45 protein-coding genes and 1 tRNA gene (2 of these 46 running past the window's edge) are annotated in these 57,671 nt (G+C 69.6%); 25 read left to right on the forward strand and 21 right to left on the reverse strand.

Translation table 11 applies throughout. The annotated features are described in order from the left end of the window. The 4 genes from IF64_RS0112025 to IF64_RS0112040 form a co-directional block, all read right to left on the reverse strand. Positions 1–286, reverse strand: the 5' end (the start) of a protein-coding gene (locus tag IF64_RS0112025; RefSeq protein WP_084705811.1) for an ABC transporter ATP-binding protein. Its footprint begins 749 nt before the window's first position; 286 of the gene's 1,035 nt are visible here — the first part of the coding sequence; the start codon lies at positions 284–286; its stop codon lies off the left edge, out of view. Positions 287–365: 79 nt separating this feature from the next. Further along, complete coding sequence (locus IF64_RS0112030; RefSeq protein ID WP_030532158.1) at positions 366–1,043, reverse strand: TetR/AcrR family transcriptional regulator; 678 nt, start codon at positions 1,041–1,043, stop codon at positions 366–368. Positions 1,044–1,203: 160 nt separating this feature from the next. Then, positions 1,204–2,139, reverse strand: a complete 936-nt coding sequence (locus tag IF64_RS0112035) for an alpha/beta fold hydrolase (RefSeq protein WP_030532159.1) — start codon at positions 2,137–2,139, stop codon at positions 1,204–1,206. A gap of 34 nt (positions 2,140–2,173) precedes the next feature. Next, complete coding sequence (locus IF64_RS0112040) at positions 2,174–2,722, reverse strand: phage holin family protein (protein WP_048807633.1); 549 nt, start codon at positions 2,720–2,722, stop codon at positions 2,174–2,176. Positions 2,723–2,952: 230 nt separating this feature from the next. Here IF64_RS0112040 and IF64_RS0112045 point away from each other — a divergent pair, with 230 nt between their 5' ends. Further along, positions 2,953–4,437, forward strand: coding sequence for a peptide MFS transporter (locus IF64_RS0112045; protein ID WP_030532161.1), 1,485 nt, complete (start codon positions 2,953–2,955; stop codon positions 4,435–4,437). A gap of 69 nt (positions 4,438–4,506) precedes the next feature. On the opposite strand, the gene IF64_RS0112050 is transcribed toward IF64_RS0112045, so the two are convergent. Beyond that, positions 4,507–5,235 carry a VIT1/CCC1 transporter family protein gene (locus tag IF64_RS0112050; protein ID WP_030532162.1) on the reverse strand — a complete coding sequence of 243 codons (729 nt, stop codon included), beginning with the start codon at positions 5,233–5,235 and terminating at the stop codon, positions 4,507–4,509. A 41-nt stretch (positions 5,236–5,276) separates the two neighbouring features. On the opposite strand from IF64_RS0112050, the gene IF64_RS0112055 reads away from it, so the two are divergent. Beyond that, a complete protein-coding gene (locus tag IF64_RS0112055; RefSeq protein WP_030532163.1) occupies positions 5,277–5,750 on the forward strand; it encodes an OsmC family protein in 474 nt (157 codons plus the stop codon). A gap of 15 nt (positions 5,751–5,765) precedes the next feature. Here the strand turns inward: IF64_RS0112055 and IF64_RS0112060 are convergent, their stop codons facing one another. Then, positions 5,766–6,284: a DUF6319 family protein gene (locus IF64_RS0112060; protein WP_030532164.1), complete on the reverse strand. Its 519-nt coding sequence runs from the start codon at positions 6,282–6,284 to the stop codon at positions 5,766–5,768. Positions 6,285–6,812: 528 nt separating this feature from the next. Between IF64_RS0112060 and IF64_RS0112065 the strand changes: the two genes are divergently transcribed. Continuing rightward, positions 6,813–7,649, forward strand: coding sequence for a L,D-transpeptidase family protein (locus tag IF64_RS0112065; RefSeq protein WP_246134794.1), 837 nt, complete (start codon positions 6,813–6,815; stop codon positions 7,647–7,649). A 91-nt stretch (positions 7,650–7,740) separates the two neighbouring features. Next, on the forward strand, positions 7,741–8,514 hold the full coding sequence (locus IF64_RS0112070; RefSeq protein WP_030532166.1) for a choice-of-anchor P family protein: 774 nt from the start codon (positions 7,741–7,743) through the stop codon (positions 8,512–8,514). A gap of 89 nt (positions 8,515–8,603) precedes the next feature. Here the strand turns inward: IF64_RS0112070 and acs are convergent, their stop codons facing one another. Continuing rightward, on the reverse strand, positions 8,604–10,586 hold the full coding sequence (acs, locus tag IF64_RS0112075) for an acetate--CoA ligase (RefSeq protein ID WP_030532167.1): 1,983 nt from the start codon (positions 10,584–10,586) through the stop codon (positions 8,604–8,606). 215 nt (positions 10,587–10,801) lie between these two features. Here acs and IF64_RS0112080 point away from each other — a divergent pair, with 215 nt between their 5' ends. Both IF64_RS0112080 and IF64_RS0112085 read left to right on the forward strand, forming a co-directional pair. Next, positions 10,802–11,308 carry a phosphoribosyltransferase gene (locus IF64_RS0112080; RefSeq protein ID WP_030532168.1) on the forward strand — a complete coding sequence of 169 codons (507 nt, stop codon included), beginning with the start codon at positions 10,802–10,804 and terminating at the stop codon, positions 11,306–11,308. Further along, positions 11,305–12,036 (forward strand): Fic family protein, encoded by a 732-nt coding sequence (locus tag IF64_RS0112085; RefSeq protein ID WP_030532169.1) that lies wholly within the window; start codon positions 11,305–11,307, stop codon positions 12,034–12,036. Before IF64_RS0112080 ends, IF64_RS0112085 begins: the two co-directional genes overlap by 4 nt. Before the next feature lie 145 nt (positions 12,037–12,181). Here the strand turns inward: IF64_RS0112085 and IF64_RS0112090 are convergent, their stop codons facing one another. The 6 genes from IF64_RS0112090 to IF64_RS0112115 all read right to left on the reverse strand — a co-directional run bounded on the left by IF64_RS0112090 (position 12,182) and on the right by IF64_RS0112115 (position 20,724). Continuing rightward, positions 12,182–13,135, reverse strand: a complete 954-nt coding sequence (locus tag IF64_RS0112090) for an N-acetylmuramic acid 6-phosphate etherase (RefSeq protein WP_051757763.1) — start codon at positions 13,133–13,135, stop codon at positions 12,182–12,184. A 47-nt stretch (positions 13,136–13,182) separates the two neighbouring features. Beyond that, on the reverse strand, positions 13,183–14,136 hold the full coding sequence (locus IF64_RS0112095) for a MurR/RpiR family transcriptional regulator (protein WP_051757765.1): 954 nt from the start codon (positions 14,134–14,136) through the stop codon (positions 13,183–13,185). A gap of 503 nt (positions 14,137–14,639) precedes the next feature. Next, complete coding sequence (locus tag IF64_RS0112100) at positions 14,640–16,103, reverse strand: serine hydrolase domain-containing protein (RefSeq protein ID WP_051757767.1); 1,464 nt, start codon at positions 16,101–16,103, stop codon at positions 14,640–14,642. Between the two features lie 33 nt (positions 16,104–16,136). Beyond that, positions 16,137–17,426 carry an exo-beta-N-acetylmuramidase NamZ family protein gene (locus IF64_RS0112105; protein ID WP_030532173.1) on the reverse strand — a complete coding sequence of 430 codons (1,290 nt, stop codon included), beginning with the start codon at positions 17,424–17,426 and terminating at the stop codon, positions 16,137–16,139. A 4-nt stretch (positions 17,427–17,430) separates the two neighbouring features. Next, positions 17,431–19,281: a glycoside hydrolase family 3 protein gene (locus tag IF64_RS0112110; protein WP_246134793.1), complete on the reverse strand. Its 1,851-nt coding sequence runs from the start codon at positions 19,279–19,281 to the stop codon at positions 17,431–17,433. A gap of 612 nt (positions 19,282–19,893) precedes the next feature. Further along, positions 19,894–20,724, reverse strand: a complete 831-nt coding sequence (locus IF64_RS0112115; protein ID WP_030532175.1) for an HAD family hydrolase — start codon at positions 20,722–20,724, stop codon at positions 19,894–19,896. 455 nt (positions 20,725–21,179) lie between these two features. Here IF64_RS0112115 and ssd point away from each other — a divergent pair, with 455 nt between their 5' ends. From ssd to IF64_RS0112155, 8 genes are all read left to right on the forward strand, one after another. Continuing rightward, positions 21,180–22,316: a septum site-determining protein Ssd gene (gene ssd, locus IF64_RS0112120; RefSeq protein WP_211252569.1), complete on the forward strand. Its 1,137-nt coding sequence runs from the start codon at positions 21,180–21,182 to the stop codon at positions 22,314–22,316. After that, positions 22,313–23,539, forward strand: a complete 1,227-nt coding sequence (locus tag IF64_RS0112125; protein ID WP_084705814.1) for a TadA family conjugal transfer-associated ATPase — start codon at positions 22,313–22,315, stop codon at positions 23,537–23,539. Before ssd ends, IF64_RS0112125 begins: the two co-directional genes overlap by 4 nt. Beyond that, entirely contained in the window at positions 23,533–24,351 is an 819-nt protein-coding gene (locus tag IF64_RS0112130) for a type II secretion system F family protein (protein WP_030532178.1), read from the forward strand. Before IF64_RS0112125 ends, IF64_RS0112130 begins: the two co-directional genes overlap by 7 nt. Further along, positions 24,348–25,067 carry a type II secretion system F family protein gene (locus IF64_RS0112135; protein WP_030532179.1) on the forward strand — a complete coding sequence of 240 codons (720 nt, stop codon included), beginning with the start codon at positions 24,348–24,350 and terminating at the stop codon, positions 25,065–25,067. The genes IF64_RS0112130 and IF64_RS0112135 overlap by 4 nt, the downstream gene beginning before the upstream one ends. A gap of 38 nt (positions 25,068–25,105) precedes the next feature. After that, positions 25,106–25,333, forward strand: coding sequence for a DUF4244 domain-containing protein (locus tag IF64_RS26560; RefSeq protein WP_030532180.1), 228 nt, complete (start codon positions 25,106–25,108; stop codon positions 25,331–25,333). A 137-nt stretch (positions 25,334–25,470) separates the two neighbouring features. Next, complete coding sequence (locus IF64_RS0112145; RefSeq protein WP_030532181.1) at positions 25,471–25,836, forward strand: TadE family type IV pilus minor pilin; 366 nt, start codon at positions 25,471–25,473, stop codon at positions 25,834–25,836. Next, positions 25,826–26,290, forward strand: a complete 465-nt coding sequence (locus IF64_RS0112150) for an Rv3654c family TadE-like protein (RefSeq protein ID WP_084705816.1) — start codon at positions 25,826–25,828, stop codon at positions 26,288–26,290. Before IF64_RS0112145 ends, IF64_RS0112150 begins: the two co-directional genes overlap by 11 nt. 412 nt (positions 26,291–26,702) lie before the next feature. Then, positions 26,703–27,338 (forward strand): bifunctional DNA primase/polymerase, encoded by a 636-nt coding sequence (locus IF64_RS0112155; protein WP_030532183.1) that lies wholly within the window; start codon positions 26,703–26,705, stop codon positions 27,336–27,338. Here the strand turns inward: IF64_RS0112155 and IF64_RS0112160 are convergent. Then, complete coding sequence (locus IF64_RS0112160) at positions 27,308–29,725, reverse strand: DEAD/DEAH box helicase (protein WP_030532184.1); 2,418 nt, start codon at positions 29,723–29,725, stop codon at positions 27,308–27,310. The genes IF64_RS0112155 and IF64_RS0112160 overlap by 31 nt on opposite strands. A 241-nt stretch (positions 29,726–29,966) precedes the next feature. Here IF64_RS0112160 and IF64_RS0112165 point away from each other — a divergent pair, with 241 nt between their 5' ends. Together IF64_RS0112165 and IF64_RS0112170 are read left to right on the forward strand one after the other, a co-directional pair. Further along, the gene (locus IF64_RS0112165) at positions 29,967–32,249 is read left to right on the forward strand and encodes a sodium-translocating pyrophosphatase (protein ID WP_030532185.1); all 2,283 of its coding nucleotides are present in this window, start codon (positions 29,967–29,969) and stop codon (positions 32,247–32,249) included. Between the two features lie 203 nt (positions 32,250–32,452). Then, positions 32,453–33,088 carry a hypothetical protein gene (locus IF64_RS0112170; RefSeq protein ID WP_051757768.1) on the forward strand — a complete coding sequence of 212 codons (636 nt, stop codon included), beginning with the start codon at positions 32,453–32,455 and terminating at the stop codon, positions 33,086–33,088. 143 nt (positions 33,089–33,231) lie between these two features. On the opposite strand, the gene IF64_RS0112175 is transcribed toward IF64_RS0112170, so the two are convergent. Beyond that, a complete protein-coding gene (locus IF64_RS0112175; RefSeq protein ID WP_030532187.1) occupies positions 33,232–33,984 on the reverse strand; it encodes a MerR family transcriptional regulator in 753 nt (250 codons plus the stop codon). A gap of 357 nt (positions 33,985–34,341) precedes the next feature. Between IF64_RS0112175 and topA the strand changes: the two genes are divergently transcribed. The 4 genes from topA (at position 34,342) to IF64_RS0112195 (ending at position 41,465) form a co-directional block, all read left to right on the forward strand. Then, positions 34,342–37,179 carry a type I DNA topoisomerase gene (gene topA, locus IF64_RS0112180; protein WP_051757770.1) on the forward strand — a complete coding sequence of 946 codons (2,838 nt, stop codon included), beginning with the start codon at positions 34,342–34,344 and terminating at the stop codon, positions 37,177–37,179. A gap of 128 nt (positions 37,180–37,307) precedes the next feature. Next, on the forward strand, positions 37,308–37,859 hold the full coding sequence (locus IF64_RS0112185) for a hypothetical protein (RefSeq protein WP_051757771.1): 552 nt from the start codon (positions 37,308–37,310) through the stop codon (positions 37,857–37,859). 118 nt (positions 37,860–37,977) lie between these two features. Then, the gene (locus IF64_RS0112190) at positions 37,978–40,278 is read left to right on the forward strand and encodes a bifunctional MFS transporter/dTMP kinase (protein ID WP_145600491.1); all 2,301 of its coding nucleotides are present in this window, start codon (positions 37,978–37,980) and stop codon (positions 40,276–40,278) included. Next, positions 40,275–41,465 (forward strand): DNA polymerase III subunit delta', encoded by a 1,191-nt coding sequence (locus tag IF64_RS0112195; protein WP_030532191.1) that lies wholly within the window; start codon positions 40,275–40,277, stop codon positions 41,463–41,465. The genes IF64_RS0112190 and IF64_RS0112195 overlap by 4 nt, the downstream gene beginning before the upstream one ends. An 82-nt stretch (positions 41,466–41,547) precedes the next feature. On the opposite strand, the gene IF64_RS0112200 is transcribed toward IF64_RS0112195, so the two are convergent. Beyond that, positions 41,548–43,206 (reverse strand): hypothetical protein, encoded by a 1,659-nt coding sequence (locus IF64_RS0112200; RefSeq protein ID WP_030532192.1) that lies wholly within the window; start codon positions 43,204–43,206, stop codon positions 41,548–41,550. 131 nt (positions 43,207–43,337) lie between these two features. On the opposite strand from IF64_RS0112200, the gene IF64_RS0112205 reads away from it, so the two are divergent. Next, positions 43,338–43,411 (forward strand) — tRNA-Thr (locus tag IF64_RS0112205). A 603-nt stretch (positions 43,412–44,014) separates the two neighbouring features. Here IF64_RS0112205 and IF64_RS0112210 read toward each other — a convergent pair. Further along, entirely contained in the window at positions 44,015–44,881 is an 867-nt protein-coding gene (locus IF64_RS0112210) for an alpha/beta hydrolase family protein (RefSeq protein WP_030532193.1), read from the reverse strand. A 182-nt stretch (positions 44,882–45,063) separates the two neighbouring features. On the opposite strand from IF64_RS0112210, the gene IF64_RS0112215 reads away from it, so the two are divergent. Next, positions 45,064–47,691 carry a helix-turn-helix transcriptional regulator gene (locus tag IF64_RS0112215; RefSeq protein ID WP_051757776.1) on the forward strand — a complete coding sequence of 876 codons (2,628 nt, stop codon included), beginning with the start codon at positions 45,064–45,066 and terminating at the stop codon, positions 47,689–47,691. A 242-nt stretch (positions 47,692–47,933) separates the two neighbouring features. Next, positions 47,934–51,140, forward strand: a complete 3,207-nt coding sequence (locus tag IF64_RS26040) for an Ig-like domain-containing protein (protein ID WP_169741946.1) — start codon at positions 47,934–47,936, stop codon at positions 51,138–51,140. Between the two features lie 133 nt (positions 51,141–51,273). Here the strand turns inward: IF64_RS26040 and IF64_RS0112225 are convergent, their stop codons facing one another. Genes IF64_RS0112225 through IF64_RS0112240 form a run of 4 tightly spaced genes read right to left on the reverse strand, consistent with a single transcriptional unit; the run spans position 51,274 to position 55,278 of the window. Further along, the gene (locus IF64_RS0112225) at positions 51,274–52,590 is read right to left on the reverse strand and encodes an MFS transporter (RefSeq protein ID WP_030532196.1); all 1,317 of its coding nucleotides are present in this window, start codon (positions 52,588–52,590) and stop codon (positions 51,274–51,276) included. A gap of 20 nt (positions 52,591–52,610) precedes the next feature. Then, the gene (locus tag IF64_RS0112230; RefSeq protein ID WP_030532197.1) at positions 52,611–53,132 is read right to left on the reverse strand and encodes a LeuD/DmdB family oxidoreductase small subunit; all 522 of its coding nucleotides are present in this window, start codon (positions 53,130–53,132) and stop codon (positions 52,611–52,613) included. Beyond that, positions 53,129–54,397 carry a 3-isopropylmalate dehydratase large subunit gene (locus IF64_RS0112235; protein ID WP_246134792.1) on the reverse strand — a complete coding sequence of 423 codons (1,269 nt, stop codon included), beginning with the start codon at positions 54,395–54,397 and terminating at the stop codon, positions 53,129–53,131. The genes IF64_RS0112230 and IF64_RS0112235 overlap by 4 nt, the downstream gene beginning before the upstream one ends. A gap of 5 nt (positions 54,398–54,402) precedes the next feature. Next, a complete protein-coding gene (locus tag IF64_RS0112240; RefSeq protein WP_030532199.1) occupies positions 54,403–55,278 on the reverse strand; it encodes an isocitrate lyase/PEP mutase family protein in 876 nt (291 codons plus the stop codon). 123 nt (positions 55,279–55,401) lie between these two features. Between IF64_RS0112240 and IF64_RS0112245 the strand changes: the two genes are divergently transcribed. After that, positions 55,402–57,039, forward strand: coding sequence for a long-chain-fatty-acid--CoA ligase (locus IF64_RS0112245; protein ID WP_030532200.1), 1,638 nt, complete (start codon positions 55,402–55,404; stop codon positions 57,037–57,039). A 91-nt stretch (positions 57,040–57,130) separates the two neighbouring features. Then, a protein-coding gene (locus IF64_RS0112250) for an IclR family transcriptional regulator (RefSeq protein ID WP_084705817.1) crosses the window boundary here: on the forward strand, positions 57,131–57,671 show its 5' portion. It continues 305 nt past the right edge of the window; 541 of the gene's 846 nt are visible here — the first part of the coding sequence; it begins with the start codon at positions 57,131–57,133; its stop codon lies beyond the right edge, outside the window.

Raw genomic sequence — 57,671 nt, forward strand, 5'->3', positions numbered from 1 at the left:
CCACGTCGCCGGGCACGTAGGCCAGCCTGCGATGCAGGGCGACGGCGTCGCTCCACGGGTCGCCGCCGAGCATGCGCACCGTCCCGGAGTCGTGGCGCAGGATCCCCAGCAGGATCCGCATCGTGGTGGACTTGCCTGCGCCGTTGGGACCCAGGAAGCCGTGCACCTCCCCGCGCGCGACCTCGAGGTCGAGGCCGTCGAGGGCGGTGACCTCCCCGTACTTCTTGGTGACGCCGGAGATGTCGATGGCAGGGGACTCGCCCCTGGCCGGTCCGGTGGACGACATTGTCGACCTTCTTTCTGACGTGGATCCGGTGGTGTTCGTGATGTCTGCGGGTGTTGGCGTGTTCGCCGCCGGCCCGCGGTCAGGCGGTCTCGGGTGTGGCCGGCGGATCGCCGTCGGTGGGCTGGTCGGTGCGCTCGGGCGCGTAGGCGTCGAGCAGCGTGCTGTCGGTCAGCAGTCCGTGGGTGTAGAGCTCGAGGGCGGGCAGCATGAGCTCGTGGGTGGTCTGCCGCCAGAAGTCCGCGTCGAGATCGCCGAGGTCCTTGTCGGTCATCAGCACGGACTGGAGCAGCCAGCCGAGCGAGATCGAGAAGGTGAGCTTGACGCGCGCCCGTTCGTCGCGGCTGGGCCGCATGACCCCGGAGCGCACCCCTTCGGCCATCCATCGTTCGGCCTCGTCGTACATGTCGGTCAGGAGGTTCCGTGCCGCAGCACCGCCGGTCATGAGGCTGCGCACCACGTAGCGGATGAGCGGCTGGAACTCGTCGACCATCGCCATCTGCGTCAGGAAGGTGGTGCGCAGATCGTCCGAGCGCATGGCCTCGGTCTTGTACTTCTGGACCACCTCCACGACGTGCTCGTCGCAGGCGCGGCGCAGTTCCTCCTTGGAGTCGAAGTGCTTGAGGATCGCGGGAGCGCTCACTCCGACGTCGGCCGCGATCGCGCGCAGGGAGGCGTCGAAGCCGTCCTGGCCGAAGCGGTTGACGGCGGCCTCGAGGATGCGGGTCCGGGTGTCCGGAATGTCGGCGGGTGAACGCATGTAAACCACGGTAAACGCGTGTAAACCGCGAACGCAAGTGGGGACATGGAGAGAGCGGGTTTCACCAGCTCACGAGGGTTGTGACCGCGAGACAGTTCCGGCTGGACAGTGCCCGCGGGACAGTGCCTGCGGGAGTGGGCTCGACCCGGCGACCGACGGGTCAGTGGGTGCGTAGGAAGTCGACGAGCTCGGCCGACGTTCGCTCGGGCGCCTCGAGGTGCGGGAAGTGGCCGACATCGGGCAGGGAGACGAAGCGGGACCGCGGGCCACGCCACGGCGTCGAATCGCGCGCCGTCTCGGGCAGGAAGCACGAATCGGCCTCGCCGTGCAGTTGCAGCACCGGCATGGTGACGCGCGCGTCGAGGTCCCTGGCGAATCGCCTGCCCTCCCCGCGGAACTGGGCGCGGAACGCCCACCGGTAGTACTCGAGCGCGCTGTGCGCGACGCCGGGGACGGCCATGGCGTGGCGCAGGGTCGCCGACGTCTCGACGAAGTCGTCGGTGTCCCGCCACCCCGGGCCCGCCCAGCGATGCAGCAGTCCGCCCACGTTCGCCGCGTCGTCGGCGGTGAGCCACCTCTCTGGGGCCATCGGCACCTGGAAGCGCAGCAGATGCCGCATCGCGCGGGCCTGCGCACCCCGCCTGCCGAGCGGCGGACGGCCGAGCGCGGCGCGCAGCGCCAGCGGATGCGCGGCACCGACCGTCGTCACCGACCGCACGACGCGCGGCCGCATCGACGCCACCGACCAGGCGAGCAGCCCTCCCCAGGCATGGCCGACGACGTGGGCGGAACGTTCCCCCAGTGCGCGGATCAGCCCGGCGACGTCACCGGCGAGTGTCCAGGCGTCGTAGCCGCGCGGTGGCTTGTCCGAGTCGCCGTATCCGCGGAGGTCGACGGCCACCACGCGGAATCCGGCCGCGGGCAACTGCCGCAGCTGGTGGTGCCACGACCACCACAGGCCCGCGAACCCGTGCAGCAGCAACACGGGTTCGCCCTCGCCCGCCTCCGCCACGTGCAACAGGATGCCGTTGGCCGAGACGTCGCGATGCGTCCACGGCCCGGGGAACCGGACGGTCGACGGATCGGGCGGGCTCACTTCCGGTACACGGAGCTGCGCTGTCGGGGCGCGGTCAGGACCTGGGGAACGGCTCTGCCGCCGCGCCCGCGGGTGCGACGGGGCCTGCGGCCTCGGCGCTCCTGCCCTTCGGCTTCAGTGCGCCCGCCGACTCCTTGATGCTGTCGATCGACCGCTGCGGCGCGCGCACCTTCTTGAACTTCCGGTAGCCGAGGAATCCGGCGATCCCCGCGACCACCAGCATCAGCAGGAAGACGATGCCGAACGCGGCCCACCGCTGGAGCCACTCGGACAGCAGCTCGCCGAGGAAGAAAAAGAAGAAGAACGAGCTGTACAGCGCGATCACCGCGGCGATGACGAAGAAGACGCTGCCCTTGGCGGCCTTCTTGACCTCGCCGACGGTCTCGGTTTTCGCCAGCTCCAGCTCGGCGCGGAACAGCGTCGACATGTGCTGTGTCGCGTCCTTGACCAGCGAACCGATCGACGCGTCCTCGGCGGACCTGGCCGCGCTTTCCTCCGACAACGGGAGATAGGGGACCCAGTCGCCGCTATTTCCCTTGCCGCCGTCGTTGAGTTCATGCTTCGGGCTGCTCACGGGGGTCATCGTGCCATGTGGACGGGCTCAGGGGTGCGATGGGCGCGGGCCGAGGTGTCGATCGGTGCCGAGTCGTTGGCCGTTCGACAGCGACAGCGGGATTCGACAGGCCGAGGGAGGGTGTTGTGCCGGCTCCGCGATGCCGGTTACGTTCCGTAGTAACTGGGGAGTATTGTCGGCTGTTGGCTGTAAAAGCCGGTCATTCCGGCTGAAGTACGCACGAACGGACAAGATCGAACATGTCGGGTACCTCTACCGGACCGCTCGAGACCGATCCCGGCGGCGAGCGGCGCGAGAAGACGTTCTTCGGGCATCCCCGCGGCCTCGCCAACCTCTTCGGCGTCGAGATGTGGGAGCGCTTCTCGTTCTACGGGATGCTCGGCATCCTGCCCCTCTACCTCTACTTCTCCGCCGCCGAGGGCGGGCTGGAGATGGACAAGGGCACCGCACTCGGCATCGTCGGTGCCTACGGCGGTCTTGTCTACTTGTCGACCATCCTTGCGGCCTGGATCGCGGACCGCCTGCTCGCGCCTGAGCGGACGCTGTTCTACAGCGCCGTGCTCATCATGATCGGCCACCTCGGACTGGCGGTGCTGCCGGGGTACGCGGGCGTCGGCGTCGGCCTGGTATGCGTGGCGCTCGGTAGCGGCGGCGTCAAGGCCAACGCGACCGCGGTGCTGGGCACGCTCTACGGCGAGGGCGACGAGCGCCGCGACTCCGGCTTCACGATCTTCTACATGGGCGTGAACCTCGGTGCGTTCGTCGGCACCGCGCTCACCGGGTTCCTGCAGCACACCGTCGGCTTCCACCTGGGCTTCGGGCTTGCGGCCGTGGGTATGGCGCTCGGGCTGATCCAGTACTCGATCGGCCGGTCGAACCTGGGCGAGGCCTCGCGCGTCGTGCCGAACCCGCTGCCTGCGTCGCGTCGCCCGCTCGTGGCTCTCGCCTTCCTGGCGATCGTTGCCGTCATCGTCGTGCTGGTGGTGACCGGCGTGGTGACCGCAGAGAACCTCGGCGACGCCGTGGTCTGGGTCGTGGCGGTCGCCGCGATCGTGCTGTTCGCCGTCCTGCTGACCAGCGCGAAGGTCGAGGGCGTCGAGCGCAAGCGCGTCCTGTCGTTCATCCCGATGTTCGTGGCCAGCGCGGCGTTCTTCGCGCTGTTCCAGCAGCAGTTCACCGTCCTCGAGGTCTACTCCGACGAACGGCTCAACCGTGACCTGTTCGGGTGGGAGATGCCGATCTCGTGGGTGAACCTGATCAACCCGGTTTTCATCCTCCTGCTGGCGCCGATCTTCGCGACGGTGTGGGCCAAGCTCGGTGACCGGCAGCCGTCGACGCCGATCAAGTTCGCACTCGGCACCGGTGTGATCGGCGTGGCGTTCCTGCTGTTCCTGCCGATGGCGGGCGGCGAGGGCAACACGAGCCCGCTGCTGGCGATCATCGGCATCCTCGCGCTCGTCACGATGGCCGAGATGTTCCTGTCGCCGGTCGGCCTGTCGCTGTCGACCAAGCTCGCCCCGAAGGCCTTCCTGGCCCAGATGGTGGCGCTGAACTACCTGTCGGTGTCGCTGGGCACCGCGTTGTCGGGCACGTTGGCCGGGTACTACACGCCCGAGAACGAGGCGCAGTACTTCGGCACCGTCGGCGCGGTCGCCGTCGTGATCGGCGTGCTGATCGCGGTGCTGTCGCCGCTCATCCGGAAGCTGATGTCCGGGGTCCGCTGATCCGACACCACGGCGGCTTCGGCCTGCGTTCGGTGCAGGCCGAAGCCGCCGTGACGGCATCCGGAGCGCTCAAGCGGTCGACACGCCGAACAACAGGCCGACGCCGTAGGTGACGGCCATCGTGAGCGCTCCGACGCCGACGTTGCGGAGCACGGCTCGTGGCCTGCGGGCGCCGCCCAGCGTGGCGCTGGCCGCGCCGGTCAGGGCCAGTCCGGCCAGCACGGCCGCCGCGCACGCGGGCACCCGTGCATCCGGCCCCGGCAGCACGATCGCCAGCAACGGAAGCAGCGCACCCACGACGAACGCGCCCATCGAGGCCAGCGCCGCGTGCCACGGGTTGGTCAGGTGCTCCGGGTCGATGCGCAGTTCGACGTCGGCATGCGCCCCGAGCGGGTCCTTCTCCGTCAGCTCCCTCGCCACGCGCGCGGCCAGTTCCGGCGAGAGTCCCTTGTCCTCGTAGATCTCGGCGAGTTGGCGTTCCTCCTCGTCGGGCATCGCGGCCAGCTCCCACTTCTCCGTGCGCAGCATGGCCTTTTCGGTGTCGCGTTGCGTGCTCACCGAGACGTACTCGCCGCCTGCCATCGACAGCGCGCCCGCGACGAGTGAGGCGACGCCCGCGATGAGGATCGCCGAGCGGTCGGTCGTCGCACCGGCGACACCGACGACGAGACCGGCCACCGACACGATGCCGTCGTTGGCGCCCAGCACCGCGGCACGCAACCAGTTGGTCCGCTGGTTGACGCTCTCGTCGCGATGGTTCGTCGGATCGGAAGGGTTCGCCGGGCCGGAGTCGTCCACGGTCTCACCTTCGCCGCAGCCGGTGGCGGTATCAAGGAGACATGCGACAGCGTGAGCACACGTACGAGTTGACGGTCCGCTGGACGGGTGACCGTGGCAGGGGTACGTCGGGATACCGCGAGTTCGGCCGCGAACACGACGTGCTCGCGGAGGGCAAACCCGCGCTCGCCGGGTCGGCCGACCCGTTCTTCCGCGGCGACGCCGACCGCTGGAATCCCGAGGAACTGCTGCTGGCCGCGCTCGCGCAGTGCCACATGCTGTCGTACCTGGCCCAGTGCTCCTCGAACGGCGTGGTCGTCACCGGTTACACCGACGAGCCGGTCGGCACGATGACCGAGACGCTCGGCGTCGGTGAGTTCACCTCGGTACTGCTGCGCCCGGTGGTCACGGTCGCCGACGCGGATTCGGTCGAGCGGGCCCGTGCGTTGCACGAGCCCGCCCACGAGGCGTGTTTCATCGCCAGGTCGGTCAACTTCCCCGTGCGGCACGAGGCACGCATCGAGGTCGCGGGCTGACCGCCCCGGTTTCGGTCAGCTCTCCAGTTCGGCGAGCTGCTTCTTGGCCTCCTCGAGCTGCGCCTCGAGCTCGGCCACGCGCGCCTGCTGCTGCTCCTTGGCGGCGTTGATGACCTCGTCGATCGGCGTCGACAGCTCCTCGTGCAGTTCCTTGGCGGCGCGCGACACGGCGGAGGCGGTCACGGCCAGCCCGCGGGTCACCCACTTGCTGCCGTGCTTGAGCTCGGCCTGCCATTCCCCGTCGGCGGTGCCCGTGACGGTCAGGGTGAGCTCGACGGTGCGCGTCTTGCGCGCGTTCGAGCCCTTCGGGCGGCCCCGCTTCGGCTTGTTCTCCTCGGCGGCCTGCGATTCGTTGGACTGGGACGCGCCGGCCTGGGACTCGCCGCCCGGCTGTCCCGGTGCGGCGCCGTCGGCCTCCGCGGCCGGGGTGCCGGTGGTCTCGGCGCTGGTCTCGGTGGTGGGCTCGGCGCTGGTGTCGGTGCTGGGCTCGTCGGTCGACTCGGCGGTGGGTTCGGGCTTCGGCTCGGGATTCATCGCGGCGGTGTCCCCTCGAAACGTCCGGCAGTGGCCGACGCAGTGTAGAACACTCGTTCGACGGCGGGTTCGGCCGGGTGTCCATCGGCGTGGCGTGCTCCGGCGTTAACAAATTCCGGGCAAGTGTGTCGGACATCTCTCGCCCGGGTGACACGCGATCCGGCGACGGCCGTCCCGGCGAACGTGAATGATTCTCAAGTCACTCAGCGTGAACAGCAGGTCAGCGGCGATCGAGTGGCACGAAACCGACGAATCGCTAACTCGATGGAGTGATCCCACGATCGGGCTGTGTCCTGCGAAAACGTCTCGTTTATGCAGCTCGCGGTGTCGCCGAAAATCAGCAACGAGTTTGATCGTGACTCTCGACGCCGATAACAATGCGATCCGCCTCGTGCGCGAACAGTAACCCCTGTCCACTGCGGCTCCGCTGCGGCGCGCGCTGCGCTGGGGGACGCGCGAGGTGAACCGACGCAGGACTGAACGCTTCACATCTCGCACCCTCGCGTGCCTAGTTGCAGGACGTGGTTGATGGAAAGGCGCAGTAAGACGCGTGCGCTGTCGTCCCTGGCGGCAGCCGCACTGTTGGCGTTGCTCGTGTCCGCTTGCGGAGGCGGCGACGCGTCCGACGACGCATCCGGTGGCGGCGGCCAGGCGGGCAACGCCCAGCCTGTCGCGCTCACCCAGGAGCAGCTCGGCGAGCTTCCCGACGCGACCACCTTCGGGAACCTGAAGGGCGCGCCGACCGACCCGTCGCCGGACGACACGTCGGCGAGCGAGAACGGAACCGGCACCGTTCTGCACCCCAAGCAGGCGATCGCCGTGTACGACGAGCCGGGCGGCGACCCGTTCGCCAAGCTGCCGCGCAAGCAGATCAGCTCCCCGACCTGGGTTCCCGTGATCGAGGAGCGCGGGGACTGGGCGCACATCCTGTTGCCGGCGCGTCCGAACGGCGCGAGCGGCTGGGTGTACACCGGCCAGGACGCCGTCGAGACGGCCACCAACGACTTCTCGGTGCTCGTGCACCGTGACGACTTCTCGCTCGAGATCCGGGAGAAGGGCGAGAAGGTCGGCGAATGGACCATCGGCATCGGGTCGGACGAGCACCCGACGCCGAAGGGGCGCGCGTACATCATCGCTTCCATCGAGGAGCAGGTGAACGACTACAGCCCCATCGTGCTCCCGTTGAGTTCGCACTCGGATTCGCACGAGACGTTCGGCGGTGGACCCGGAACCGTCGGCATCCACACGTGGCCGGACGACAGCTTCGTCGGCAAGGCCAACAGCGACGGCTGCCTCCGCGTCACGAAGGAGGCGCTGGACGAGCTCGTCAAGCTGCCGCTCGGAACGATGGTCGAGATCGTCTGACCTTCGCCGCCGCGCGGCCGGTCCCCACCGGTGCGGGCCCCCGCCCGTTCCCGACCCGAAGCACGACCGGAAAATCAGGAAAGGCAATTCCTTGTCCAAGAAGAAGACCACCGCGCTCGGCGCCGGTGTCCTGTCCGCCGCGCTCGCCGGCGGCGTCATGTTCGCCCCGGCCGCGCTCTCCCAGGAGGAGAACTCGGCTTTCGGCATCTCCGCCAGCGGTCTGATCAACATCCCGGCGACGCCGTACGCCGAGGGTGACGCGTCCGAGTCGCTCGTCGGCACCGAGGTGCCGGAGCTCGCCGAGGCGACGGTGCTCAACGCCGAGGCCTCCGAGAACTACGCGCACGCCGACGTCGCCAACCTCGGCGTGCTCACCGGTGCCGGCCCGCTGGTCGAGGCCAGTGGAACCATCAGCGCCACCTGTGACAACGGTGCGCTGAGCTCGAACATCACGACGCTGACCATCGCGGGCAACGAGGTCCCGGTGCAGAACCTGGCGCCGAACACGACGATCCTGCCCGAGCAGCTGGGCGGCATCGCCCAGGTGACCCTGAACAAGCAGGAAGGCAACACGGTCACGGCCGTCAGCATCGAACTGCTGCAGGGTCTGCCCGGCCTGTCGGACATCGCGGGCCAGACGATCGACATCGCGTCGGCGACCTGCACCGAGGCCGCCCAGGAGGAGCAGCCCCCGCCGGACAACGGCGGCGGTGACGGCGGCGACAACGGTGGCGACAACGGTGGCGACAACGGCGGGGACAACGGTGGCGACGACGGCGCCGGTGACGGCGGCGACCAGGCCGGCCCCGACGGTGCGGCCCCCACGCCCACCCCGCAGCCCGGCCACCTGGACGTGACCGGCTGACCTTTCTCCCCGGGGTGCACTGACAACAGCGCCCTCCACAGTGGATCGTCCACTGTGGAGGGCGCTGTGTTGTGTGTGCCTGCCCTCGCTCAGTCGTCCGAACCGGACGACAGGCCCTTCGAGATCTGGTCCATCACGGTGCTGTCGGCGAGCGTCGTGACGTCGCCGACCTCGCGGTTCTCCGCGACATCCCGCAGCAGGCGGCGCATGATCTTGCCCGACCGCGTCTTCGGCAGCTCCGGCACGACCATGATCTGCCGGGGCTTGGCGATCGGCCCGATCTCCTTCGCCACGTGGTTGCGCAGTTCCTGGATCGCCTCGTCGCCTGCCTTCGCCGCGTCGCCGCGCAGGATCACGAACGCCACGATGCCCTGACCCGTCGTCGGGTCGCTCGCGCCGACCACCGCGGCCTCGGCCACGGTCGGGTGCGACACCAGGGCCGACTCGACCTCGGTGGTCGAGATGCGGTGGCCCGAGACGTTCATGACGTCGTCCACACGGCCAAGCAGCCAGATGTCGCCGTCGTTGTCGTACTTCGCTCCGTCACCGGCGAAGTAGAAGCCCTGCTCGGCGAACCGCGACCAGTAGGTGTCCTTGAACCGCTCGTCGTCGCCCCAGATGCCGCGCAGCATCGACGGCCACGGCTTGTCGAGCACGAGGTAGCCACCACCGCCGTTGCCGACCTCGGTGGCGGTGTCGTCGACGACCTTCGCCGACACGCCGGGCAGCGGCCGCTGCGCCGACCCCGGCTTCGCGTGCGTGACCCCGGGAAGCGGCGAGATCATGATCGCGCCCGTCTCGGTCTGCCACCACGTGTCGACGATCGGGCAGTTCCCGCCGCCGATGTTCTCCCGGAACCACATCCACGCCTCGGGGTTGATCGGCTCACCGACCGAACCGAGCAGGCGCAGCGACGAGAGGTCGTACTTCGCCGGGATTTCGGCGCCCCACTTCATGAACGTGCGGATCAACGTCGGTGCCGTGTAGTAGATCGACACCTTGTACTTCTGGATGATCTCCCAGTGCCTGCCCTCGTGCGGGGTGTTCGGCGTGCCCTCGTAGACGACCTGCGTGGCGCGGTTGGCCAGCGGGCCGTACACGATGTACGAGTGGCCGGTCACCCAGCCGATGTCGGCCGTGCACCAGTAGACGTCCTGCCCCGGCTTGTGGTCGAACACGGCGTTGTGCGTGTACGCCGCCTGCGTCAGGTAGCCGCCCGAGGTGTGCAGGATGCCCTTCGGCTTACCGGTGGTGCCCGAGGTGTACAGGATGTACAGCGGGTGCTCGGAGTCGAACGCCTCGGGCTTGTGGTCGGCCGACTGCGCGTCGATCAGCTCGTGCCACCAGATGTCGCGGCCGTCGGACCACGGCACGTCCCCTTCGAGGTCGTCGCCCGTGCGGCGCACCACGATGACCTTCTCGACGCTCTGCGCGCCGTCGAGCGCCTCGTCGACGTTCGCCTTCATCGGTGCCGCCTTGCCCCGGCGGTACTGCCCGTCCGAGGTGATGACCACCTTCGCGTCGGCGTCGTCGACGCGCTGCCGCAACGCGCTCGGCGAGAAGCCGCCGAACACGACGCTGTGGAGTGCGCCGATCCGCGCGCAGGCGAGCATCGACACGATCGCCTCGGGGATCATCTGCAGCTGGATCGCGACGCGGTCGCCCGCGGTGACGCCCAGCGAAAGCAGACCGTTCGCCGCCTTCGACACCTCGTCCTTCAGCTGGGCGTACGTGATGTCGCGGGTGTCACCCGGCTCACCGACCCAGTGGATGGCCACCTGGTCGCCGTGGCCGGCCTCGACGTGGCGGTCGACGCAGTTGTACGCGACGTTGAGCTTGCCGCCGACGAACCACTTCGCGAACGGGGCGTTCGACCAGTCCAGGACCTGTGTCCACTTCGTGTCCCAGTGCAGGCGCTCGGCCTGCTTCGCCCAGAACGCCTCGCGGTCGGCGTCGGCTTCGGTGTACCAGTCCGCCGTCGCATTGGCGGCCGCCGCGAACTCCGGGCTCGGAGGGAAGCTCCGGCTCTCGGTCAACAGGTTGTCGAGTGTCGGCGACTGCTCTGTCGTCATCTGCAAGGCCTCCTGGTCGTTACCTCCGGCGCGCCGAGAACATGCGCGCGCCTGCCTGTGAAGTTAGTACCGCAGCACACAGGTTGCAGCGACGCTGCGCCGCCCACAAGGGCCCACGGTCGTTCCGGTGGCCCCGGGCGATGAGCGGCCGACGAACGGTCGACGCATATGCTCGGCGCGTAGGAGGGCGGACGTTCGAGCGGGAGGATTGCCCAGTGGTCGAGAGTGAACCGGCGCGTGAGGAGCTCACGTGGGAGCTGTTCGGTACGGCGAGCCGGGACCTGGCCGTGGCCGTGGCCGACAGCGGGTTCCGGCCGGATCTGATCCTGTCCATCGCCCGCGGAGGGCTGTTCGTGGCCGGCGCGCTCGGCTATGCGCTGGACGTGAAGAACCTGCACGTGATGAACGTCGAGTTCTACACGGGCGTCGACGAGCGGCTCGACCTGCCCGTGATGCTGCCGCCCGTGCCGAACACCGTCGACCTCGCGGGCGCCAAGGTCCTCGTGGCCGACGACGTCGCCGACACCGGTGCGACGCTGAAGCTGGTGCGCGATTTCTGCGCCGACGCGGTCGCCGAGGTGCGCTGCGCGGTGGTCTACGAGAAGCCCTCGTCGACGGTGTCCTGCGAGTACGTGTGGCGGCGCACCGACAAGTGGATCAACTTCCCGTGGTCCACGCAGCCGCCCGTGGTGACGAAGGAAGGCCAGGTGCTCGACGCATGAGCGACGGTGACCCGCTCGGCCCGCTGGTCGAGCTCGACGGCGTGGCCGAGGCCGCCAAGTCGGCTCAGGACGCCGTGTTCGCCGTCCACCGCTACGGGGTCAACCTGCGTGAGGGATCGGCCACGGCTGCGGAGGCGTCCGTGCGGGCCGCCCGCGCCTCGGCAGGCGTCGAAGGCGTGGATCCGGAGATCCCCGACGAAGGGGAGGTGAGCGACCCGGTTCTGGCCGGTGCGCTGCGGGTGGCCAAGGCCACCGAGTCGCTGCTGCCGACGTGGCGGCGCGCTCCGCTCCAGGCTCTCGCGCGGATCCACGTGCTCGCCGCGGCGGACCTGACGTCCGACCCGGATGCGCTCGGCAGGCCGGATCCGGCCGCCGCCCCGCGCATCGAGCTCCTCGGCCAGCTCGTGACGGGTGGCACCAAGGCACCCGCGCCCGTCCTGACCGCGGTCGTGCACGGCGAGCTGCTGGCGCTGCGCGCGTTCGGCACCGCGGACGGCGTCGTCGCACGCGCGGCGGCCCGCCTGACGATGGTGGCGACCGGCCTGGACCCGAAAGCGCTGACCGTTCCCGAGGTCGCCTGTTTCCGCAGGCAGCAGCGCTACCTCGAGACCGCGGAGGCCTTCGCCTCCGGGGACCCGGACGGCGTGCGCGACTGGCTGCTGTTCTGCTGCGCCGCCTTCGAGGCGGGTGCACGCGAGGCCCAGAGCATCGCCGACGCCGCCGCCTGAACCGCCCGCCCGCCACTGCGCGGCGCGTGTGCGGCGGGCGGTGCGCCGCTCCGCGGTCAGCCCGGCTCGTGGCGAGCCGGGCTGGTCACCCCGCCCTGGGGCTGGTCCACGATGCCCGAGGGCTGGTCACGCCGCCTGCGGGCTGTTACGACGCCCGAGGGCGGACCTCGTCCAGTGCGGCACGCACGTGACCGCCTGCGTGGTCGAGTGCCGTCGACGCCGTGTCGACACTCACGCCGCCGAGCAGGTGCACGAGCGCGACCTTCAGGTCACCGCCTGCCGCGGTCAGTGCCTCGTCGCAGGCCTGCTGTCCGGCGCCCGTGGCCTCCTGGAGGATCCGCAGCGTGCGTCCGCGCAGCTTGGCGTTGGTCGCGAGCATGCTGACCATCAGGTTCGAATAGGTGCGGCCGAGCTTGACCATCGTCGCGGTCGAGAATGCGGTCAGCACCATCTTCTGCGCCGTGCCCGCCTTCATCCGCGTCGAACCGGCGATCGCCTCGGCCCCCGTGTCGACCACGATCGAGGTGTCGACCTCGTCCGGAACGGCCGCCGACGGGTTGTTCGACACCAGGCCTGTGTTCGCGCCGAGCCGCTTGGCCTCCTTGAGGGCTCCGATCACGTACGGTGTGCGGCCCGACGCGGTCAGCCCGAGCACGAAGTCTCCGGGCTGCACCGACTCGGCGATCTCACGGGCACCGGCGGTCTCGTCGTCCTCGGCGTTCTCGACGGGCAGGCGCAGCGCCCGCTCGCCGCCCGCGTGGTGGGCGAGGAACCAGTCAGCGGGGACGTTGTAGGTCGGCACGAGCTCGGCGGCGTCCAGCACGGCCAGCCTGCCCGACGTGCCCGCACCCACGTAGTGCACGCGGCCGCCCCCGCGCAGCGCGGCCACGGCGTGGTCGACGGCGTCGGCGATCTCGTCCAGCACCGCGCGTACCGCGCCCGCGACGCGCGCGTCCTCGGCGTTGACGACCGACAGGATGTCGCGCGTCGACATCCTGTCGATGTCGGTCGTGCGTGCATTGCGCTGCTCGGTCGGCGAGTCGACGTGCACGACCCCCGCGACCGGTTCCAGACCCGCTTTCGTCGTGCGGGATCCCATGTTTCTCACCGTTCTCAGTTCTTCACGGCCGCTCGCCGGCCGTGTCCTCATCGGGTTCTCCGTCGTCCGTCGGGCCGGGTACCGAGCCGGTGGCTGCCCACCGCGTCCCTCGTGGCGTCGAGGGCCTGCACGGCGTCGTCCATGTGCTGCTGCGCCACGCCGATGAACAGGCAGTCGACCACCATGAGCTGGGCGATCCGGCTCGCGGTGGCCCCGGAACGGAAGGTCGTCTCGCGGGCGGCCGTGGTCAGCACGTGGTCGGCGACCTCGGCGATCGGCGAGCGGGGGAAGTTCGTCAACGCGATCGTGGTCGCGCCGTGCTCCTTCGCCGCTCGCAGCGCCTCGACCGTGTCGGTCGTGGCACCGGAGTGCGAGATGCCGACCGCGACGTCGCCCTCGCGCAGCACGGCCGCGGACGTCAGCATGATGTGGGTGTCCGACCAGGCGAAGCTCACCCGGCCGATGCGGTGCAGCTTCTGCTGCAGGTCGGCGGCCACGAAGGCGCTCGCGGCGACGCCGTACACGTCGACCCTGCCGGCCTGTGCGAGCACGTCGACCACGCGCTGGAGCTCGGCGACATCCAGCTGTTCGGCGGTCTCCTCGACGGCTCTGGCGTCGGTGAAGCCGATCTTGCCGACGATCGAGGCGAGGTCGTCGTCGTAGGCGATGTCACCACCGTGCACCTGGGGAGTGCGGGCCGCGGAGCGGGCGGTGTCGGCCGCCAGCGCGATGCGCAGCTGCGGATAACCGCCGACGCCGATGGCCTTGCAGAAGCGGGTGACCGTCGTTTCGCTCGTGTTCGCTGCGAGCGCGACCTCGGTGATGCTGCGGCGGGACACCGTCGTCGGGTCATCGAGCACGACCTTCGCCACCCGCTGTTCGGCCTTCGCCAGCCCGGGAAGCAACGACCGGATTCGGACGAGGGGGCTTCCGTCACTGTCCTGAGCCTGCGACGATGCGGCGGCTGCGGATTCGCTCCGGCCGCCTACGGCATCTGGCACAGTCGACTCGTCCGTTGGAAAATTCCTCACTACTGGCGTCTGCGACAAGGTTACCCACACCCTCCAGGTCGATTGCAACCACGGCGCGCCCCCACAGCCCCGGCCGCTGAATCTCCATCGTTGCTCAGAAAGTCGCTAACCGGCTAGGGAACGTTAAGCATGGCCGCTTAACGACTTGGCAACGTCACCTGCAGCTATTCGACGATTGCGGAGAGCGAGTTGCCCGCTTTGCGAACCTCGCCGTCGTGGCCGTCAGATATCTCCGGCCCCGACTTCCCGCCCGGAAGGGCGCGATTCCCCGCTACGGGGTTCCACGTTGCCGCGCGCGGTATGCGAAACCGTCCGTGAATGGCCAACGAATCGTGACATCGAGCGTCCCCCTCTGATCGCTGAACGCGTCGCTCGCCGGGTTCCCCGATTCCGTTACCCGTACCCCCGAACACGAATGTGGGGCCCGCCCAGCCGGGTCGGGCCCCACATTCGACGAGCAGGTCGTCAGCCGGTCACTCACCGAGGCGGTGCAGGACGGGCTTCGGCACGAGGCCGTTCGTGCCGCCCTTGCCCTGAGCGCCGCTGTCGGTGTTGTCGTTGTTGTTGTCGGTGTCGTTCTTGTCGGTGTTGTTCTCGCCTGCCGCGCCGCCCGCGGAGCCACCGCCGCCCGGCCGGTTGCCGCGGTCGTCGGCCTCGGGGTGACGGAACCACGAGTCGGCGCCCGCGTTGGGTTTCGCCTTCAACGCCCGGGACATGGCCGTGGCCCACGTCGTACGTGCGTCGTTGATCGAGCCCCATTCGCGGGTCGGGTGCACCTTGTTGGTCAGCAGGATCGCCATGGACTGCGAGTTCGGGTCGATGACGAACGAGGTGCCGGTGAAGCCGGTGTGGCCCGCCGTGTTGGGCGAGGACAGCTCACCCATGTACCACGACTGGTCGAGTTCGAACCCGAGTCCGTGCGAGTCGTCGGGGAACTCCTGGTTCCGGTTCGTCAGCATGTCGCGCACGCTGCGTTCGGACAGGATCCGCGCGCCGTCGTAGGTGCCGCCGTTCAGCAGTGCCTGCCCGAGCACGCCCATGTCGTGGATCGTCGAGAAGATGCCCGCGTGCCCGGCGACCCCGTCGAGCGACCAGGCGTTCTCGTCGTGCACGACACCGCGGATCATGCCGCGGTCGGGCTCGGACTGGTACTCGGTGGCCGCGATCCGGTCGAGCTTCGGCTTCGGCGGGTTGTAGCCCGTGTCGCGCATGCCCAGCGGTCCGGTGATGTTCTTCTGGACGTAGGTGTCCAGGCGCTCACCGGTGAGCTTGCCGACCAGCTCCCCGAGCGTGATGAGGTTCAGGTCGGAGTACTCGTACTCGGTGCCGGGCTCGCTGACCGGCTCGGCCGCCAGGACGGCACCGATCCGCGACGTGCGGTCGGGGTAGTCCTTCCACAGCGGCATGGTCGCCTCGAGGCCCGACGTGTGGGTCAGCAGCTGTTCGACGGTGATCTTGTCCTTGCCGTGGGAACCGAACGCGGGAAGGTACCGCGCCACGGGTGCGGACAGCTCGACGTCGCCACGTTCGACCAGCTGCATCACGGCGATGGACGTGAACAGCTTCGACACCGACGCCATGTCGAAGATCGTGTTCTCGCGCACGGGGACCTGCTGGTCGGCGGGTAGCTCGTTCCCGTCGCGGTCGAAGCGGACGGCTCCACCCGCGGTGAACTTGCCGACGACCTTGCCGTCGTGGGCAAGCAGGCCGGCCGCACCCGAGTACAACGGGTGACCGTCGACGGCGTCGGCGGCCGTCCAGTCGGCCAGCGTGCGCTGGGCCTGGCGGATCGGCCGCGGGTCGACCCCGGCGTCCTTGGGCTTGGCCTGCCCCAGGGCGCCTGTGGTCGGCGTCAGCGGGTCGGTCCGGCCGGTGTCGTGGGCCGGTGTCGACGCAGCAGCCGTGGTCGTGCTCGTCAAGACGAAGACAGCGGTCATCGCCGCGATTCTGGCTCGCACGCGCGTGCTCTCCTACCGGTAGATGAGGTACTTCTCCCGGTTCCGGCGGAATTGCGCGGTGTCATCGGACCACGATCCGACGATCTCGTCGACACCCGCTCCGGCGTCCACCATGGTGCGGAGCCGATCGGAACCGAAAAGCTTGTCGATGAAGTTGTCCTCGCGCCACCCGAACAGCTTGGGATGCACTCGTTTCGCCGTGACGATCAAGGCGATGCCCGTGCGAATGGGCTCGAACGCTTGCGGATCGGTGATGTTGATCTGAACACCACCGCATTGTTCGTCGGTGAATTTGCCGAAGGTCGGCACGAAGTACGTCTCTCGAAACACTACCCCCGGAAGATTCTGTTCCTGGAGTGCTTCACGCCACTTCCAGTCGACTCCCGGTGCGCCCAGGATCTCGAACGGGTTCGTGGTGCCCCGCCCTTCGGAGAACACCGTTCCCTCGAAAAGGCAGGTTCCGGGGTAGGCCAACGCCGTGTTCGGTGTCGGCATGTTGGGGCTCGGCGGCGTCCAGACGAGGTTCGTCTCGGCGAAAAGCCGATCACGTTTCCACCCCTCGACCTCGACGACGTCGAGATTCTCGAGTTTTCCGCCGTCTTCCGGCAGGAATTCGTCGTTGAACAGCCGGGCGAGTTCGCCCGCCGTCATCCCGTGTTGCAGCACGATCGGCTTCAGGCCCACACCCGAGCTGAACGCGGGGTCGAGCGTCGGCCCGAATGCCGAACCTCCGATGGGGTTCGGGCGATCGAGAACGACGAACTCGGCGCCCGCCTTGGCGGCGGCCACCATTCCGGTGTACATCGACCAGATGTAGGTGTAGAAGCGCGAACCCACGTCGGCGATGTCGAACACCACCGTGTCGACACGTGCCTTGCGGTACATGCCGGCCAGTTCGTCGGCCGTCGCGCCGTAGGCGTCGTACACCGGGATCCCGGTGCGCGGGTCGTCGTAGTCGCCTTCCGAGCCACCTGCCTGCGCACTGCCCCGGAAGCCGTGCTCGGGGCCGAACGCGGCCACCGGCTTCACACCGGCCGCCACCAGCGAGTCGACGATGTGGCTGCCGCCTGCCAGCACGCCGGTGGGGTTGGACAGCACGCCGAGCCTGCGGCCGGAGAGGCGTTTCCACCCTTCGGCGGCGAGGGTGTCGGCGCCGGGCCGTACCGTGCGCCCCGGCGCGGACGAGGTGTCCGCGCCGGGGGTTCCCGCCTGTGGGGCGGCGGAGGCCAGCTGCGATCCCGAGGTGAGCAAGGGAGTCGCGAGGGCGGTCGCGCCCAGGAACGTGCGGCGGTTCAATGGCATGTCATCACCAGGTCAGACCGTGGCCGAAGGGGTAAAGGGTCGTGTCGGGGTCGTCGCCCTCCGGAATCGTGACCGGCAGCTTGCCCTGCGGGGCCTGCCGGCCGAGTAGCACCTTCGCGAGCGACGTCATGGAGACGTCTCGCCAGTCGTACGTGGCGAGCCATGTCGGGACGTCCGCATATCCGGGGTCGTAGGGCTCCTGAACCGACACTGCCACGACATTCGCGTTGATCGCCATCAACTCGTGCACCAGGTCACGTTGCGCAGGGTCCGTGGCGAGGCCGTTCGTCAGCACGACCACGGTGTCGGCGTCCTTGGCCGCGTCGACCGCCTTCTTGATCGTCGCCTCGTCGGGTTCGGCGCCAGTCGGTACCGCCGTGGCCGAATCACCGAGTTTCTCGGCGAGGGCATCGACGGGCTCGGCCGGGTAGCCGGCGAAATCGGGGTCTTCCCACCCGGTCACCACGGTTTCTCCGGAGCCGTCGAGCGGCAGCGCGCCGTCGTCGTTGCGCAGCAGCGTCGGTGCCTTGTCGGTCGCGGCCTGCATCTCGGCGCGGTTGCCCTCCGTGCCGACCTTCTCGGGCACCGCACCGACGTTCACCGTCGGCGCCTCCGGAATCCCGCGCTTCTGCTTGAGTTCGAGAATGCGCAACACGCTCTGATCGATGCGGTCCTCGGTGATGCGGCCACTCCGGACGGCGTCCAGAACGGAATTCACCGCGAGGTCCAGATCCGGCGGCATGAGCATCTGGTCGACGCCCGCTTCGAGCGCCAGTACCGGGATCTCGGAATCGGGGTGCATCTCGCGCACACCCTGCATCTGGAGCGAGTCGGTCACCACGACGCCGTCGTAGCCCAGTTCTTCCCGCAGCAGTCCGTTGATGATCGGCTTCGACAACGTGGCCGGTTCACCGGACGGGTCGAGATTGGGGACCTGGATGTGCGCGGTCATGATCGAGTCGATCCCGGCGTCGATGGCCGCCTGGAAGGGCGGAAGATCGATCTCACGCCATTCCTGTTCGGTGCGGTCGATGACCGGAAGGCTGGTGTGGCTGTCGGTCGCGGTGTCGCCGTGGCCGGGGAAGTGCTTGGCCGAGCTGGAGACCGTGTCGGTCGAGGCGCCGGAATCCTGGTAGCCGCGGACCTGTGCGCTGACGAACTCACTCGCGAGCTGGGGATCGGCGGAGAACGACCGAGTTCCGATGATCGGGTTGGCCGGGTTGGAGTTGACGTCGGCGTCGGGCGCGAAGTCCTGGTTGATGCCCATCGCGCGTAGCTCCGAACCGGTGATCGCGGCGGAACGTTCCGCCGCGGCCGTGTCCCTGCCCGCTCCGAAGGCCATGGCGCTGGGCTGTTCGGTCGCGGGTTCTCCCACGCGGGTGACGCGGCCGCCCTCCTGATCGACGGAGACGATCAGGGGCACGCCCGCGCCGGTCGACTGCGCCGCGCGCTGCAGTCCGTTCGAGAGCTTCGCGACCTGCCGCGGCTGGTCGATGTTGTCGGTCCCGGCGTGGTTGAAGTAGATGACGCCGCCCGGCTGGTACTTGCGGACGACGTCGGACGGGGTGTCGACGCCGTACTTCTCCTGGTTGCCCTCGTGTTTCTCGTTGGGCGCGTGGCCCCACACGTCGGCGACGAAGAGCTGGCCGACCTTCTGCTCGAGGGTCATCCCGCGCAGCGTGCGTTCGGCCCAGTTCGAGTCGTGTCGGCCGGTGTCGGCCGACGTGCGGGTGTCCCGCGTGGTCGCGGGTTCCGCACCCGCGGCGGCTCCGAGGCCGCCGGTCACGACGAGCAGACCGGTGAGCGTCGCAGCGGCATAACTGTTCCTCCTGCGTCGGGGAGCAGGTGATGTCACGAAATCCCTCCAGTGAGCGTGTGGATGTGAGAAATCCACGAAAGCGCCGGTACCGGAAAGCTAAGCGAGCCGAATTGGCCCGTCAATGGACGAACGTCGGAGGTCGACACGAACGGGCCTTTGGCGCCGGAATCCGGAGTGAACGGACCGTTCGTGGCGTGGTCCGGCGCGGAGCGCTGCCCACTCGTGGGCGCGTGTCGGTACAAGGCGGGTCGGGGCACGTGGCGCCCTTCGGGGAAAGCAGCGGCCATCGGTCGGGGTGGGTCGGACTACGGGGCAGGCGGGGCGGGTCATACAGGCGCGGGGGCCATACAGGCGGGGGGCGGGGGGGCGGGGAGGGGGGGCGGCCGCCCCCGCCCCCGCGGGGGTACCCGGAGCTCGCGCACGGAGATCGAACGGGGTGGATCGGGCTTCTCTTCGCCGGATCCCTGGCCGGTCGACGTCCGCACCACAAGTCTTACTCAGTGACGCCGATCACTTCAAGGGTTTCCTCGGGTGCACCGGTACAGAACCGCGCGCCGATCTCCCGGTGCCCTGGAAACGGCGGAGTTCTGGCCGTGTCAAGGAAAATCGGCCGCCGTGTGGGTGTTGACGGGCAGCCGTGGGCATGCCTCAGCCGTCCTGTTTACGCCGTTTGGAGAGCCGGGAGACCCCGTAGGCCGTCGCACCCGCGACACCCATGCCGACACCGAGGCCGATTCCCAGTCCCACCGCCACCGTCGCGGGCGAGGTCATGCGCGAGCGGATCGACACCGGCTTCTCGAACGCGTGGATCTCCCAGCCTCGTTCGGTGGCGGTCCGCCGTAGTGAACGGTCGGGATTCACGGCGTGCGGGTGACCGACCGTCTCCAGCAGCGGTACGTCGGTGCTCGAATCGCTGTAGGCGTGGCAACGGCTGAGGTCGTAACCGCGTTCGGCGGCGAGCTGTTTCGCGGCCGTCGCCTTCTCCTCGCCGTAACAGTAGAAGTCGATGTCGCCGGAGTACCGCCCGTCCACCACCGTCATGCGGGTGCCGACGCTGTGTGTCACCTCGAGCATCTCGGCGATCGGGGTGACCACCTCCTCGCCCGCGGCCGACAGCACGATCACGTCGTGTCCCTGCGCCTTGTGGCCCGCGATCAGCGCCTCGGCCTCGGCGTAGACGAGCGGAGTCACGACGTCGTGCAGCGTCTCGGACACGATCGACCTGAGCTGCTCGACGTCCCACCCGGTGCACAGCGTGGAGATCTCGGCCCGCAACCGCTCGGTGCGCTCCTCGTCCGCGCCGGAGAGGGCGAAGACGAGCTGGGCGTAGGCACTCTTCAGTGCGGCGCGGCGGCTGATCAGCCCCTCACGCATCAACGGCCTGCTGAAGGCGAGTGCACTCGACGAGGCGATGATCGTCTTGTCGAGATCGAAGAAAGCCGCTACACCGCCGGCTGAAGTCGTGCTGAGGTCGGCCACGCACCCACGATAGGTGATCACGGTGGCCCCGGGGACGGAGCGGGCACGGGGCCGTTCGACGTAGTGCATTCCGCGATCCGGCCGTTATCGAATTGCCTGTTCGGAACGCGTTTCGACGCGTTGACCGGAGCTACCCTTGAAGTAGTCCGGCAGCACTACCGGATACGGCTCGGCTCACCCCCGGCCGAGCCCGGCGGTCCCCGTTCTCCTCCCCCTGGCGGGGACCGCCTCCCCCTCGTTTTCCGCGCCGGTTTTCGTGGCGCTGTTTTCCCGATTCCTCCGGCCCGTTCCTGCTTCCGATCGGCTGCCGCGCTCGGGTTGCCGGTCGGAGTTATCCACAACGACCCAGTTGTCCACAGGTTGGCGAATCGCCCCTTCCTCGGCCGCTCGAGCTCCTCGAACGTGGAGGCACAGCCGAACTTCGAGGGTCACAGAGCGAATTCGAGGGGGACAGAGTGGAACTGACGGTCCGAGCGGGCGCCGATCTCACGGATTCCGCGGACGGGAACCGGCGTGAAGGCCGAGAAAACCGGGACGTACGCGGGTGCGTGCTCGTCGTCGCGGGTGACGGTCCGGTGCTGGAGGAGGTCAGCAGGCATGCGGCGGCGGTCGCGTGTGAGCCGGTGGTCGTCGCCGACCTCGCCGCTGCGGCCGATCACTGGAACGACGCCGCGCTCGTGCTGGTCGACGACGACGTGGTCTCCGGTGTTCCCGGCATGGCCAGGCGAGACGGGGTGTACCTGCTCTGTCGCGGTAAACCGCCGCAGAGTCTGTGGCGCAGGGCGTTCGCGCTCGGTGCGGACGAGGTGGTGGCCCTGCCGGACAGCGAGGGCGTACTGCTCGCCGCGCTGGCCGACCTCGCCGAGGCACCGAGTCCGGATCGCGGTCGGGTGGTCGCGGTGATCGGCGGCTGTGGCGGTGCCGGGGCGTCGGTGCTCGCCGCGTCGGTGGCCGCGGCGGCCGCCCAGTCGGGTGCGCCCGCGCTGCTCATGGACTGCGATCCGCTCGGCGGAGGCATCGATCTCGTTCTGGGCACGGAGTCCGCCGACGGCCTCCGCTGGCCCGACATTCGGGTGAGCGCAGGACGGCTGGCCATGTCCGCACTCGACGAGGCGCTCCCCGCCACCGCGTACGGCGACGGGCACGTGAGCGTGCTGTCGTGCGACCGCGGTGGCGTGGGCCCTGATCCCGAGGCCGCGGCCGCCGTCGTCGACGCGGGCGTGCGCGCGGGACGCGTGGTCGTCTGTGATCTGCCTCGGGACGTCGGACCGTCCGGGCACCGGGTGTTGAACGCCGCCGACCTCGTCGTACTCGTGGTGCCCGCCCGCCTGCGCGCGTCCGTCGCGGCCAGGCGTGTGCTGGACCGGCTCGGCAACGCGCGGCCGCGAACCCGCCTGCTCGTGCGTGGACCGTCCCCCGACGGTCTCACGCCGCACGAGATCGCCGGTGCCGTGGGAGTGCCGCTGCTGGCGTGGGCGCCTGCCGACCGGCGGATCGCCAGGGACGTCGAGCGCGGCACGTTCGCGCCGCGGCGGCGCCGGAGACTCGCCACCGCCGCACGCAGTGTTCTGCGCTCGTTGGAGGCGGCATGACCCGCCACAATGCTGCCGACCTGCGGCGGGGCTCCGGGCCGGCGTCCGGTCGCCTGCACGCTCCCGAGCTCGTCGACCGGGTGCGCCAGCGCATCGCCGACTCGGGCTCCGCGACGGATCCGCATTCGGTCGCCGAGGCGGTCCGGGCCGAGAGCTCGGGTGTGGCGGGGCACCTCGACGTGCTCGACGCGCTCAGGCTGCTTCGCCACGAGTTCGTGGGCGCGGGGCCGCTGGAACCGCTCCTCGACGACGCTTCCGTCACCGACGTGCTGGTGACCGCACCCGACGAGGTGTGGACCGACGGAACGGGCGGCCTGCGGCGCAGCGACATCACCTTCCCCGACGAAGAGGCCGTGCGCAGGCTGGCGCAACGTCTCGCGCTGGCCGCGGGAAGGAGACTCGACGACGCGCAGCCTTTCGTCGACGGATGGCTGCCGGGCTCGGTGCCGCACGGGCGAGTGCGTATGCACGCGGTGTTGCCCCCGGTCGCCTCCGGCGGCACCTGCTTGTCCCTGCGCGTCCTGCGGCCCGCCGTGCACGACCTCCGTTCGTTGCGACGCTCCTCCACAGTGGACGACTCCGGACTGGCCCTTCTCGAGGCGATCATCGCCGCGCGGCTCGCCTTCGTGGTGAGCGGAGCGACGGGGTCGGGCAAGACGACCCTGCTGGCCGCGATGCTCGGCGGGGTCTCCCCGAAGGAACGCATCGTCAGCGTCGAGGACGCCGCCGAGATCCGGCCTGCTCACCCGCAGCTGGTCAGTCTTGTCGCACGGCCGCCCAACGTCGAGGGCGCAGGTGAGGTGAGTCTGCGCGATCTGGTCCGCGAGGCGCTGCGCATGCGGCCGGATCGGATCGTCGTGGGTGAGGCGCGCGGCGCCGAGGTGGTCGAACTGCTCAACGCGCTCAACACGGGCCACGACGGCGGTGCGGGCACCCTCCACGCGAACTCGCCCAGCGAGGTTCCTGCGCGATTGGAAGCACTCGCAGCGCTCGGCGGTCTCTCCCGGTCGGCACTGCACAGTCAGCTCGCCGCCGCCGTGCACGTCGTGCTGCACATGGCTCGTGAGGAGGACGGGCGCCGGCGGCTGACGGAGATCGGTGTCGTTCGCCGTGTGCCCGACGGCGTCGTCGTGCGGCCCGCGTGGCGTCCGGACGGATGGACCGACGAGCGGGAGCGGCTCGGCGAGTTGCTGCGTGCGCGGGGAGTGCAGCCGCCATGGTGACGACGTCCCTCGTCCTGGTCGCCGCAGCCATGACCGTCTGGCCGGGCCCGCGCGTTCGCGACCGGCTCGGATCACTGCGCGGTGCTGAGCCGGGACGCCATCGTGTGTGGCGGAGACGGCTGCGTGGACGTGGCGGAGCCGTGCTGGCCGCAGGTGCCGTGTCCGGCGTGGCGCTGGCGTGGGTGGGACCGGGCGCGGCCGTCGCGGTCCTGCTCCTGGGCACCGCTGTCCACGTGCACGTGAGGTCGAAGCAGCGGACGAACACGGCGGTACGGACGATGGCCCGTACCGCCCAGGCGCTCCGCGCCATGGCGGGAGATCTGCGTGCCGGCGCGCATCCCGCCCACGCCGCCCAGGCGGCGGCACAGGACGCCGACGCGGACGTTGCGGCCGCACTCGAGGCAATGGCGACGACGGCCAGGCTCGGCGGTGAACCGGAGGTCGGCCGGGCGCAGGAGGGCGAAACGGTCGGCACGACCGCGTTGAACAGGCTCCGAACGGCGTGGTCGTTGGCCCGCCGCCACGGCCTGCCGCTCGCCGATGTCGTCGACGCGGTGCATCGAGACGTCGACGCACGTGCCCGGCTCGCGGCCCAACTCCAGGCTCGGATGGCGGGCCCGCGCGCGAGTGCACTGATGCTCGCGGGCCTGCCGGTGTTGGGACTGTTGCTCGGGCAGGCCATGGGAGCCGAACCGCTGACCGTGTTGGCGACGACGGCGGTAGGGCAGGTGCTGTTCACGGTCGGGGCCGCCCTGGTGCTCGGCGGTGTGTACTGGACCTCCGCGATCACGGGAAGGGCGGCACCGCGATGACCGCGGCCGCGTGTGCCGTGCTCGGTGCGGCGCTGCTGACGCTGCCGTACGCACCGGCCGAGCGATTGCGCACCGTTCTCCCGTCGGCGCGGAGTCCCGAGCGAGCAGCACCACGCCGCCGGCGACACGCACTCGGCGGGGACCTCGCGGCCGTTGCCGTGGGCGGTCTCGTCGCCCTGCTGACCTTCCTCATCGGAGCGGGTGTCCTCGCAGCGCTGGCCGGCGTCGGCGCAGGGTTCGGATTCCGAAGACTGCGCACCCACGGCGAGCGCCGGGACGCGGACCCGCTCGCGATGGCCGTCGCCGGTGACCTACTCGCAGCGTGCCTGCGCTCCGGAATGCCGGTGCCGACAGCGGTGCGTGCCGTCGCGCCCGCTGCTCACCCCGACGCGGCCGACGCTCTACGTGCGACGGCCGACCTGCTGGCCCTCGGCGCCGAGCCTCGTGAGGCCTGGGAACCCGCACGGCGCTGTTCGGCCACCACCGAACTCGCGAACGCGGCGTGCCGCACCTCCCGGTCGGGAAGCGCGCTGGCCGGCGTTGCCGAGGACATGGCAGGCCGGGCTCGTGCGGCCGTGGCCGACCTGGCCGAGGAACGGGCGCAGCGGGCGGGCGTGCTCGTCGCGGGCCCGCTCGGACTGTGTTTCCTGCCTGCCTTTCTCTGCCTCGGCATCGCGCCGGTGGTGATCGGCATGGCGAGCCAACTGTCCTTCTGATGATTCGAGAACCGTGCGAGACAAGGAAAGGAACGAGTATGACGTCGTTTTTCCAGCTGGTGTCCGGAGCCGTGTTCCACGGGCCCGGTCGGTCCACAAAGGAGAGTGTTCTTCGCGGTGAGGAGGGGATGTCGACGGCGGAGTATGCGATCGGGACCTTGGCCGCGGCCGCGCTCGCTGCCGTGCTGTACATGGTCGTCACCGGCGACTCGGTCACGACCATGCTGACGTCCATCATCGAGGACGCACTGTCGGTGGATCTGTGATGTGTCCACACCGGATAACGACCCGTGCTCCGGTTCGCCCGCACGGTCTTGCGGTCGGCTCGCCGCCGGGAGACCGGGCGGCACGCGACGGTCCCTCCGATCACCGGTTCCCGACGGGCAGCGCCGCAAGCCGTGGATTGTCCGGCGATCGCGGTGCGGTCACGGTCGAAGGCGCGATCACGGTGTGCTCGCTCGTGGTAGTCGTCGGTCTGCTGCTCAGCACGGTCGCGGCGATGTTGGACCAGCTTCGCTGCGCTGATGCGGCCGGGGAGGCCGCCCGCCTGCTCGGGCGCGGTGACGAGGCGCGCGCCCACGAGAGCGTCGGGCGGCTCGCTCCGGACGGTGCCGTCCTCACCGTCGACGAGGACGGCACCGGTATCTCGGTCACCGTTCGGGCAGCGGCCCTCGGCGGGCTTCTCCCCGGCATCGACGTGTCGGCCGATGCGTACGCAGTCCGCGAACCAGGCTCCGAGAGCGAGGTGAGCAACGGCGATGACGCGTAGGGGCACCGATGACGGATTCGCGACCGTGTGGGGTGCCGTCGCCGTCGTGGCGCTTCTGGCGGTGGCGGGAGGCCTGTGGCTGTTCGGACATGTCGCCACGGTGCGGCACCAGGTGGCCAACGCCGCCGACCTCGCGGCGTTGGCCGCGGCCGGACGGATCGATCACGGAGTCGACCGGCCGTGCGAGACCGCCGAGACCGTCACCGACCGGATGCGGGTACGACTCGCCGACTGTCGAGTGCGCGGTCCCGACGCGCTCGTGATCGTCGAGTCGGACGGAGCGCCCCTGCTCGCCCCGTTCGGACCGGTGACCGCCCGTGCCCGCGCCGGTCCCGCCGATGACCACCCGGACGACCCGGGCGGCGGTGGCACCGACGACTCCGATGACGCCGAGCCAATCCCACCCGGCGAGCCAACTCCACCCGATGACCCAACCGGCTCGGCCGGCCGGTGATCGGTGGCGCGCACGGCGGGCAGCGGTCGGCCGGGCGCGGTGAGCGGTACGTACCCGCGTGGTGGCAACGGGCGGAGGCGACGCCGCAGAGCCGGACGAACGAGATGGGAAGGGGGCAAGACGGCCACCGACGACCGACCGACGAGCGCCCGGCGGGCGAGGAGCAGCAGGTCAGCGCCGGGTGCGTGCGGTGATGACGGGGTGGCGTGGCGCGACGAGCGGCACGTCGGTCGGCGATCACGTCCGATGACCGGCGTGCGACGTTCGGCTGCACCGTTGTGTCGGTGCTCACTCGTCGCCCGGGAGGGGCCAGTTGTCGACCGCCCCTGGTGTCGGCGCTGCAACTTGCCGTTAAGTGAGATCAGACACCGCGAACGAAGCGGTGCGGGTTTTCAGGAGGCTTGAGCAAGACATGTTGGACATGGAGTGGCCCGACGCCTGGCGTGGCTCGTTCCGGATCGAGCTGCGCGCCGAGGCGATCAGCCTGGCCGAGCGCGGCTGGCCGATTCTGCCGGGCACCGTCCCCACGGACGAGGGCGCGCACCCCGAGCCACTGCACGCGGACTGGCAGGAGCGTCTCGGCGCGCATCCCCGTCAGGTCGCCGCGTGGTTCACGGGCAAGCCGTGCAGCTTGCTGGTGGCGACCGGCACGATGGTGGATGCACTCGAGGTCGGTGACGAACTCGGCCGCCGCGCGGCGTCGCTGCTGCGGGTGACGGGACATCCGGCACCGATCGTCGCGATGCCGAACGGCCGTTGGCTGTTCCTCACCGCGTCGGGTGGCGCCCTGCACTCGGCACTCGCCGGCCACACGGACGTCACCTGGCACGGCGAAGGCAGCTATGTGCCGTTGCCGCCCACCCCGTACGAGCAGGGCGTCGTGCACTGGCGCGTCAAGCCCGCGATCTGGGGATGGCGTCTGCCCGCGGCCGCCACGGTGCACGAGGTGCTCGTGCGGGCACTCCTCGGCGAGCACGCCGACGCCCCGGTCGCCACCGAGGGCCAGCCGCTCGAGGATCAGCCCGCCACGGCCCCGTCCGTGGCCTGAAGGACCCCGTGGCCGTGTTCGCCATCGCCGACCGCCCCGAGCACGATGTCGAGCACGGTCACCGCCCCCGCCTTGTCCAGCGGTTCGTTGCCGTTCCCGCACTTCGGCGACTGAACGCAGGACGGGCACCCCGCCGGACACTCGCAGGAGACGATCGCCTCCCGCGTAGCGGCCAACCAGGGGACGAGCGCGGCGAAGCCGCGGTCGGCGAAACCGGCACCCCCGGGATGACCATCGTGCACGAACACCGTCGCCTCCCCGGTGTCAGCGTGCAGAGCGGTCGACACCCCGCCGATGTCCCACCGGTCGCACGTAGCGAAGAGCGGTAGCAGGCCGATCGCCGCGTGTTCGGCAGCATGCAGGGCGCCGGGTAGGCGCGCCGACTCGACCCCGGCGCCACCCGGCGCCCTGCTGCGACTCTCGTCCGTGCCATCTGGCCACGTGATCCCCTCGAGCAGGTCTTCGCTGATCGTGTACCAGACCGCCCTGGTGCGCAGCTCCTCCTCCGGCAGGTCGAGCGGCACCTGGTCCAGCACCTCACCCGAGGGCAGCCTGCGCAGATAACCGACCACCCTCGAGGTCACGGCCACATCGCCCAGGCACACGGTGACGCCACCGAACCGCTCCTTGCGGTGCGTGGCCAGTACCTCGATGTCGACCACCTCACGCGGCGAGGTGTTCCACTCCGGATCCTCCGCGTGCACGAGCGCCACACCCGTCTCCAGGTCGAGGTCGTCGACCACATAGGACGAACCCTGGTGCAGATACACCGCGCCGGGGTGGACCGTTCCGCAGGCTGAACCCGGATCCACCGTGCCCAGCATGCGCGAGGTGTCCGCCTCGACCACGGCGACCTGCTCACCGCCGGACCCACGAATGTCCACATCGAACTGCGGACGGTCACGCGCCGTCCAGTACCAGCCGCTCGGCCTGCGCCGCAGCACCCCGTCCGCCACGAGCGCGTCGAGAACGGAACGCGCCTCCTCGCCGCCGAACGCGTCGAGCTCGCCCGCCTTCAGCGGTAGCTCGGCCGCGGCGCACGCCAACTGAGGTGCCAGCACGTACGGGTTGGCCGGGTCGAGCACTGCCGTCTCCACCGGACGGTCGAGCAGCGCGTGCGGGTGGTGCACCAGGTAGGTGTCGAGCGGATCGTCCCGCGCCACGAACACCACCAGCGCGTCGTCCCCCGCGCGCCCCGCGCGTCCCGACTGCTGCCAGAACGACGCGAGCGTTCCCGGATACCCGGCCAGCACGACCGAGTCCAGCCCCGAGATGTCCACGCCGAGTTCGAGCGCGTTCGTCGTCGCCACGCCCAGCAGGCGGCGTTCCATCAGGTCCTTCTCGAGTCGCCGTCGCTCCTCGGGAAGAAACCCGGCCCGGTAGGCAGCGACCGTGTCCGCCAACTCCGGGTCCACCTCGGACAGAATGCGTTTCGCGCCGAGCGAGGTCAGTTCCGCGCCGTGGCGCGATCGTACGAACGCGAGCGTCCGCGCTCCCTCGATCACCAGCTCGGCGAGGATCCGCGCCGCCTCCGCGCCCGCCGACCGGCGAACCGGCGCCCCGTTCTCGCCCGTCAGCTCGTCGAGCAGCGGCGGTTCCCACAACGCCACCGTGCGTGGGCCGCGAGGCGAGGCGTCCTCGGTCACGGCGGCAGCCGGCCGCCCGGTGAGGCGTTGCGCGAACTCCGCCGGATCCGCCGTGGTCGCCGAGGCGAGGACGAACACCGGCTCGGCCCCGTAATGCCGGGCCACGCGCTGCAGCCGCCGCAGCAACAGCGCCACGTGGGAGCCGAACACGCCGCGGTAGCTGTGGCACTCGTCGACGACCACGTAGCGGAGTTTGCGGAAGAACGAGGCCCAGCGCGCGTGGGAACCGAGGATTCCGCGATGCAGCATGTCCGGGTTGCTGAACACCCAACGCCCGTGTCGGCGCACCCAGTCGCGTTCCTCGCGCGGGGTGTCGCCGTCGTAGGAGGCGGCGCGGACGCTGTCGAGGCCGAGCTCGGTGATCGAGCGCAACTGGTCGGCGCCGAGGGCCTTCGTCGGGGCGAGATACAGCGCGGTCGCGCCCGGGTCGGTGACGAGCGCGGACAGCACGGGCAGCTGGTAGACGAGCGACTTCCCGGACGCGGTGCCGGTGGCCACGATGACGTCCGATCCGTCCCATGCCGCCGACGCCCCGGACGTCTGGTGCGTCCACGGCTGCGTGATCCCGGTGCGTTGCAGGGCATCGACGACCTCCGCGGGAGTCCACTCAGGCCATTCGGTGACCTGTTCGGGCCGCGCGGGCAGGTCGGCGACGTGCGTCACCGGGTTGCGGTGTTCGGGGATGCCCGCGGTCGCGCGCGCGAGGAGTGCGCGTGCGCGAGAGTGCGAGGCGTCGTTCATCTGTTCGAGGATGACACACCGCCGTCAGCAGCCTTCATCACCCGATAGTGATCGGTGACACACCTGTACGCCGGGTATTCGTCCCGCGACAGGGCTCCCGTGATCGACTCCCATACCAATACACTCCGTCGAACAACGTAAAAAGTGGTGCACATCCCATGTCAGCGTCGACACAGTGGAGTTCGCGGCAGCGTTCGCGACTGCCGTCGCTGCTGGCGTAGGCGACGTTTCAGGAGGACGCATGTCCCGGCACTTCCTCGCGGCCAGCTCTCCGGAGCTGGCCGGAGGTGACTACGGCATAGTCGCCGTGGTCGCTGTGATCGCCCTTGCTGCACTGGTACTCGGCTATGTCCTGCTCAAGGAGGTCCTGGCGGCAGACCAGGGCACCGAGCGGATGCGCGAGATCGCCACCGCTGTGCAGGAGGGTGCCGCTGCCTATCTCAACCGACAACGCAAGACACTGGCCGTGTTCGGCGTGGTCGTGTTCCTGCTGTTGTTGGTGCTGCCCGCGGAGGATTGGAACGAGCGCATAGGACGCTCACTGTTCTTCCTCATCGGCGCGGTGTTCTCGTTCTCGATCGGCTACCTGGGCATGTGGCTGGCGACGAGAGCGAACGTCAGGGTGGCGGCGGCCGCCAGGGAATCCGGTGGTCGCGAGAAGGCGATGCGGGTCGCGTTCCGCACCGGCGGCGTCGTCGGCATGATCACGGTCGGTCTCGGCCTGTTCGGTGCGGCCGTCGTGGTGCTCGTCTACGCGGGTCAGGCGCCCAAGGTGCTCGAGGGCTTCGGATTCGGTGCCGCGCTGATCGCCATGTTCATGCGTGTCGGTGGCGGCATCTTCACCAAGGCCGCCGACGTGGGTGCCGACCTGGTCGGCAAGGTCGAACAGAACATTCCCGAGGACGACCCGCGCAACGCGGCCACGATCGCCGACAACGTCGGGGACAACGTCGGCGACTGCGCGGGCATGGCCGCGGACCTGTTCGAGTCGTACGCCGTGACGCTCGTGGCGGCGTTGATCCTCGGCAGCGCGGCCTTCGGTGCGACCGGCGACGGTCTGGTGTTCCCGCTCATCATCCCCGCCATCGGTGTGATCACCGCGGTGATCGGCATCTACATCACCAAGGCCAGGGCCGGTGAGAGTGCACTGACGACGATCAACCGCTCGTTCTACATCTCGGCGGCGATCTCGGCGGTTCTGTCGGCCATCGCGGCGTTCGTGTTCCTGCCGAGCTCGTTCGAGGGAGCGCCGGGCAACCCGGCCGTGATCGCCACGATCTCGGTGCTGATCGGTATCGCACTGGCCGGCCTGATCCTCTGGTTGACGGGCTACTACACGGGTACGGACCACAAGCCGGTCAAGGACGTGGGCAAGACGTCGGAGACGGGTGCGGCGACCGTCATCCTGTCGGGTATCTCGGTGGGCTTCGAGTCCGCCGTGTATACGGCTCTGGTGATCGGCGCGGCCGTGTTCGGTGCGTACCTGCTCGGCGGTGCGGTCGCGTTGTTCGCCGTGGCGCTCGCGGGAACGGGTCTGCTGACGACGGTCGGCGTGATCGTCGCGATGGACACCTTCGGCCCCGTGTCGGACAACGCACAGGGCATCGCCGAGATGTCGGGCGATCTCGAGGAGGGTGAGGGCGTGCAGATCCTCACCGAGCTCGACGCGGTGGGCAACACGACGAAGGCGATCACCAAGGGCATCGCGATCTCGACGGCGGTGCTGGCGGCGACGGCGTTGTTCGGGTCGTACTCGTCGGCGATCCGGGAGGCGCTGACCGACGTGGGCAGGACGGTCGGCGACGCGGTACCGGATTCGTTCGTCGACAGCATCATCTCGCCGAACACGCTCGTCGGCGTGGTCGTGGGTGCGGCCGTGGTGTTCCTGTTCTCCGGCCTCGCGGTGAGCGCCGTCGAACGGGCGGCGGGCGCCGTCGTCTACGAGGTGCGCAGGCAGTTCCGCGACATCCCGGGGATCATGGAGGGCACGACGCGGCCCGAGTACGGCAAGGTCGTCGACATCGTGACCCGCGATTCGCTGCGGGAACTGGCGACCCCGGGTCTGCTGGCCGTGTTCGCCCCGATCGCGGTGGGCTTCGGCCTCGGCACGGGCGCGTTGGCCGGATATCTGGCCGGTGCGATCGCGTGCGGCACGTTGATGGCCGTGTTCCTCGCCAACTCCGGTGGTGCGTGGGACAACGCGAAGAAGCTCGTCGAGGACGGACACCACGGCGGCAAGAACTCCGAGGCGCACGCGGCGACGGTCATCGGCGACACGGTCGGTGACCCGTTCAAGGACACCGCGGGCCCGGCGATCAACCCGCTGCTGAAGGTGATGAACCTGGTGTCGTTGCTGATCGCGCCCGCGGTCGTGCAGCTGACGGTCGGCGACAGCGCCTCGCCGGCACTGCGCATCGTCTTCGCGATCGTGGCCGTCGCGGTGATCGTCGCGGCGATCGTGATCTCGAAGCGTCGCGGTTCGGTGATGACGGAAACCCCGGCGGAGGCGACGACGAACGCCTGACCACCGCCGATCCCGGGCCCTCGAGGCCGACCCGGTCACCGCACATCGGTGGCCGGGCCGGGCCTTGAGGGCTTTTCCGTGTCGCCCGTAGTGTCCGCCGCGAGATCGTGAGGTACGTGACCGTCCGGTCCGGCGGCGTCGTACGGCCGCCGGACGGTACTGTCCGCTCAGGCAGGAATGCGAACGGTGACCAAGGGGGCGACGTGGGCGCGCGGAGGTTCGCGGCGATCGGCGTGGTGAGCGGCGTCCTCGGGGTCGCCCTGCTCGCCGGGTGCGGCCAGGCCTCCGACACCAGATCCGCCGCGCAACGTACCGGCACCACCGGTCCCACGAGCAGCGACGACAGGGACGACAGGGACGAGGACGGCGACGCGGCAGGGGGAAGGGCCGCGGTGTCCTGGGTGGAGCACTACTGCCAGGCCGCGGCCGAGGTCGTCCACTCGGCCAGCCGGATGCCCGACATCGACACGAGCACACCGCAGCGCACGACGGCCACGTCGGCGGAGCTGCTGACCGTCATGATCGACGGGCTGGACAGCGCACTCGAACGGCTCGGCAACCTCGGCGAGTTGCGGGTCGAGGGGGCGAAGCGACTGCGCCACTCGACCATCGAGACCTACACCGCCGTACGCGACCACGCGGCGGACGCCCAGCGTGCGTTGCGCGAGAAGGGCGCGGACGCGGTCGGGGCCGTGCGCGAGACGTTGGACCGCATCGGTGGTCTCGAACTGGTCGGCGGACTCGACGACGTGCCCACGCTGCGCGAGGCGAGCACGCGGGCCGACACCTGTGTCCAGCTGACCTCGGGCGGCAGGACCAGCATCGCCCCGCACTCCTGACGCTCGCGCCCCGCCACTGTTGCCCGAGTTCGGTCTGAGGATCCGCGGCTCCCCGGGCCGTTCCGAGTCCGCGCGGGGTGATCAGCCCTCGCGTGATCGGCCGGAACCAGCGCTGCTCGCGGTGAGATCTACGACGACGAGATCTACGAGAGGCGCTGCTCGGCGTACGTGGCCATGGCATCGGCGAGATACCGGGCCAGTCCCGGCTCGATGCGGTCGTAGAAGTCGACGAAGCGTTCGTCGTCGACGTACAGCCGCCCGAGGCCGACGTAGGACTCGCGATCCGGTGTCCAGAAGTACCGGATCCACCGGTGGTGTGCGTCGACGGCGTCGACCGTGCGTGGGTCGTCGGCGGCCACACCCGCGCGCATCAGTTCCGCAACGCGTTCGGTCGCCTCGGCGCCCTCGCGCTGCACGGCCTGCCACTTCTCGTCCGGCCATCCCTTGACCTTCGCATTGGTCTCCTGCGCGCCCGGCCAACGCTGTTCGGCCTCGGCCGCCAGCTCCTGGGCACGCGCGTCGTCGCGTGCGAGTTCGGTGAACAACTCCTGTGCGTTCACTGCTCTCCCTTCTTCCAGCGTGTCGATGGTGTGTTGCACCGTCCTGGCGAGCCGGTCGAACCGGTCCCGCTCGGCGGTGAGCCGCGCGTGGTGTGCCCGCAGTGCGCGCACCCGGTCGGTATCGCCGTCGAGCACGTCCCGGATCTCGTCCAGCCCCAGGTCCAGTTCCCGCAGCACGAGGATCTCCTGCAGGCGCAGTAGCTGGCGGTCCTCGTAGTAGCGGTAGCCGCCCGAGCCCGTGAACGCGGGCGGCAACAGGCCGACCTCGTCGTAGTGCCGCAGGGTGCGCGAGGTGATGCCCGCCATCCTGGCGACCTGTGCGATCGAGTAAGCCATGCCGATGACGGTAGGGCTTGACGTAGCGTCAACTTCAAGTCGTGATTCGCGCCCGTTCGCGGCGGGAATGTCTGGCGAGAGTGCCGGGCGGGAATGTCTCGGCGCCGGGGGACGTCCCATAGGGATACGGCCGCCGCCCGGCCGGGTGAGCGCTACATCACACGCTTACCTGCCGGTCGCCCGCCACCGTGGGGGTGGCACGGCGGCGCCCCTGTGGTGACATGGAAACATCAGGGAAGGATCGGGCGAACCACTTGACACGTCGGGATCGGCGTGTTGCGGAACCTGGGCAGACATCGTGGACGTTCAACGTGCACACTGGCGGGTCCGACACTGAGCCAGAGGAAGCGGGACAGCGTGGCTGCAACGACGAGGAAGAAGAGCGGCGAGAGCTCGGGTGACGGCAACCGGCGACTGGTGATCGTCGAGTCGCCGACGAAGGCGCGGAAGATCGCGCCTTACCTCGGCAACGGCTATGTCGTCGAGTCCTCGCGCGGCCACATCCGCGACCTGCCCCGCGGCGCCGCCGACGTCCCCGCCAAGTACAAGGGCCAGCCCTGGGCGCGCCTCGGTGTCGACGTCGACAACGACTTCGAGCCCCTCTACATCGTTCCCACGGACAAGAAGTCCACGGTCACCGAGCTGAAGGGCCTGCTCAAGGACGTCGACGAGCTCTACCTCGCCACGGACCCCGACCGTGAGGGCGAGGCCATCGCCTGGCACCTGCTGGAGGCGCTCAAGCCCAAGGTCCCGGTCCGCCGCATGGTGTTCCACGAGGTCACGCCGGAGGCCATCCGCGCCGCGGCCGAGAGCACCCGCGAACTCGACTCCGACCTGGTCGACGCCCAGGAGACGCGCCGCATCCTCGACCGGCTCTACGGCTACGAGGTCTCGCCGGTGCTGTGGAAGAAGGTCATGCCGAAGCTGTCGGCCGGCCGGGTGCAGTCGGTGGCCACGCGTGTGATCGTCGAGCGGGAACGCGAGCGCATGCGGTTCACGTCGGCGTCGTACTGGGACATCTCGGCCACGATGGACGCCGGTGCCGACGCCTCACCGAGGAGTTTCCCCGCCCGGCTGACCAGCGTCGACGGGGCGCGCCTCGCCACCGGACGCGACTTCGGCTGGGACGGCAGGCTCAAGGAGTCCTCGTCCGAGGTGCGCGTGCTCGACGAGTCCGAGGCGAACCGGCTCGCCGAGGCGCTCGGCGGCAGGGACCTCACCGTCAGCAGTGTCGAGGAGAAGCCGTACACGCGGAAGCCGTACGCGCCGTTCATGACCTCGACGCTGCAGCAGGAGGCCGGCCGCAAGCTGCGGTTCTCGTCCGAGCGCACGATGCGCATCGCGCAGCGCCTCTACGAGAACGGCTACATCACCTATATGCGTACCGACTCGACGACGCTGTCGGAGGCGGCGTTGTCGGCCGCGCGCAGCCAGGCCACCGACCTGTACGGCTCCGAGTACGTGTCGAAGGGGCCGCGGCAGTACAACCGCAAGGTCAAGAACGCCCAGGAGGCGCACGAGGCGATCCGGCCCGCCGGTGAGGTGTTCCGCACCCCGGGTCAGGTCGCGGGCGAGCTGGAGACCGACGAGTTCCGGCTCTACGAGCTGATCTGGCAGCGGACCATCGCGTCGCAGATGGCGGACGCGAAGGGCACCACGATGTCGGTGAAGATCACCGGCACGGCCACCAGTGGTGAGGAGTGCGTGTTCTCCGCGTCGGGCCGCACGATCACCTTCCCCGGTTTCCTCAAGGCGTACGTCGAGTCCGTCGACACCGAGGAGGGCGGCGAGGCCGACGACAAGCAGAAGCGCCTTCCGCAGCTGTCCGAGGGCCAGGGCCTGACGGCCACCGAGCTCGACCCGGACGGCCACGCGACGTCGCCGCCCGCCCGCTACAGCGAGCCCGCGCTGGTCAGCAAGCTCGAGGAGTTGGGCATCGGGCGCCCCTCGACGTACGCGTCGATCATCAAGACCATCCAGGACCGCGGCTACGTGTGGAAGAAGGGCTCCGCGCTCGTGCCGTCCTGGGTCGCGTTCTCGGTCGTCGGACTGATGGAACGCCACTTCGAGCGCCTGGTGGACTACGACTTCACCGCCGCGCTGGAGGACGAGCTCGACCGGATCGCCAGCGGCGACGACGAGCGCACCAGCTGGCTGTCGAGGTTCTACTTCGGCGGGGAGCTGGGTGTCGACGGCTCGGTCGGCCGGATCGGCGGACTGAAGAAGCTCGTCGGTTCGAGCGTCGAGGACATCGACGCCAGGGAGATCAACTCGATCCCGATGTTCACCGACGCCGACGGCCGCGACATCGTCGTGCGGGTCGGCCGGTACGGCCCGTACCTCGAGCGCGAGGTGGACGGCACGTCGCAGCGGGCGAACCTGCCCGACGACCTGCCGCCGGACGAGCTGACACTCGAGATCGCCGAGAAACTCTTCGCGACGCCGCAGGAAGGTCGCGTGCTGGGCACCGACCCGGAGACCGGGCACGAGATCGTGGCGAAGGAGGGCCGGTTCGGGCCCTACGTCACCGAGATCCTGCCCGAGCCCGAGGAGGAGCAGCCCGCAGAGGAGGCGACCGCCGAGTCCGGGTCGGGCAAGAAGACCACGGCGAAGAAGTCGACGAAGAAGGCCGCCAAGCCGAAGCCGCGCACCGCGTCGCTGCTGAAGTCGATGGACATCGCCGAGGTGACCCTCGACGACGCGCTGAAGCTGTTGTCGCTGCCCCGGGTCGTCGGCACCGACCCGGAGTCGGGCGAGGAGATCACGGCGCAGAACGGCCGGTACGGGCCGTATCTGAAGAAGGGCACCGACTCGCGGTCGCTGTCGACCGAGGAGCAGATCTTCGACATCACGCTCGAGGAAGCGTTGAAGATCTACGCCGAGCCGAAGCGCAGGGGCAGGCAGGCCGCCGCGAAGCCGCCGCTCAAGGAGCTCAAGGAGGACTCGGTCTCGGGCAAGCCGATCGTCGTCAAGGACGGCCGCTTCGGCCCCTACGTGACCGACGGCGAGTACAACGCGTCGTTGCGCAGGTCCGACAGCGTCGAGGACCTCACGCAGGAACGCGCCGAGGAGCTGCTGGCCGAGAAGCGGGCGAAGGGTCCTGCGAAGAAGCCGGCGAGCCGCAAGAAGTCGAGCTCGTCCGGGTCGTCGAGCTCGGGCGGTACGAAGAAGAAGGCCACGAGCAGCAAGAAGTAGCCCGCACGCGTGGAAACGCGGTGCGTGACGGTGGTCGTCGTCCTCTTGGCGGATGCGCGGCGTGATCGGCCCGCTACCCTGACATCGGGCACTCGACGTGTCGCAGACGGGCAGTAGGAGGAGGACGCGTGGCCAGCGGAGACGGCACCCAGGCTTTCGAGTCGGCGCCGACGTACGGCGATTCGCTGACCGGTTCGGACTCGACGTACGGCGGGGACACGGCGGCATCCGGTGCGCAGACACCGCCGACGTCGCCGGTGTCGCCGCCCGCCCAGCCGACCGCGCCCGATCTGGAGAGCCTGCGCAGCAAGGTCGCCGCGGCGCTGGCCGAGGAGGAGGCCGCGGCGAACCGGCAGCAGGGCGAGGCTCCGGCGGAGCAGGACGACGGCACCGGCGACGTCCCGGAGACGCCTGCCGCGTCGCAGCCGACCGAGGAGATCGAACAGGAGCGTCGCGGGCGGATCCTCTCGCGCATGCGGGGTCAGCTGATGCCGGGCATGCTGCGCAGGAGGCAGAAGCCGACCGTCGCCAAGCCCCTGAACGAGCGGCTCACGGTGCGCAAACCGTCGAACGCCTCGACCGGCCTGTTCGTGGCGCTGGTGCTGCTCGTGGTGTTCGTGATCGTGGCGATCCAGTTCGTCGTGAGCTTCGTCGAGAGCATCGCGGGCCTCTTCTCCTGACCTCCTCGCGGTGACGCACGGTCCGTGACCGTTCACCCCGGGTGTTTTCGCTGGTCCTCCGGCGAGGCTGCCTGGTGCAGCGATACGCTGACGGGACAGGCGGCGCCGGTCATGTGGGGTGGGGCACATCAGCGAGGCAGCTCAGGGGACGCAGAACGTCGACGCATCCGGCGAGGGCACGTCGACGCAGAGCACCTCGGCTCAGGACGCCTACCCCGCGCAGCAGGAGATGTCGACGCTGCGCAGGGCGCGCAGCGTGCTGGCGATCCGGCCGTTCCGCCGACTGTGGGCGGTGACGTACCTGTGCAGCGTGGCCGACTGGCTCGCGATGCTCGGCCTCACCGGTCTGGTCACCAAGTACACCAACGACTACCTGCTGCAGAACTTCGCGTTCGTCGGCGTCGTGCTGACCCAGTTGCTGCCGGGTCTGCTGTTCGCTCCGCTCGGCGGGCTGCTCGCCGACCGGTTCGACCGGCGGAAGGTGATGATCTGCGCGGACGTCGCGCGGTTCGCGCTGCTGTTCTCGATCCCGATCGTCGGATCACCGATCTGGCTGTTCGTGGCCAACTTCCTGGCCGGGTCGGCGGCGATGATGTGGATCCCGTCGAAGGACGCGGCGGTGCCGAACCTGCTGCGTAGGCCCGACCAGGTGGAGACGGCCAACCAGCTGGGCCTGTTCATGACCTACGGGCTCGCGGTCGTCAGCGGTGCGGGGCTGTACTCGGTGCTCACCGGTGTGCAGACGACGCTCGGCATCTCACCCGAGACGTTCGGCGAGTTCGGTGTCGCCAACGCCGTCGTGTTCATCAACGCGCTGCTGTACCTGGCCAGTGCGATCCTCATCGCGACGCGGATCCCGGAGTTGTCGCTCCGCAACGTCCATCCGGTGCCGGCGTCGGCCCGCACCGAACCGGAGCCCGAGCCTGCCGAGGGCGCCAAGGTCGGCTTCTTCGCGATGGTGCGCCAGAGTTTCAGCTACATCCGCAGGACGAAACTGGTCCGCGGGCTGCTGATCGGCATGATGGGCGCGTTCGCCGCGGGTGGTGCCGTGATCGGCGCGGCCAAGCCGTACTCCTCCAGCCTCGGCGGCGGTGACTCGTCGTTCGGCCTGTTGTTCGTCGCGGTGTTCGTCGGCGCCGCAGGCGGGCTGGCCATGGTGCCGAAGCTCGCGCGCCGCCTGCCGCACGACCGGCTGTTCGGCGTGGGCATCGTGCTCGCGGGGATGGCACTGATGGTTGTCGCGCTCTCGCCGCACCTGGCCGTGTCGCTCGTCGCCGCTGCCGCGGTCGGCGGATGCGCGGGAGCGGGCTTCCTCACCGGCGTGACGATCATCGGTTCGCAGATCGACGACGCGATGCGCGGCCGGATCAACGCGATCTACCAGTCGCTGCTGAAGATCATCATCTTCGGGTCGACGGCCACAGTTCCGTTGTTGATCGGTCTGGTGCAGCCGCGCAAGATCGACGTCTGGGGCAGCGAACTGACCATCGACGGCACGCGTCCGGTGCTGCTCGGTGGTGGTCTGCTCGCGGCGCTGGTCGGCATCATCGCCTACCGGCAGATGGATTCCCGCCGCAGCGAACCGATCCTCGCCGACCTGCGCAACGTCATCCGCAGGCGCCCACGCCGCGTCAACGGCCTGCTGATCGCGCTGGAGGGCACGAGCACCACCGACACCGCCACGCACGCCGCACGGCTGGCCGATGCGCTGCGCACGGGGGAGCGGAAGGTCGTGCTCGCCACGGACCCGGCACTCGACGACCGGCGGTTGCAGGGACTGGTGTCGGGGGCGGCGCTGACCAGCGCACGTGCGCAGGCGCTCGCGGCCGCGGCCGTGCGCGCCGACATCGTGGAACGCGACATCCGGCCCGCGCTCGACGCGGGCGCGATCGTCGTGATGGAGCGCTTCGTCGACTCGCCGCTCGCGCACCTGTCGGCGGTGGCCGGGCTCGACGCGTCGGAACTCGAAGGGCTCGCCGACTGGGCGACGGCACGCATGCGGCCCGACCTGACCGTCCTGCTCGACACCGACCCGGCACACAGCGCCGCCGGGGGTGAGGTGAGCGGTGCGTCCTCGGCCGCGCATCATTGGCGTGTGCAGCAGTTGCTCGCCGAGATGGCGTCGTCGGATCCCCAGCACTACGTGGTCGTCGATGCGGACTGCACCGCCGACGAGGTCTCCGACCGCGTGCGAACCGCCGTGCAGTGCGCGCTCGCCGGCCGGGTCAACGGCCTTGGCCGGAAGCGCGGCAAGCGCGGAGCCGGTGCGGCAGAACAGGAACCGGCTGAGACGGCTGAGGAGGCTGCCGAGTCCGCGGAGTCGGCTGAGTCGGCAGCGGCGGAGCCCGCGATGGCCGCGTCCGCGGAGCAGCGTGGGCAGCAGAACCCCGGCCGGGAGGCGCAGGAGACGGCGTCGTGACGTCGGTGTGGTCGCAGGTCGTCGGCCAGGAAACGGCCGTCGAGACGTTGCAGTCGGCCGCGTCCGCTGCCGCCGCTCTGGTGTCCGGTGAGACGACCGACAGCGGGCGCATGACCCACGCGTGGCTGTTCACCGGGCCGCCCGGGTCGGGTCGTTCGGTCGCTGCGCGCACCTTCGCCGCTGCCCTGCAGTGCTCGACGGGCACCGGATGCGGCGGTTGCACCGGTTGCCGCACCGCCCTTGCCGGCACCCACGCCGACGTGCGGCTCGTCGTTCCCGAAGGTCTGTCGATCTCGGTGGCCGAGATGCGCTCGCTCGTGCAGGCCGCCGCGCGCAGGCCGACGACGGGGCAGTGGCAGGTCGTGATCATCGAGGACGCCGACCGGCTGACCGAGGGTGCGTCGAACGCGCTGCTGAAGGCCGTCGAGGAACCGCCGGACCGGACGGTGTTCCTGCTGTGTGCGCCGTCGGACCACCCCGAGGACGTGTCGGTGACCATCCGTTCGCGGTGCAGGCTCGTCACGTTGCAGACCCCGCAGCCCGAGGCGATCGCCCGCGTGCTCGTCGACCGCGACGGGGTCGACGAGCGGACCGCGCAGTGGGCCGCCTCGGTGTGCGGCGGTCACGTCGGCAGGGCGCGGAGGCTGGCCACCGACGAGGCCGCACGCGCGCGCAGGGAGGCGGTGTTGCGCATCCCGCTGGGGCTTCGCAGGGCGGGCGACGTGTTCACCAGCGCCGACGACCTGATCAAGACGGCCGAGTCCGACGCCTCGGACGAGAGCAAGGCCCGCGACGAGGCCGAGGCCGAGGAACTGCGCACCGCCATGGGCTCCGGCGGTACCGGCAAGGGCGTGGCGGCGGCGAAACGGTCGGCGGATGCGGCCGTGAAGCAGTTGGAGAAGCGGCAGAAGTCGCGTGCCACCCGTACCCAGCGCGACACGCTCGACCTGGCGCTGATCGACCTCGCCGGCTTCTATCGGGACGTTCTCGTGACCGCGAGCGGTGCGAACGCGGCGTTGAACCACCCGGACCACGCCGAGCAGAGCCGCGAGGCCGCGCGTGAGTGGACGCCCGCATCCACCCTGCGGCGGCTCGAAGCCGTGCTCGAATGCCGCGACGCCATCACCTGGAACGTCAAACCGCGTATCGCTGTCGAGGCGATGATCACGACCCTGCGTGAAGGCTGACCCTCCGGTTTAAAGCTCCCAAGGGCCCCATGGTCGCGTTCAACGCGACCATGGGGCCCTTGGGGGTTTCAGTCACTCCGTGTCACTCGCGGGGGTGCGGCGAGGGCTTCGTCGGCGTCGATGCGCCCGTGAGGCCGCCTCGCCTGCCCGGCGCCAACGCCACCAGCACCGCGCCGATCAGCAGCATCGCCGTGCCGGTCCAGAAGATCGGCACCGAGGCGTAGGCGCCGCTGGTCTGCGCCAACTTGTCGGGAGCCGCGGGCGGAGCGGCCCCGCCACCCTTCGGCGGCGCCGGCTGCTCGGGAACGCTGCAGTCCACGCCGCCCTTCGGCGCGAAGGCACGCGCCACCTGCTCGCCCAGCGACACCTGGGCCAGCGACGAAGGAAGCTTGTCGGCCGCGTCGTCGGGAAGCAGGTTCTTCAACAGCTTGGTCGGCAGGATCTGCAGGTCGAGCAGGCGGGCCGAGGCGCCCTGCTGGTAGCCCTCGAACGGCTCGGTCCGGTCGCTGCCGCGCTTGGTGAGTTCGGCGATGCTCAGCCGCAGCACACCCAGATCCAGCACCCGCTCGGCCGCGGTGTCGTTGAGCGCCTTCACCCCACCGCTGGCCAACTCGGCGGCGTCGCCGATCACCGGCACGTCCTTGACCTGCTCGTATCCCGGCGTGTTCTTCAGCTCGTCGGTGGGCACGCCGATGGGGATGTCGGCGGTCGGGTTGGCCGCGTCGAGCTTGAACAGCTCCTTGCCGTTCCGCTCGATCGTCAACATGGGCGCGGTGTACTCGACCTCGGAGGTCTTCGCCTCACCCGTCGACAGCACCCGCAGCGTCGGCTGGCTCGCGATCTTCACCGTGAACCCGAGCGGCGTGCCCTTCAGGATGTTGATGTCGGCACCCTGCATGGTCGACGTCGACTCGACCGCCTTGCGGTCGGTGCCCGGCATGTCGACCAGCCGGACCGTCGACCGGGTCGACAGCGTGTTCGGAGCGCTGACCAGCGAGCCCGTACCGTCGGCGGCGGGTTGGGCGTCGGCCGTGCGCTGGCCGGACAGCAACCCGCCCAGGTTCGCCAGCGACCCCAACCGGCCGAGCGCGTTCTTCGCACTCGCGTCCGCGTCGGCCAGCTGACCGATGTCCGGCATCGTCGGGATCGTGTTCAGCAGCGACACGCTCGCCGTCGACGTCGAGGCGTCCGAGATCGTGCCCACGCACGGGCCGCGCTGCTCACTCCAGCGCGCATGGGCCGTGCCGTTCAGGGCACTCACGTTGATCAGCGGGTTGTCCGGGGCGTTGATGCCCGACGACACCGGCTTCTCGTTGTCCGGAAGCGCCGTCTGCGTCACCGACCCCGGAGTGGTCGGCGCATTGCCCCCGATCGAAAGGCCCGCCGGCGAGGCGGACGCGATCGAACGCTCGTAGCTGAGGTAGGACTCCGAGTTCGCCTGCGCACTGGACAGGCCGAAGCCGCCCTCCAACGCCGACTGCTTCGGCAGGTCCTCCTGCGCGCCCGGCATGATCGAACTCGTCGGCACCGACTCGGGCAACAGGCGCACCATGCCCAGAGCCGTCCCGGCCTCGCCGACGGCCTGGCCCCTCGGCTTGTCCTCCTGGGACGCGGGCGGATAGTCCGGATTCGCAGGTTCGGGTACCGGTGTCGTCGGCTGTCCGGCCGCAGGGGCGGCGGTCAGAACGACCATGGCGGCCGCCAACGGCAGCGCTGCCGAGCGGGCCAAACGTCGTCGCATCGTGGTGGGTCCTCCAGTGAGCGGAGCCGGTCGGGGCGGACCGAAGGCTTCTTGAACCGATAACGAGGGAGGGGGTCGTTGGTGACGCACGAACCTCCGGTATAGTTTCAGACATACGGACAACGATCCGTGCCGCCTTAGCTCAGACGGCCAGAGCGACGCACTCGTAATGCGTAGGTCAGGGGTTCGATTCCCCTAGGCGGCTCGCCCGAAGGCGCCCCCTGCTCAGCGCGGGGGGCGCTTTCGCTGTTTTCGGGCCTCGCAATGTCTTCTGGGGGTGCAACCCCCAGACCCCGCCCGGGGCGTTCCCCGGACCCCCATCGTCGATCGCCTCCGGTCCGAGTCTTGCGTTGTTGTGCCTGGTCACCGGGGTTGCTCCTGGGGTGTTCTGCGTGGGTTGGGGTGCGGGTGTCGGGGTGGTGGGCGCGTTGGAGTGGCTCGCTTCGCTGCGCTTGGTTCGGTCGGGTTTTGCTCGGCTTTGGTTCTTGGGGGCAGGGGCCTCGGTTGGTTGCCGCGCTTCGGTCGGGGTGGGGGTGCTGGTTCGCGCGCGGTTTTCCGTCTCCGTTGGCGGTCGGCCGGTCAGGTTCGCCTGTTTGGGTGAGCTCGCCGCGCCGGGTCCCCGTGGAGACGGCGAGGGTGCACATCCCTCGGCAAGCCCGGACGACCTGCTCGGCTCCAGAGTCCGTTCACCGGGTACGACGACCGAAGTGAGATTGCTGCTCGAGCCGGCCAAGGAACACCCGAACGCGACGAACAGGGGCCGCCCGCGTCGCGGACGGCCCCTGTTCCTTACCCCCTGCCGGGCAGGTCAGTACGGGCAGGTGTCCCGGTAGTCGGAGATCGCCGAGTCGTCCGGCGCCGGGCACAGGAACTGGGCGTACCGCTCGTCCTCGTCGAGGAACAGCTTGAACCAGGACAGCGTGTACTTCGCCATGGTCGTGTTCGGCGAGTTCGGGAAGAAGTGGCTCGCGCGCCCGAGCTCCATGTAGGCCTTGTCGGTGCTGTCGGGAATGGACTCGTAGAACGGCTCCGCGTGCCGCGACACCGGCGCCACCGAGTCGCTCTCGCCGCCGATGATGAACGTCGGCGTGGACAGACCGGAGAAGTTCTTCGTGGTGTGCCACGGCGTGAACGGCACGACCGCGTCGATGTCGGAGTTCTCGGTCGCGGCCTCGAGCGAACCGCCGCCGCCCATCGAGTGACCCGCGACGCCCAGGCGCTCCGGGTCGATCCGGTCGCTGACGTCACTGCGTTCGACGAGGTAGTCCAGGGCGGCGTTCAGCTGGTCGGCCCTGCTGCCGGGCTGGTCGTACCGGCTGTTGGTGTCGATGGTGAACACCACGAAGCCCTGCGAGGCGAGCCGCGGGCCCAGCCACGCGATGCTCGACTGGCCCGCGGTGTAGCCGGGGGAGATCGCGATCGCGGCGAACGTACCCTCGTCGGTGGCCGTCGGGTAGTAGATCGTTCCGCCGCCGAAGCCGGAGACCAGGCTGGAGACCGAGGTCTCGTCCACGTCGAACGGCCCTCGCGGCGCCTCGATGCTGTCCTCGGTCGGGTCCGGTCCGTGCTGGTACGGGCTCGCGTCCTGGGCGAGCGCCGTCGTCGGTCCTGCGACGGCGGTTGCGAGCGCCAACGCGGCTGCCGACAACAGCGTCGTCACTTTCGTTCGTCGCACTGTTCCTCCTCGTGATCCGGGTGTGGTCCGGTGGTGCCTACCTCGGGCCTGCTCACTGTCGCCGCTGCGCTCACAGGCCGCATCGGTGTAATCACCGGCCCAGGTGTGAGAAAGTCATCGACGGCTTCTCGGACTTTCCGGGCACGGATTCACCTGTGACGGACGCTTCCGGGTGGAGGGACATGGCGCGGCGAACGGCATCGGAGACACCCGTCGTGGGCAGGGACCACGTGCGGGAGCGACTCGACGCGCTCGCCGACGCGGTGCGCGACGGCCGTGGCGGTGCGCTCGTGCTCGCCGGTGCCCGCGGCACGGGCCGGACGACCCTGCTCGCCACGGTGGCCGCACACGTCCGGGTCGCCGAGGTCGCCGGCGTCGAAGCCGAGGCCGACATGCCGTGGGCGGGCGTGCAACGGCTGGCCGACGCGGCCGGGGTCGCACTCGACACGCGGGACGGCGACGTTCCGGGGGTCGGCGCGGCGCTGCTCGAACGGCTCGCCGATCGTGGGCCCGTGGTGTGCCTCGTCGACGACGCCCACCGGCTCGACGAGCCGTCGCTCGACACACTCGCGTTCGTGGCCCGCCGCTGCGGATCGCTGCCGGTCGGCATCGTCTGCGCCGTTCCGCCTTCCGATCCCGCGCTGCAGCGGCTCGCCGGTCTGGACGTCGAACCGTTGCCGCCGCTGTCGGACGACGACGCGCTGCGGCTCGTGGCGGAGCGAAACAGCCGCATCGCCCCACCGGTGGCGGCCGAACTCGTCGCCACGGCGGGCGGCAACCCGTCCGATCTGTGCGAGCTCGTCGGTGCGCTGACGGCGGCGCAGGCCGTCGGCGGACAGGCGCCACCGCGCTCCCTGCCGTCCGGTGGGCGGGGCCGCACGGCGGTGTTGGCGGCGTACCGGCGGCTGTCGGACGATGCCGCGCGGTTCGTGCTCCGCCTCGCCTGCGCCGACGGTGCCGAACTCGCAGGCGGCGAGCCGGACGCCGACGTCCTGGCCGAGGTACAGCGTTCCGGTCTGGTGTGGATGGCGGGTGACGGGCCGCGTCCGTGCAGTCCGGCCGTCGGCGCGACGCTCTACGACGCGGCAGGCGAACGTGAGCGGAGGCGCGCGCACGCGCGACTGGCCGACTCGATCGACCCGCAACAGCGACGTGCCTCGTGGGAATGGCACACCGCGAGGGCAGACGGCCGGTCGGACGCGGCGGTCGCGGACGTCGTGGCCGCGGTCGCCGACGACCACCCGGAGACGGCAGCCCTCGCCTGGCACCGCGCGGCTCTTCTCACCCCGCCCGGTCCGTCCAAGGCGACGCGGCTGCGGCACGCCGCGCGTCGATACTGGGCCTCCGGCCGATCCGGACCGGCCCGTCGGCTGCTGCGCCAGGCAGGGGCACACACCGCCGACGGCCCGGAGTCGGGCCGGATCCTCGCCGCGCTGGGTGAGATCGAACTCCGTGACGGATGCCCGGAAGTCGCCGCACACCAACTCCTGCTCGCCGCGGAAACGCTGGACCGAGACGAACAGGCCGAGGCGTTCCTGCTCGCGGCGGAGGCACGCAGGACGGCGTCCGACACCGCCGGGTACCTCGAGACGGCGGCCAAGGCGGACGGCTCGCTCGTGGCCACGCACCTGACCGGGATGGCCTCGATGTTCACCGGCGACCACCGTGCGGCGGGCGAGGCGCTGCGCCGCGTGCTCGACGAGGCGGGTGACGACGTGCGCGGCGCACTGTGTGCCGCTGAGGCCGCGGTGACGCTCGGCCGGCCACGCTCGGCCCACGACCGCGCTGCCGTGGCCGTGGCGCGTGCCCGCGGTGATGCCTGCGCACCGCTGTTGCCGACCGCGCTGTTCCAGTTCTCCCTCACCTCGACACTGCTGGACCGTCCGCACGCCGCACTCGAGGCGAGTACCGAAGGGATCGCGCTGGCGGTGGCGAACGGGCAGCGCAACACCGCGGCCGAGCACGAGGTCCTCGCCGCGTTGGCGGAGGTCTCCCTCGGGAACCGGACCGCAGCGCTCGACCACGTCGATGCAGCCCAACCGCGGATCGACAGGGCGGGTCTGGGGCGTGCGGCCGCGATCGCCGAGTGGGTGCGGGCGTGCGCCGACCTGCTCGACGAACGGCCGGGCGACGCGCTGCGGCGACTGGTCGCGTTGTTCACCCCAGCCTCGGGCGTGCCCACGGTGCAGATCGCCGCCGTGCCGCAGCTCGTCGAATGCGCGATCCGATGTGGAGAGTCCGACCGGGCGCAGCGGGCGCTCGACCGCTACGAGAAGTGGGCGACGTCGACGGGGACCGGCGTGTGGGTGGCGCTCGTGCACCGCTGCCGGGGACTGCTCGCCGAGGACGCCGACGAGGCAGAGCGGCACTTCACCACCGCCGTCGACCTCCAACGCTCCGGTGGCATGACGTTGGAACTGGCCCGCACCGAACTGGCCTACGCCAGGCGGCTGCGCAGGCAGCGCCGCAACCGGGAGGCCCGTTCGGTGTTGCGGGACGCGTTCCGGCTCGCCGACGACGCAGGCGCCGACTACTGGGTCACGCAGATCCGCGAGGAGCTCCGCGCGGCGGGCGAACGCGCGGAGAGCGACGGACACGTGGCGGAAGACCTGACGCCGCAACAGGAACGGATCGTGCGGCTCGTCGCCGACGGGCGCACCAACCGCGAGATCGCCGAACGACTCGTGATCTCACAGCGCACCGTCGAGCACCACCTGCGCAACATCTTCGTACGCCTCGGTGTGCGTTCCCGGGTCGAACTCGCCGCAACTGTTCCTCGGCAGAAGAATGCGCCGACCGCGTCCGACTGATTTCTTGACGTCGTCCGGAAAAATGTTCGCCGATGTCAGGGGGAACTGTTTGTCGGTGATTCTTTAACGCCTCCGTGGCGCCACGCAGAATTGCGGACGTGACGCGCTGAGCCGGGAATATGGCAAGGTGTAGGCCATTCTGGTGGCATTGTCGAGCGCGTTCGATTTGTCGCTTGTAGTGTCCTTTCTCGCTGGCTTCACATCGATTTCAGATGGAACATCCCCCGGCGGAAGGCACATCGATGTCCAAGCGTTCCTGGTTCTCGGCGGCGGCGTTGGCGGTGGTCACGTTCCTCGTCGGTGCCCTCACGACAGTTCTTCCCGCGCGGGCCGAACCGCTGCCCGCGACGTATTCCGGCTCGACCCACGGCGACGTGCTGGCGCTCGGTCTCAACGCTGCGGGAATCGCCAACGTCGACGCGTCGTTGGCGCATTCGGCGACCTCGACCAACAGCACCGCCTCTCCCCGAACGCACGCGGAATCGGCGAACCTCGACGCCAACGCCGTCGGCATTCCGGTGGGAGTCGCCTCCGACCAGGCGAACTCGGGGCCGGCCGCCGGATCCGACTCGTACACCGCGGGTCTGGGCACGATCAACCTTCCCGGGATTCTCCAGGTCGGCGCCATCAACGGCAGTGGGCAGACCAACTGGGCAGGCGACCTGGCGTGCGTGCCCGACGGGACGCCACTGGCCCAGTCGAGGACGAGCCTCGCCAACGCGAGCCTGGGACTCACGCTCCTCGGCGTCGGACTGAACATCCTGCAGCTCGGCGCGGTTGAGACGTCCGGCAACACCACGTTGTCGGGTGGGAACGTCGTCTCGACCTCCAGCGGCAACGTCGCGTCACTGTCGTTGATCAACGGCCTCGTGGACGTCGAGGTGCTGGAGAACCCGACGATCACCGCCACGTCGGACGGTGCGACCGGTTCGGTCAGCGCCAACGACTACGCCATCGCCGTCACGATCGCCGGTCAGCGCACCGAGCTGCGCGCAGGCATGTCGCTGCCGATCAACCTGAACCTCGGCGTGCTCAGCGTCAACCTGACCCTGAGCGTCGGTCAGCTCTCCGACACGTCGCAGGGCGCGACCGGCTCGGGTTCGACGGCCTTCATCGAGCTCAACGGCAGTATCAACGGGCCGCTCGGCGGCAACCTGGCCAGCGTGAACCTCGGTCTTCTGCCGCTGTCGGCGTCGGCGACCGCACCGCAGGGTGGTGTGGAGTGCGGCGCGCTGGACCCACCCACCATCACCTCGCCGTCGAACGGTGACGAGACCGGAACCACTCCGACGATCACGGGTACCGGCACGCCGGGCGCGACGGTCACGGTGTCGGAGGGGGACACCGAGATCGGCACCGCGACCGTGGACGAGAACGGCAACTGGTCGCTCACCCCGGAGACACCGTTGCCGCCGGGCGAGCACACGATCCAAGCCGTGCAGTCGGCGGGGGATGCGGTCTCGCCGGCTTCGGAACCGGTCACGTTCACGGTGGCGGACACCGAACCACCGGATCCGCCGGTGATCACGTCGCCGGAGGACGGTTCGACGATCGGTAATAACACTCCGGAGATCACGGGCACGGGTGAGCCGGGTGCGACGGTGACGATCCGGGATGGTGACACGGAGCTGGGTACGGCGACGGTGGATGAGAACGGGAACTGGTCGTTCACGCCGGAGAGTCCGTTGTCGGACGGCGATCACACGATCACGGCGACGCAGGAGGATGCGGCCGGCAATGTGTCGGGTCCGTCGGAGGAGGTGTCGTTCACGGTTGACACCGAGGCACCCGATCCGCCGGTGATCACGTCGCCGGAGGACGGTTCGACGATCGGCAACAACACTCCGGTGGTCGAGGGACGAGGCGAACCGGGGGCGACGGTCGAGGTGATCGTGGACGGTGAGTCGGTCGGTGAGGCCACTGTGGACGATCAGGGCAATTGGTCGTTCCCGTTGGAGGAGCCGCTGTCGGACGGTGAGCATGTGATCGAGGCGATCCAGACCGACCCGGCAGGCAACGCGTCGGAGCCGGCGCAGTCCACCGTCACGGTCGACACCGGTGCTCCGGATCCGCCGGCGATCACCTCGCCCGAGGGGGGTTCGACGATCAACGACAACACCCCGGAGATCACGGGTACCGGCGAGCCCGGTGCGACGGTGACCATTCGGGATGGTGACACCGAATTGGGTACGGCGACGGTGGATGAGAACGGCAATTGGTCGTTCACGCCGGACACTCCGTTGGAAGACGGTCCGCACACGATCACGGCCACGCAGGAGGATGCGGCCGGCAACGTGTCGGGCCCGTCGGAGGATGTGTTGTTCACGATCGACACCGTGGCTCCGCCTGCGCCGGTGATCACCTCGCCCGGGGACGGGTCGACGATCGGCAACCCCACTCCGGAGATCACGGGCACGGGCGAACCCGGCCACCAGGTGACGGTGTCCATCGACGGTGTGGAGGTCGGCACCACCACGGTCGGCGAGAACGGTACGTGGACGCTGGAACTCGACCAGCCGCTCGGACCCGGTGACCACACGGCCACCGCGATCCAGACAGACGACCTGAACCGGGACTCGCCGGTGTCGGATCCCGTGTCGTTCACGGTCGAGCAGCGCGCGGTGCCCGCGCCGGAGATCACGTCGCCGGAGAGCGGTAGCTCCACATCGGACCCGACGCCCGTCATCGAGGGCACCGGCGAGCCGGGTGCGACGGTCCAGGTGATCGTCGACGGTGAGCAGGTCGGCGAGGCTACAGTGGACGATCAGGGCAACTGGCGGTTCGAACTGACCGAGCCGCTCGCGCCGGGGAACCACACGATCACGGCGACCCAGACGCTCGACGGCGTGACGTCGGCCGAGTCGGATCCGGTGATCATCGTGGTCGAGGAGGAGGACACGACGCCTCCTGACGCCCCGGTCGTGACGAACCCGCAGGACGGTGGACAGGTCGACGACCGGAGTCCGACCGTCGAGGGCACGGGCGAGCCCGGGGCGACCGTGGAGGTCGTCGTCGACGGCGAGTCCCTGGGCACGGTGCAGGTCGGTGCGGACGGCACGTGGGCGATCGACGCACCCGAACTGGGATGCGGCCAGCACACGCTGTCGGCGACGCAGACCGACGCCGCTGGCAACGTCTCCGAGCCGACCGAGCTGTCGTTCACCGTGGTCTGCGACGACGGTGACGGCGGCGCAGGGAACGGTGACGGCGGTGGTGCCGGTGACGGTGACGGCGGCGGTGGCCACGACCTGATCACCGCTCCGCCGGTGTCGGTGGGCCCGCCGCCGGGCGGCGGCAGCGGATTCGACGGAACCGGATACGACAGTGTCAGCGGAGGCAAGCAAGGCCTGGCGCAGACCGGTGCCCCGTTGACGGTGCTGCTGTGGCTGGGACTGCTGGCGCTCGCCTCGGGTGGCTTCCTGCTCCGCCGCTTCCGGGCCGACCGGTGACCCGGAGCCGCGACTGACCGACCGCGACTGACCGACCAGGGAGGAGAACGCCAGGGCCCCTTGGCTGCATCGCCACCGCAGCCAAGGGGCCCTGGCACGTTCGCGCCGTCGGGCCTCGGAGCGTGCCTCGTGATCAGGTGGGCAGTGCGGTGTTGGCGGTCTCCTTGAGCCGAATGAGGCTCAGCAGTCCGATGAGTGCCGCGCCCATGACCCAGAACGCGGGCGCCTGGTTGTCACCGGTCTGCTGCACGAGCCACGTCGCCATGTACGGCGCGGTGCCACCCGCGAGGATGGTGCCGAGGTTGAATCCGAGCGCCACACCCGTGTACCGGGTACTGCCACCGAACAACTCCGTGAACATCGGGAAGGCCGGCACCTGGAGCAGTGCGTTGAGCACCATGAACGCCAGGTACAGCACACCGACGACCATCATGCTGCTGGTCGACTCCATGAGCGCCAGCACGGGATAGCTGATGGCGAGGTAGCCGACGACACCCGTCGCGATCACCTTCCGCCGTCCCGCACGGTCGGACAACAACCCCACCAGCGGCATCGTGAGACAGGCCAGCGCGATGACTCCCGCCGACAGCCACGACACCTGGTCGGCCGGGAATCCGAGGTCGTCGATCAGGTAGATGTTCATGTAGGTCAGGCCGATGTAGCCGGTGCCGTTGGTGGCGACGGCGACGCCGATGACGCGGAGCACGGCCACCGGGTGATCGCGCAGCACCTGGATCAGCGGCCACTTGGCCTGCCGTCCCTCCTTCTTGGTCTTCGTGAACTCGGGAGTGTCCTCGAGTCGAGCCCGGGCCCACAGACACAGCAGAGCCAACGGCAGACACAACAGGAACGGCATGCGCCACCACCATTCCGTCATCCCGTCGGATCCGACCGCACTCGTGAACACGGCGACGACCATGGCTGCCACGGCGAAGCCGAACGTCGAGCCGAACGGCGTGAACGACCCGAAGAACCCGCGCCGATGAGGTGGGGTCGATTCGGCGATGTACGTGGCCGCGCCGCCGACCTCACCGCCCGCGCAGAACCCGCTCACCAGGCGCAGCAGCACGAGCAGGACAGGCGCGAGGACGCCGACCGACTCGTAGGTGGGCAGCACTCCGATCAGTCCGGAGCACACGCCCATGCCGACGATCGTCGCGACGAGCGGAGCCCTGCGGCCGTACCGGTCGCCGAGCCAGCCGAAGAACACACCGCCCAACGGCCGCACGATGTATCCGGATGCGAACACGGCCAACGCGGCCAGCATCGACGCGGTGCTGTCGGAATTGGGGAAGAACAGTGGAGCGATGGTGACGGCGAGGAAGCCGTACACACTGAAGTCGTAGTACTCGATGAGCGTCCCGACTCCGCCCGCGAGGGCGGCGCGCCGCGTGAGCCGGGGTGAGAAGGTGGGGACGGCGACTGCGGTGGCGCCGTGGGCCGAGGTCATGACGTTCCTCCGGGATCAGGTCAGCGGCGGTGTTCGGCGAGCAGCAGCCGAAGGCTCCCGCCTGCCTCGATGATCTTGGTGACGCGTTCGCTCGGCGGCGTGCCCTCCAGGGTCGTGCCGGTGGCGGGCAGCGAGACCCTGGCTTTCCGCCAGTCCACCTCCACGGGGTCCCAGCGCTGCACGTGATCGGTGATGCCCGGCGCGGTGATCAGCGGCATTCCGTTGTAGGTCTCGCCCCGCCAGAACCCGGGCGAGAACGACTCCGCGATCACGGCCGAGACGCCGAGGTTGCGCAGTGCGACGAGCGGTGGGTAATGCGGGTGGCCGTAACCGAAGTTCCGGCCACCGACGATGACGTCTCCTGGCCGCACCCGGTCGACGAAGTGCGGGTCGTAGGCCTTCATCGTGACCTCGCGCAGGACGTCGGCGTCGTAGTACTTGATGTTCTCGACGCCGATGATGAGGTCCACATCGAAGTCGTCCCCGAAGATCCACGCCACGCGGCCGTGGATCACGTCGGGCGGGGGTGGGTAGCCACTCATGAGGCCATCACCTCGCGAGGGTCGGTGATCTTCCCGGTGAGCGCGCTGGCCGCCACCGTCGAAGCCGAGCCCATGTAGATCTCCGATTTGGTACTGCCCATGCGGCCGGAGATGTTCAGCACGCCGGTGGAGATGCACTTCTCGCCGGGCTGCAACGGTTTCTGGTAGCCGAAGCAGAAGTCGCAGCTCGAGGTGTGGATGTTGGCTCCTGCGCTGCGCAGGACGTCCAGGAGTCCTTCCTGCTCCGCCTGCCGGTGGATCTCGGCGGAGGTTGGTACGACATTGAGTTCGACGCTTTCGGCCACCCTCCGTCCCCGCAACAGTTCCGCCGCGGACCGGATGTCCTCGATGCGGCCGCTGGCGCAGGAGCCGATGAAGGCCTTCGTCACCTCGGTCGAATCCAGTTCGGACACTCCACGCGTGTTCGCGGACCGCGCCGATCCGGGAAGCACCACCTGCGGCTCGATGGCGGAAAGGTCGAACGTGTGGCGCGAGCTGTACTCGGCGTCCGGATCGCTGGCCACGGGTTCGTACGGGCCACGTGCCACGGCGGCGGCGTAGTCGAGAGCGGTGCGGTCGGGGTTGAAGATCGCGGACACGGCACCGGTGAACATCGCCATGCCACACAGGCCCTGCCGGCGGTCGATGCTCATCGACTCCGCACCGGGGCCGCCGAACTCCATCACCTGGTGCGCGCAGCCGTCCGCGCCGAGCCGGCCGATGATCGCGTGGATCAGGTCCCGATTGTCCACACCGGGACGGAACTGTCCGGTCAGGTCGAAGCGCACGGTGGCGGGCACGTCCAGGTAGATCTGCCCGCTCACCCATGCTTCCAGCAGGTCCCTGCGCACGCCCCAGCCGAGCGCGCCGAATGCGCCGAGCCCGCTGACGTGCCCGTCGAAGTGGATGAGGAACCGCCCCGGCAGCGCGTAGCCGAGTTCTGCGGTCACCTGGTGGCCGATCCCTTCGGCCTCGTGCAGGGTGACGCCGTAGAACTCGCACCAGTCCCGCGTCACCTTGTGGATGTCGCGTTCCTTCGCGTCGCCCTTCGTGAGCATGTGGTCGATGAAGACGAGGTACCGCTCCGGCTCCGCGAGTTCCGTGATGCCGAAGTCCTCGTGCATCTGCCGGAACATCACGTCGGTGTAGCCGGGGAAGTCGTAGGCGATCATGTGGTCGGGACGGAACGGCAGGTTCTGTCCGGGCCGGACACTGTCGACTCCGCCCGCGCGGGCGAGGATCTTCTCGGTGATGGTCTGTGGCACGTCGATCACCGGCCCGCGGGAAGGTAGCGCTGCTGTGCGGCCTCGACGTCGGCGAAGCCGATCAGGTCGACGAACTCGTGGTGCTGCAGGGCGTCCGCACTCACCTGCGCGGGGGCTTCGCCGCCTGCCAGGCGTTCGAGGCACGTGCGCAACGCTCCGGCCGCGGCCATCAACGGCTGGGTCGGAAGGAGCGCGAGCCGTACGCCGATCTGCCGCAGAACCTCGGGGGTGAAGTCGCGCTCGGTCCACGTCGACGCCGTGAGCGTCGCGACCAAGGGAACACCCGCAACCTCGCGACATTTCGCCCACTGCTCGGCGTCCGAGAACGTCTTCGTGACCGGCATGATCATGTCCGCGCCCGCGGCGACGTAGGCCTCGGCGCGACGCAGCGCCTCGTCGCCCGTGGCGTCGGTCCGGGCGATGAGCATCATCCGTCCCTCGGCTGCATCGGCGGCGGCGCGGACCTTTCCCTTCGCCGTCTCGATGTCGAGCAGCGGCACGGGGTCCCCGACGCAGACGGGGCAGCGCTTGGGGGATTCCTGGTCCTCCATGAATGCAGCCTGCACGCCCGCATCGGCGAACTTACGGGCGGTACGTGCCGCGTTGACGGCGTTGCCGTAACCGGTGTCGATGTCGGCGACGAGCGGGAGCGCGCTGGCCTCGCGGATCGTGCGGACCGCGTCGAGATTCTCGGTCATGGTGTACAGCTCTGCGTCGGGGTAACCGAGCGCCGCCGAGACCGCGAAGCCGGATGCGCACAGCGCGCTGAATCCGGCCTGTTCGGCGAGTCGTGCGGTCAATCCGTCCCACACGCCGGGTGCGAACACGAGGTCGGCATCGACGAGTTCGCGCAGCGTGGCGGTCGATGTGGTGGTCGACATTGTCCACCTTCCGTTATCCGGAACTAGTTTCAAGCAAACTAGGGCGCACTTCTGCTCGCAGTCAACCGTTCCGCGAATAAAACGGAACCTGTACCGTCATGCGAAACGTGGAAGGGAGTTCGGATGCGCGCTGTGATGCAGACGGAGCCTCTGGGCCTGCATCAGATCCTCGGCAGGTGCGAGACGCTCTTCGCCGACCGGCCGGTGGTCGTCGGCGGTGCGGCGGAACCGGCGACCGCCACCTACGGCGACGTGTTCGCGGAGGCGCGCGCGTTCGCCGGCGGGCTTGCCGAGCTGGGTCTGCGGCCCGGCGACCGGGTCGCGACCTTCGCCCCGAACACCCGCGAGCATCTGCTCGCCTACATCGCAGTGCCCGGAAGCGGCTTGGTGCTCCACACCGTCAACATTCGGCTCGGCGGGGAGGAGGTCGCCTACACCGTCGAGCACGCAGGAGATCGGGTGGTGCTCGTCGACGCCGCCTTGTGGCCGGAATGGTCGGCCGTGGCGCTGCCCTCCTGTGTGGAGTACGTGATCGTCTACGGCGATCACCTCGAACACCCGGAGCTCCCCGGACGAGCCGATCTCCCTGAACGACACGGGAATGCCCGCGTCATGCCGATATCGGACCTGATGACCGCTCCACCGCGCCAGGGCCCGTGGTATCGCCCCGCGGACGAACACGAGGCCAGCGGAATCTGTTACACCTCGGGTACGACGGGATGGCCGAAGGCCGTGGTCTACAGCCATCGATCGGTGTATCTGCATGCGCTGACGCTGTGCGGGGCCGACACCTTCGCGATCTCCGAACACGACGTCGTCTGCCCTGTCGTGCCGATGTTCCACGCGAACTCGTGGAACCTGCCGTATGCGAGCCTGCTCGCCGGAGCTGGCCTGGCGTTGCCGGGGCGTCGCACCGATCCGATCGGCCTGGCCGAGTGCTTCGCGGCCGGACGGGTCACGTTCTCCGCTGCAGTACCCACGGTGTGGGCCAATCTTCTGGCCGCGGTCGATGCCGGTGACGTCGATCGGACCGCGCTGAAGTCGGTGCGGCGTCTGGTGATCGGTGGTTCGGCCGCGTCGGAGACGTTGCTGTCCAGCCTGGCCGAACTCGGTATCGAACCGGTGCACGCATGGGGAATGACCGAGTGCTCCCCGGTGGGTCTCATCGCGAATCCGCCCGCGAACGCCGACGACGCCGTGGTGGCGGAGACACGCTCGAGTCAGGGCAGGCCGATGCCGGGCCTTCGGATGCGGGTCGTCGACGGGGAGACCACGGTGCCCTGGGACGGCACCTCGATCGGCGAGCTGCAGATCAGCGGTCCCTACGTCGCGGCCGACTACTACGGGGCGGAACCCGGTGCCGTTGCCGACAAGTTCGCCGAATCCGAGGGAACCCGCCTGCTGCGCACCGGTGACGTGGTCACGGTCGACGAACGCGGATACGTGCGGATCGTCGACCGGACCAAGGATCTGGTGAAGTCGGGCGGCGAGTGGATTTCGTCCGTGGCGCTGGAGAACCACCTCATGGCACACCCGGCCGTGCGGGAGGCAGCCGTGATCGCGGTACCCGATCCGAAATGGGACGAGCGCCCGATCGCCGTCGTGGCGGCACGCGACGTCGATGCCGCGCAGCTGCGGGATTTCCTCGCCGAGCGAGTACCACGATGGCAGGTGCCGGACCGCTTCGAGTTCGTCGACGAGGTTCCGAAGACCAGCGTCGGCAAACTCGACAAGAAGCTGCTCCGTACCGAGTACGCCTGACTTCACCGACGTATCGTTCCCGGCAGCGCCACGTCGAGGCGGACGGTGACCACCATGCCGGCAACGCCGACCGCACGAGGAAAGTGAACGAATGCCCGCGAGAGACAACGACCGTCAGGACACCGACCGTCAGGATAACGACCGTCGGGACGAGGACCCGAAGGCCGAGGACCCGAAGAACATGGTCAACTCGGTCGTGCGGGCCGGCCAGCTGTTGGACGCCTTCGACAGCGGAAAACCGGTCCTCGGCCTGACCGAGTTGTGCGCGGCCACCGGGTTGAACAAGACCACCACGCACCGGTTGCTGAGCACGCTCGTCCGCATGGGCTGGCTGACCCGTACGTCGGGTGGTGACTACAAGGTCGGCATGAAGCTCTTCAGCCTCGGGTCGGTCGCCCTTGCCGACTTCAGTCTCCGGGACGAGGCGAGGCCCTCGTTGTTGTCGCTGGCCGAACAGTTCGGGGACACGGCGTATCTCATGATTCCCGGCGACAGCGGGGCGGTGGTCATCGATCGCTACGAAGGCGAGAGTCCGTTGTCGGTGAAACACATCGGCATCGGCACCGTGCTGCCCTATCACGCCGCGGCAGGGCCGATGACCATGTTGGCCCACCTGCCCGACGTCCGCGAAC

The sequence above is a fragment of the Prauserella rugosa genome, from assembly GCF_000719975.1.
GTDB lineage: Bacteria > Actinomycetota > Actinomycetes > Mycobacteriales > Pseudonocardiaceae > Prauserella > Prauserella rugosa.

Bases quoted from the DNA above. Each gene is read 5' to 3' on its own strand.
- IF64_RS0112030 (WP_030532158.1), bottom strand. From the start codon at position 1,043: ATGCGTTCACCCGCCGACATTCCGGACACCCGGACCCGCATCCTCGAG.
- IF64_RS0112040 (WP_048807633.1), bottom strand. From the start codon at position 2,722: ATGACCCCCGTGAGCAGCCCGAAGCATGAACTCAACGACGGCGGCAAG.
- IF64_RS0112045 (WP_030532161.1), top strand. From the start codon at position 2,953: ATGTCGGGTACCTCTACCGGACCGCTCGAGACCGATCCCGGCGGCGAG.
- IF64_RS0112055 (WP_030532163.1), top strand. From the start codon at position 5,277: ATGCGACAGCGTGAGCACACGTACGAGTTGACGGTCCGCTGGACGGGT.
- IF64_RS0112060 (WP_030532164.1), bottom strand. From the start codon at position 6,284: ATGAATCCCGAGCCGAAGCCCGAACCCACCGCCGAGTCGACCGACGAG.
- IF64_RS0112065 (WP_246134794.1), top strand. From the start codon at position 6,813: ATGGAAAGGCGCAGTAAGACGCGTGCGCTGTCGTCCCTGGCGGCAGCC.
- acs (WP_030532167.1), bottom strand. From the start codon at position 10,586: ATGACGACAGAGCAGTCGCCGACACTCGACAACCTGTTGACCGAGAGC.
- IF64_RS0112085 (WP_030532169.1), top strand. From the start codon at position 11,305: ATGAGCGACGGTGACCCGCTCGGCCCGCTGGTCGAGCTCGACGGCGTG.
- IF64_RS0112090 (WP_051757763.1), bottom strand. From the start codon at position 13,135: ATGGGATCCCGCACGACGAAAGCGGGTCTGGAACCGGTCGCGGGGGTC.
- IF64_RS0112100 (WP_051757767.1), bottom strand. From the start codon at position 16,103: ATGACCGCTGTCTTCGTCTTGACGAGCACGACCACGGCTGCTGCGTCG.
- IF64_RS0112105 (WP_030532173.1), bottom strand. From the start codon at position 17,426: ATGCCATTGAACCGCCGCACGTTCCTGGGCGCGACCGCCCTCGCGACT.
- IF64_RS0112125 (WP_084705814.1), top strand. From the start codon at position 22,313: ATGACCCGCCACAATGCTGCCGACCTGCGGCGGGGCTCCGGGCCGGCG.
- IF64_RS0112130 (WP_030532178.1), top strand. From the start codon at position 23,533: ATGGTGACGACGTCCCTCGTCCTGGTCGCCGCAGCCATGACCGTCTGG.
- IF64_RS0112135 (WP_030532179.1), top strand. From the start codon at position 24,348: ATGACCGCGGCCGCGTGTGCCGTGCTCGGTGCGGCGCTGCTGACGCTG.
- IF64_RS26560 (WP_030532180.1), top strand. From the start codon at position 25,106: ATGACGTCGTTTTTCCAGCTGGTGTCCGGAGCCGTGTTCCACGGGCCC.
- IF64_RS0112150 (WP_084705816.1), top strand. From the start codon at position 25,826: ATGACGCGTAGGGGCACCGATGACGGATTCGCGACCGTGTGGGGTGCC.
- IF64_RS0112155 (WP_030532183.1), top strand. From the start codon at position 26,703: ATGTTGGACATGGAGTGGCCCGACGCCTGGCGTGGCTCGTTCCGGATC.
- IF64_RS0112160 (WP_030532184.1), bottom strand. From the start codon at position 29,725: ATGAACGACGCCTCGCACTCTCGCGCACGCGCACTCCTCGCGCGCGCG.
- IF64_RS0112165 (WP_030532185.1), top strand. From the start codon at position 29,967: ATGTCCCGGCACTTCCTCGCGGCCAGCTCTCCGGAGCTGGCCGGAGGT.
- IF64_RS0112175 (WP_030532187.1), bottom strand. From the start codon at position 33,984: ATGGCTTACTCGATCGCACAGGTCGCCAGGATGGCGGGCATCACCTCG.
- IF64_RS0112200 (WP_030532192.1), bottom strand. From the start codon at position 43,206: ATGCGACGACGTTTGGCCCGCTCGGCAGCGCTGCCGTTGGCGGCCGCC.
- IF64_RS0112215 (WP_051757776.1), top strand. From the start codon at position 45,064: ATGGCGCGGCGAACGGCATCGGAGACACCCGTCGTGGGCAGGGACCAC.
- IF64_RS26040 (WP_169741946.1), top strand. From the start codon at position 47,934: ATGTCCAAGCGTTCCTGGTTCTCGGCGGCGGCGTTGGCGGTGGTCACG.
- IF64_RS0112225 (WP_030532196.1), bottom strand. From the start codon at position 52,590: ATGACCTCGGCCCACGGCGCCACCGCAGTCGCCGTCCCCACCTTCTCA.
- IF64_RS0112230 (WP_030532197.1), bottom strand. From the start codon at position 53,132: ATGAGTGGCTACCCACCCCCGCCCGACGTGATCCACGGCCGCGTGGCG.
- IF64_RS0112240 (WP_030532199.1), bottom strand. From the start codon at position 55,278: ATGTCGACCACCACATCGACCGCCACGCTGCGCGAACTCGTCGATGCC.
- IF64_RS0112245 (WP_030532200.1), top strand. From the start codon at position 55,402: ATGCGCGCTGTGATGCAGACGGAGCCTCTGGGCCTGCATCAGATCCTC.